This window comes from Legionella pneumophila subsp. fraseri (assembly GCF_000586315.1).
Classification (GTDB): Bacteria; Pseudomonadota; Gammaproteobacteria; order Legionellales; family Legionellaceae; genus Legionella; species Legionella pneumophila_B.
In genome coordinates, this window is sequence record NZ_JFIM01000030.1 from 1 (window position 1) to 56,933 (window position 56,933).

Here is a 56,933-nt window from a genome sequence, read left to right on the forward strand (position 1 = left end):
ACATTGAAGCATTGGAAAAGCGATTACAAGAGACTCAACCCAAGTTATACCCTACACTTGTAGAGGAAGCAACAAAAGGTATCAAAGACCTTGAAAAATTACCTAAAAAAATTACTTTTGATGATATTAAATCAATAACATCCAAGATTAATGGTTACCTGGAAACTTTGGAATTTATTCGTAATGAAAGAATCAAGAAACATGGTGATTCCACTGAGCCTCTGGATATGTCTGACCTGGATAAGCTAAAAAACCAACTGCAGGGCGTTAGTCAGAGCTTAGCTCAAATTTTATTAAATGGAGCCAAAAACTCACTGGATAACATCAAGGATCCGGCTACACTCGAAGAAAAAGCACCTTACATAAAACGATGTCTTGATCATTTTGCTGAGCTTGAAAAAACACTGGATAGTTCAGTAAAAGCAATGAAACAAAAAGAAGATTTTAACACCTATAAAAACTCCTTAACGGATAAACAGGAAAAAGCCTATCCAGAAATGCTGCAATTGCAATACAAGAGTGAAGCGCTGATCACACAATTACGCAATCTATGCAATATTCACCATGACAATTTAGCCAAAACGAGAGAAGAACTGCAACAGCAATTGAACAAGACCGGAGGAATACTAGACGGTTTCTTTAGTAAGACAACGACAGCGATAAGTCAAGCTGAGACAAAAAAGGAAAAAGAACTTGTGAGATTTAAAACTGAGTTAAACGATGACAAGATTGATATAAATCAACTCATTCAATTTCTGGCAAAGAAAAAACCATCCGAATTGGAAGAAAGTTTGGGCATAACAAAAGAGAATGCTGAGCAATTGCATGGACTGTTAAAGCAACTAGACGCAAAAGCTACTCCAATAGATAAATTACAGGAAAACGCAAGATTAATTGATGAAATATCAACCAAAATGGGTAGCAAGCCAGCCTCGCCAGAACTTATTTCCGCAAAAAAAGCGAGAGAACACTATCAATTTCTTCTGTATGGAACGACACAAAAAGTCGGTGACTTTGAAAAGCTCAAACCTTTAAATCCTGACAGCTATATAAAGGCTATGTCCGATTTAAATAACATGAAAGAAGCATTAAAATTCCTGCGCAGTGAGAAATCCCGGATACATGATAATAAAGAAAAAGTAGTAGAATTCTCTGATATAGAAGCCTTGGAAAAACGAGTACAAAACGCTCAACCCAAATTACTGACAGCACTCCTGGAGCAAACAACCAGAGATATTACAGCGTTAGTAAAAATACCCAGGAAGTTAACCTTTGAAGATATAAAATCAATGACATCCAAGCTTAACAGTTACCTGGAAACCCTGGAGTTTATTCGTAATGAAAAAATCAAAAATCATGGTGAATCCCCTGAACCTTTGGATATGTTCGATTTAGACGGTTTAAAAAGGCAACTACAAACCTTCAATCAAAACCTGACCGATACAATACTAAGATCTACCAAAGATGCTCTGACAAGAATCAACGACCGAGCCAACTTTGAGGAAGGAGGACCTTACGTAAAAGCATGTCTTGGTTTTTTAACAGAACTTGAAAAAACATTGGATAGTTCTGTTAAAAGTATGAAACAAAAAGAAGACATTAGTGCCTGTAGAAATTCTCTAGTCGATAAACAGGAAAAAGCCAATTCTGGAATGCTGGATTTGCAATCCAGGAGTGAAGCATTGATTACTCAATTACGTGATATCTGTAAAATTCATCACGGGAATTTAGCTGAAACAAGAAGGATTAAGCTTCACTTACTTAATAATCAAGAAGGAGGATTATTAGGTGGATTATGGTCTGTGACTAATAAATTAGGTGTTACCACAGATACCGTAGGTATTGAGAGAATGCAGATAAAAATGGAGGAGCAAGCACTGGCAAGATTTAAAACGGAATTGAATAATGATCAATACGATACGAATCAAGTCATTGACTTTTTAGTAAAGAAAAAACCATCAAAGTTGGGAGAAAGTTTGGGTATATCGAAAGAGAATGCCGAAGAGTTACACAGACTGTTAAGCAAACTCAATAGTAAAATGACTTCAAAAATAGAAATTGAAGAAAATACACGATTAATTGGTGAAATATCAACTAAAATTGGCACTGAACCGATACAACTCGAATCGACTCACACTGTAGATGAAGATGAGCATGATACCTATCGCCGAGAAAGCGGTTATTTTTAAGTGCTTGTTCGATGGTGAAATGATTTAGTTAATGATCGTAAGCGCTAGCAGATGAGAAAAGAAAGACATGATATTTTCTCATTCTGTTAACCGTTTAGAACTTGTCTTTTCTAATAAAGAAACTCTATCAAGGCAATACCAACTTTTTTCTTCTCAAACTCATCCCCTCACCTCCTTATTATACTGCCCTGCTCTTTATGCAAGAGAAACACATCGCAATATTTTTTTAAATATCAAATTCACAATATGGACATTTTTTGCATTTAATGCTTTCTTAATACTAAAATTCTATAATATAAATACAATTTGAAATATTTATATTCATAAATGTGCGCATTTGCTCACTTATGAATATCAGTTTGGGAGAAACCATAATGCCTAAGTATGTCGAAGGGGTAGAACTAACTCAAGAAGGTATGCATGCTATTTTTGCACGCATGGGGTATGGCGATATTACCAGCGGTAGCATATACAACGGAGTGCCAACTATTGACACAGGTGCCCTAAACAGGCAAGGTTTCATGCCCGTGTTAACCGGGGTAGGGCCACACAGAGACTCCGGACACTGGATTATGTTAATCAAAGGGCCTGGTAACCAATACTACCTATTTGACCCGCTAGGTAAAGCTTCGGGTGAAGGCTATCAAAACATTTTAGCAGCACAATTACCCATAGGATCTACCCTTTCTGTTATTCCTAATGGTTCTAACTTAAATAGGGGGTTATGCGGTTATTGGGTAGCCTCTGTCGGTTTAAGAGCACAACAGGCATTAAATCAACATAATCCCCCTACTTTGTTGAATCTGGGCCAAACCATTACCGATGAAATGAGGAATGAACTTGATCATGACGGTTATCGAAAAATTACCGGTTGGCTACGAGCCGTTGCTGATGAATTTCCTCACGGTGATGAGCAATTTGATGCAAAAGCATTAAGAGAAGCTACGGAAAAAGATTTAAAGATAGAAATTCCTACCCTAGTTCTTCCGGGCAAAGACACCTCTCCTAAAGAAGCGCCTACAACACCTACCGCGCCACAAGTAGCTCCCAAATACTCATTGGACAGTACTTTATTAGAGCATGATAATGATGTTCTCGAAACCATAAACTATGTGCATAAAGAGTATTTAAACAAAGACTATCCTGGTCCATTAAAAAATCCAAAGGATCCCAAAGAAGGACGCATCCCCCCAGACGAGCAAAGCAGGGTCAATCATGGTCTTGCCCATACAGTGCGAACGATGGCTTGTGCTGAGGTAATGATAGAAGAAGCACGTAAAGCTCAACTGAGAGGAGAAACATTAGACAAAGCAAAAAATGGACAGACTTTAGCCGATGTAACGCCGGAAGAACTGAAAAAAACTCTCATCGCACAAGCCTTTTTCGTGGTAGGAAGAGATGATGAACGTTCAGGCACTGATAAAAAACTCGGGAGAAATTTTTACGCAGAATATCATGAACAAAGTGAGCAAGCGTTCAGGAAATACGTTGAAGACAATAAGCTCATCGGCAAAATATTTAAAGATCAAAAAGAAGTCGATTTCTATGCCGCGATTATTCTCGATAAAGATCATGATTGGACTGCCACTCCAGCACATATCCTCATAAATCAAGGGCATATGGTTGATTTAATGAGAGTCAAAACCCCAAGTGAAGTTACATTAGAGAAAGCTTTTAATGCGCTTAAAAATACCGTTGGTTCGAAAGGAGCCGAAGCCGTTCTTAAAGCTCATCGAGATTTTTTCTTTGCGACTGGCGCTGTTGTTCCTTTAATTAACCCTGAAGCAATCGATGACCCCAGCAGAGGCGGACCTTATGAAAATCCCTACAGTGGAGAAAAATACGTTATTGTAGAGGGTAAGGAACCAAAATCTACAAAAGACTTACCAGAACCTGTAGAGCGCGACTATCAACTGAAAGATAATGAACGATTTCTAACCATAAAGGAATATTACGCTTTTCCAGATGTGCAGCAAACCTATCCTGGTTATAAAACACGTTTGGAAGGAACCTCTTATTATTTACCAACACGATTTGCAAGAGAATGTGAGCAAGACCCGGCACAATGCCTGAGGGCTATCGAAAAAGCCCGTTCAAAACTACAAACGGATGCCATTAAAAATGGCTTTCAATCCAGTTCTGATAAAGCGAGAAGACCACCCAATATGGATGAAATTGCGGCTGCCAGTATCATTAAGCAAATCATGGCCAATCCGGATTGCATCCATGATGATCATGTGCTCATCAATGGCCAGAAACTGGAAGAACAATTCTTCCGCGATTTGTTAGCGAAATGCGAGATGGCTGTTGTAGGCTCACTGCTTGATGACATCGACATGAGAAACATCGATACCTTAATGCAACATGAGAAAGACACCGAGTTTCACTCTACTGAAAAAGAAGCACTTCCAAACAAAATTGGAGCTAAATGGGAAGAGAAACAAAATAAAGATAATCCTAGTCGCAACATCACCGAAACGAAACACAGTTTAATTTTCCTCATGCAAGATGATTCCTGGTACTTTAGCCGAGTCAATGCCATCGCCCAAAACCGGGATAAAGGCTCTTCTTTCAAGGAGGTGCTGATTACCACTCTAATGACGCCTTTGACTAGTAAAGCACTCGTGGACACCTCGCATGCCAAGCCCCCTACAAGACTATTTCGTGGGTTAAACCTGTCAGAAGAGTTTACCAAAGGGTTAATTGATCAAGCGAATGCCATCATTGCTAATACAGAAAATACGCTGTTTACTGATCTTTCTGCTGAAGCCTTCAAACAAATCAAGCTAAATGATTTAAGTAAAATATCCAGCAGAACTAATGCCAGTACAACCACGAATATTGAAATGTTAAAAATAATCTGGGATTCCAATGTCATCTTTGAAATGCTTGACCCGGATGGTTTGCTGCACTCCAAGCAAGTAGGACGTCATGAAGCAGGCTCTGAAAGTGAATTCTCCATTTATTTGCCGGAGGATGTTGCTCTGGTCCCAGTCAAAGTAACCCTTGATGGCAAAACAAAAAAAGGAGAGAATCGATATGCCTTTACCTTTGTTGCCGTAAAAAGCCCGGACTTTATACCACGGCATGAAAGCGGCTATGCGGTTGAACCGTTTTTAAGAATGCAAACTGCCAAGTTAGCCGAAATCAAAAGCTCTATTGAAAAAACACAGGAAGCACCAGCCCTTGAGAGAATTTTCAATTTACAAGAAGAACTAAAAATAGTGAAGTACTCACATTTATCAACAGATTACAAAAATTTTCTAAAAAACACCGTCGGCCCTGTTTTGGAAAATTGTCTTAGTGGACTCATGGAGAGTGACCCGGACGCTTTAAGTAAAGCCTTAGCGGCATTTCCATCCGATAAACAATGGTCAACCTTCAATTTTGAAGAAGCAAGGCAAGCTAAAAGACAGATGGATGCCATTAAACAAATGGTTGGAAATAAAGTGGTGCTTGACGCCTTGGCTCAATGCCAGGACGCGTTGGAAAAGCAAAACATCGTTGGCGCATTGGATGCACTCAAAAACATCCCATCTGAAAAAGAGGTGGGCACCATTAGCAGAGAGCTAAGAGAACAAACCCAGCGTATAAGGCAAGACCTGGAATCTTTGCAACGTGCCGTTGTTACTCCGGTAGTAACAGATGAAAAGAAAGTAAGAGAACGCTATGATGCTCTGATAGAAAACACATCGAAAAAAATTAACGAGCTTGAAACAGCAAAACGCTCCAATCTTGATGCTGTCAAGAAAGGCATATCTAACTTGAGCAACCTGAAACAAGAAGTAACCGTGTTACGTAATGAAAAAATACGGATGCACAGTGGAACTGATACAATTGATTTTTCAGATATTGAAAAACTGGAAAAACAAATACAGGTTATCGATACCAAATTAGCCGATGCTTATTTACTTGAAGTAACCAAACAAGTTTCAGACCTTGGCAACGCAAAACCCAAAAATCAGTCTGAATTGAAATCAAAAATAGCAAAATTTTTTGATACAACTGCTGATATTGAAGTGTTACGCAATGAGCGAATCAAGAAACACGGCTCATCAAAAGATCCGCTGGATCTATCTGATTTAGATAAATTAAGCGACAACTTACAGCACATTAATCAATCCCTGGTTTCGTCTTTGATAAATACCATCCGGGCTTCCATCAGCCAAATGGAAGCTAAAACTTTTCACATGCAAGAAAAGGAAATACAACAGAATTTTGAGTTACTCGCAAAACTCGAAAAAACATTGGAGAAGTCAAAGACATCAGAAAAACTAAGGGAGGATATCCCCAAACTCAATGATTTGCTGGTTGCAAAACAAAAAGCCTACCCTCAAATGGTACAACTGCAACTCAAGAGCGAAGTCTTCGTTACCCAATTACGTGAGGTGTGCCAAGCCAACCATGACGATCTGGATAAAACAAGAAATGCAAGATTACGAGAATTGGATCGACTGGACAGAGAAGCTGGAATAGGAAGAATGGTAGGGAATCTACTCTGGGGCTTTACCAACAAAGTAGGTTTAACCACAGATGAACGTCTTGAAATCAGGACTAAACAGCAATCGCTCGCACGATTCAAAAATGAATTATTTAATGACAAGATTGATACGGATGAACTAATCTCTAATTTAGCAAGGAAAAAACCCTCTGAACTGCAAGAAGGATTGGGAATATCTGCAGATAATGCGATGGAGTTGTATATGCTCTTAAGCGATTTGGAATCCAAAACCACTTCTCCAGACAAACTGGAAGAAAGAATGAAAGCAATTGATGACATTTCCACCAAGATAGGTAGAGAACCCGAGCACTTGAAATTTGTAGTGATTGACGTTGATGAAACTGATAAAAAAGCTATGAAATTTTAATTTGCTTTTATCATAACAACATAAATTCGTGATGTCGGGCCAATAAGGCCCGGCTTTTTTGTTCAGCTTAGTTAGTCTCTGTGAATAAGTAGATGCAAGATTTTTTAAATTCATATTATTTCCAACCGGATAATTTTATACGCAAAGCCTCTCTAAACCCCATCTAATGGTTCAAGGGACTATAATTAATAATAAGAAGGGAGGTAAAGTTATGTTTAGACGAATTGCTTTATTTCTTGCAACCAATTTGGCCATCATCTTGGTGATTTCTTTTGTACTAAGTTTATTCAATATTGGTCCATATCTAACTCAGTATGGCTTAAACTATCAAGCCTTGCTAATTTATGCGTTAATTATTGGTTTCACAGGATCATTTATTTCTCTTTTCATTTCCAAATGGATGGCAATTCATGCTTTTAATATTCAATTAATTGACAAACCCGCTAATGAAGCAGAATCCTGGATACTGAATCAAGTAAGAAACTTAGCCAAGAAAAGAAATATTGGAATGCCTGATGTTGGTATTTACGAAAGCCCAGAGCCTAATGCTTTCGCTACAGGGTGGAATAAAAATAATGCGCTTGTTGCTGTTTCAAGCGGATTACTTCAATCAATGGATGAAGAAGAGTTAGAAGGAGTATTAGGACATGAAATATCCCATATAGCCAATGGTGACATGGTAACCCTCAGCTTAATTCAAGGGGTAGTTAATACTTTTGTAATCTTTTTTGCTCGAATTGCAGCGTTTTTTGTAACACAGTTTTTCAGAAGGGACGGAGAGGAAGGAATAGCCGGGGGGTTCGTCTATTATGGTGTTGCTCTTATATTTGAATTACTGTTTGGTATTCTTGCTTCCATGATTGTGATGTGGTTCTCTCGTTATCGGGAATTTCGTGCAGACAAAGGTTCAGCTCAATACGTGGGTAAGGACAAAATGATAAAAGCGTTACAACGTTTACAATTAATTACAGAAAAAACACCAATTGACGATCGTGCACCCGCATTTAATACCATGAAAATATCTGGTCATGACAGCTGGTTTGCTCTGTTTGCAAGTCATCCTCCACTTGAAAAACGAATTGAAGCTTTACAAAAATACAGATAAGAATTTTTACTTTCGAGCCAATATCAAAGAACAATAATAAAAATGCATCTCCTTTATTTTATGCGGTTGAACGATAGTAAAACCAATTTTTTCTAACATGTTCTGATATTCTGAGGCCCTTTTCATCACATTCACTCCAAAATCATCATGAAAAATATAACGATATTCCGAAGCAAGGCAGCTGTCGCTGTTATCCTCTTTATAAAATTCGCAAATACCCACTAACCCATTTTTTGGCAAAGCCTGATAAGCCATTCTTAATAATTTTCTGCATACCTGATCATCCCAGTCAAACAAAACCCTTGTAAATAAAATGAGGTCATACCCTACTGGAAAGGCATCTTCCTCAATAAAATCACCCTCAATCACATGCACTCTATGGTTTAATTTTCTCGATTCAATATTTTTTCTTGCCATTGCCGCAGACATTGGCAAATTGTAGACTGTCGCTTTTAAATGTGGATGTTTTTTAACAAAAGTACAGGCCATAGTTCCATCACCACCACCCACATCCAAAAGATTATTGATCTTTTTAAAATTGATGGCTTCTAATAAACAATCGGTGGGCTGTTCAGCAGTTCTTGTCATCCAATTCTCAAGCCACGCTGCTTCTTCCTGAGTTTTCGGAGGCCAGGAAACACTCGTCTTGACTTTTCCAAAGCGCAATACATCGGTCAGATTTTCCTCTGCACTAACAAGCCAGGTCTTAAAAAACATTTCCATGGCGGGGAATTCTTCACTGCGGATTAACTCAATGAATTCCTCGGGTAATTGATAAGCCTGCTGCCCATTAACCTTGATTTGTATTAAAAAATGCTCCGAACTAAGAAGATGCAGCCACTTCCTGGCTCTTATTGGCATTAATTGCAATTTTTCTATAATCTCCTTTTCCAAAACCCATGTCTTATTTTCAAATAAAGAAAATAAATTGACACCAAACATGGCTTCAACCAATTTAAGTCTGGTACCAGCGGCTACAAGAGAAAAATAATTTTCATAAAAATCGGCATTAGGCCTCACCTTTTTCTCTTGAGTTAAACCAGCCTCTTCCTCTTTATTCTCATTTTTTTTCTGGTTGGGGAAAAATTTCTGTGACCATGCCTTTATCCACGATGTTAAAGCGTTCATCCCACAATATTCGTTTAAGAGTACCATTAATATGAGAATAGAACAGGACTTGCGAAAAAGCCCAAGGTCAAGGCAAAAAATGTTTTTAATGAGGGAATTTAGATAAACTAAATAACCGAATTAAGCATTTTTTTAACAAAGAGATTGGTTTTATTCGTAAGTCCGGTAGAAAAGAGATATCCGTTCAGCTCGTTCCATCAAATAACGCAATGGTTACGATAAGTAGGCAAATGCAGATATGATTCAGTGTGATAATCCGCACTTGCTACTTTAAAAAGATGACTGTCAGTTAGGCTTTTTTACATCGGGCTGGCAGCAGTACCTCTTAACTCTGACTGCTCCCATTTGATTTCTTCAATATCATCAAATTCCTCTTCTGATGAAGGATCCAGATAATTTCGTCCAATAATCTTACAAAGTTTCTTCTTATCCTCTTCACATAAATAAGCAGCCAAAGCTTCAAGAGGATTATAGTCAGTAGAGTCTGTTTTAGTTTCAGATGGCCAATCATCATAAATTTTCCAATGATCAACAATAGCCATGTAAAGGCTGTTAATCAGATATTTAGCATTGTTTAATTTCTGCAAAAGAATCTTTTCATCAAGATCTCTTGGCAAAGAGAACAATGACAAGGCGAATCCCATCCAGCCTGTGGCTGTTGACTTGGCCTTTTTAGGTTCAACCTCAGCAAAAGCCTCATAACATTGCCGAATACGAACAATCAAATCTTCTTGATAAGACTGATATTTCTCAGGCAGTTTGGCATCAATAAATAACCACTCCAATTTTTGCAGCTTGCTTATCGCTTGTTTTACCTCATCACAATACTCCTCACTTATTTCCAGTAATTTGATGGTATCTCCGGATAAGGCTTCAATTTCTTGTGGAGGTAATGTCCAATGTAATTTGACTCCCTCGTCTTGTAAATCACGATAATGAACAATCGCACCGGAAGATTTTTTATGTTCACGTAATGGTCCACTGCTATGCAAATAAATTCTTTCCAATTTACCACTGTATCTTGGTACGGTAGGGTGTTTACCCTCTTCAGTAATTCGGGCAATTTGCTCTTGATTTAGTACGCCTTTTAACAGATCAACCATCAGTGATTTACAAGTATAGGATTGATTTAAAGCAGGTCCCCACAGGGTAAATGACAAATTTAACTCAAATGGTTTCAACCTGGGCTGATGGCCTTTTTGTTTTGCCTTGATTTTTTCCAAAGCAAAAATTAATGAGGAATAATCTTCATGCTCATAAATACGGTATTTTTGTTTGCCAGCAATCCCCTGTGATTCAACAACTTCCTTAACGGCTTGTTTTTGCTCCTCCAACATTGTTTTGCATTTCAACTGCAATAAATCAAATTTTTCCCTGGTTAACTCAAAAGTAACTCCATGTAAACCATAGCCAACATCTAAATAACGCAGTTCTTCATGTCTTAACATGCCATGATTACCCTTCAAATCAACATCCAAACCCAACTTGATTTTCAGTTTACTTAACCACGTATCGCGAACAGTAGATGGCACCCCATAAAAACCCCAATTATCAACCACCTCAATCTTTCCATTGTCATCCCATTGAGATAATAAAATGCAACTATGCCAAAAAGGATTACCACTAAACTCATGATCCATTGCACAATAGGTAACTGCATATCTCATTATTTTATCCTTAAGAAGATTGATTAAAAACATCTGCATGGATAACCAGGCAAAATCCAGGTATTGATTAGCTGAGAACAGCAAAGTGGTTGAAACTGACTCACATAATCAATCCTATGAAACTATTACAGATCCCCACAATGGCGTCAACGGCTAAACGGATAATGAAATAATCCCTGGAAATTTTCCAATAAAATCAAATCCAACCACCCAACATAAGAGTTAGCAGAAACAAATGCTTGGCCGTTCAATCTAAGGACAAAATTGATAAAAATATGAAGCGCCACAATCGACCTTCAACGAACAAAGTACATTTACTGTTTTGACAATAACTGTCTATAATGATTTAAAAGTGATTAACAAATGGATTTAAATGATCGATGCACAATGCCTCCCCTTGACCCTGACCAACAAGCCAGAACGCGTTAAAAAGGCTAAAAACAAGCGCGGATGGAAGTAAAGAACCCCGAATTGAGAAGTCACAGGAGAAAAAGATGTTTGCTGAAATACCCAAAATTCAAGAACAATTTCATAACGTTTTTGAATATTCCCAATCCATGGCTTCTCTTTGGTTACAATCAATTGATAAAAGCCTTGAACAAACAAACAAGGTAACACAATCTTTAATCAACTTAAATTCGCAACAGGTTTATCCTTATCCCAATATATTAAATGATGCTATTGAATATAGCGTAGATTTCATGCAGAGAAGCATTCTGTTTTGGGACATCATGCGTAAACGAGGCAATCAATATCTCAAACATGAACAAGAGGGACAACCTCCTGTTCTCATTTTTTCTTATAATATGCTCATGGATGGTAGACATTTTGAGAGACCAGTCAATTATGCATTGGTGGAAATCATTCCCCCTGAAGGCATTCAGATTGATCCTGCAAAAAGACCTTATGTGATTGTTGATCCTCGAGCTGGTCATGGCGCAGGAATTAGCGGTTTTAAAGATGAATCGCAAGTAGGACTTGCATTAAGAGCAGGACACCCCGTTTACGTTATTATCTTTTTTCCCACTCCTGAACCCAATCAAACTCTGGTTGATGTCACGGCAGCCCACGAAAAATTCTTAAACGAAGTGGCCTTGCGTCATCCTCAAAGTCCTAAACCCTGCTTAATTGGTAATTGTCAGGGAGGATGGGCTATTTTAACGCTTATGGCCGCTAACCAAGATGTAGCAGGTGTCGCTGTAGTCAACGGCGCCCCTCTTTCCTATTGGGGTGGAGAAAATGGAAAAAATCCCATGCGTTATATTGGAGGAATTTTGGGAGGAAGCTGGATCGCACAGATGGCTGGTGATTTAGGTAACGGTAAATTTGACGGGGCCAATTTAGTGATGAACTTCGAAACAGCTAATCCTAAAGTGACTTACTGGAGCAAATATTACAATCTCTTTGCCAATATTGATAAGGAAGAAATTCGATTTTTAAATTTTGAACGATGGTGGGGAGGCTTTTCTCTTTTGAATGTGAACGAGATGAGAGGGATAGTTGATAATTTGTTTATTGGCAACAAACTGGTTCATGGCAAAATCCCTATAGGGCAGTCAGGTAATAACCTGGATTTAAGAGACATTAGCGTGCCTGTTATTATTTTCTGCTCGGAAGGTGACAACATTACACCCCCCCAACAAGCCCTAAACTGGATTTCTGATCTTTATTCAAATACTCTGGAAATCAAATTAGATGGGCAAGTCATTGTTTATCTTATTCACAAAAGTGTTGGCCATTTAGGTATTTTCGTCTCAAGTGAGGTGGCTAAAAAGGAACATAATCAGATTATTGATTTGTTAAATTACATAGAACATTTGGCTCCGGGTTTATATGAATTAAAATTGCAAGAAATAAAAGAAAATCCCAAATCCCCTCCACATTACATCGCTTATATCGAAGAGCGTTCTATTAACGACATCAGGAAAGGACAAGAGAATAATGTAGCAATCTTCAACCTTGTTCGTATGGTATCTGAATACAACGCAATGAGTTATGACTTGTTTATGGCTCCGATAATCCGTAATATGAGTAACGAGTATACAGCAGAATTGATTCGAAAATTACACCCGCTAAGGCAGAACCAGTATTTACTCAGTGATATGAATCCGTTAGTGCACCCTGTATCATGGATATCACCTTTTATTCGTCAAAATCGTATTGAAATTTCTAAAAACAATCCTTTTTTAACACAGCAATTAAATTTTTCAAAGTTCATAAACTCTCTGTGGGATTTCTTCAGCGCCTCTCGCGACAGTTTTGTGGAGATAATGTTTTATGCTGTCTATGGCTACATTCAATTATTAGCTCCATTTGATCCCAGAAGAGATATGATTGTGCATTCTCCTGAAAAAGATAATCAAGAAAAAATAACTCAGTCGATTATTGCACATATTAGTGATGGAGGCGTACCAGAGGCCATTTTGCGCATATTACTATTATTAGTGAAAGTTCAGGGCTATATCATTGGCGCCAATTTACCTGACATCATTCAAAAACTACGTGAATGCAATGCACTTAAACATTTGGATAAAAATGGATTCAAACAAATTGTGCATTCACAAACCATAATGATAGAGCATGATCCTGAGCTTGCTTTTAATACAATACCTCACTTATTAAAATCACAAGAAGAACGCTCTATGGTAATTCAATTCATTGAGGATATATTAAAATCTTTAAAAATATCCCCTTCAGAAAAATATAAAAAGAAATTTCAAAAAATTAAGGAGCTTTTACAAAACCAGGTTTGATATGTATTCCGAATTAGGCCATATTGTTCTGAATCAAGCGCAAACCTAAAGATATCCTATTGAAAAATTAACTCTTTATTTTTCAAGAAAATGCTCCTATCTTTTTGCCTGACCATTGGTTACAAATAGAAAAAATTAAGATAAATCTTGATCTTTACCTGAATCTCCCGCGCCATATCAATTGTTTATTTTGTTGACATTCTGAATATATTGTTATAAAAGCCATTTTTTCTAATTGTAGGTAAATACAATATGTCTAAAGAAATTAATATTATTTGGGTAGGACCACAACGCCTTCCCTACAAATATTTACAGCATTTAAAAAAATGGCATAATTTAAACCCAGATTATCAAATCAATTTCATCACTGATGAACATTCTTCTTCTATCCAGCTTTCAGGAATAAATACTATTCACTGGAAACAATGTTTTGACCTGAGAGATGTACGACAAAAGTTTTTGCTGAAAGAAGCGGAGCGTGCTCTCCAGGAAAAAGCCTATGCCACTTTATCGAATATCGTTCGCAAAGTTAAAATTTTTAATGATGGCGGGTACTATTTTGATACTGATATCGTTCCTATGGAAAAATTACCTACAGTCACTGAAAACACTCCTTTCTTATCACAACCTAAAGCAAGTTATGGCGAAGAATTTGCCAAGCACCGTTTTGTTGTTTCCGCACTTTATGGAAGCAAGCACTCTCCTGTATTCAATGAAGCATTGACAGTCATGCATGAAACTTACCAGGTGAAATCATTGCAAGATGCCATTAAAGAAAACCCGGAGGAAGCAGACTACCTTCGCTCCTATTATTCAGCCTCCCTTATGTTATCCCGTTCTGTTAAACGACTTTATACAAATGAACAGGATTATCAAAAAATGATAGAAGATTGCCAAAATGAGTTTGGAAACTCTACTGCGTTTCAAATTATACAAGATGGTTCATGGGGAGAGGGATTAAATGCTGTTTTGATGGAAAGTAAACACCTGGCAGCAACTGCCATCCAGAGATTTTTTCGGGCGGCGCAAGCTCTGGATCAAGTGAATGCCAATCAGTCAACAACCAACACTAAACCCTCTGAAAAGCCAAGACTCTTTTGAAGATAAATTGAGTAACTGGATTTAATGTATAGTTACTTGAGTTTTAAAGGACAGATTTTCTGCATACCACTGCTTGTCAGTAGCATCTAAAAATGTGTTATGAATGCCTCATGGACAAGCTGAGGCGCATAGGTTGTTTGACAAGTTATTTAGAACTACAACTTAAAAAGACGCAGGTTATGCCCGGCCTATTGTTACCAGCTATTCCGACTGGCGTATAAAGCGGATTATTTTAACAAAAGCCAACATTCCGTTAAAAGTTCCGTTTCAGCTACTTCATGATCAAAATTGTAATAACAGAAGATACAGGGTAAATCTCCTAATTGTTCTGAGGTATTAGGTAACCAATCTCGATAAAGATAATAAACCACATCACCAATATTATTACGAGAACCTTTGTGTACTGTTACTGCATAACGGCCTGATGGCAGAAACTTTTCAATCACACCATCCAGTTTCAAATTTTCGGGGACCTTGATGCCAAGATCGATACGAAATTCAGATGGTGGTGTTGTTTTAGGGTCATCATAAGCCAGAGCAAACGCTTCTCCGGGTCGTGGTTTAAGATTAATCGATTGAGATTTTGCCCAGGACACTAACTTGTTAATGCTTTCACCTAACAATTTAGGATCACCTTTGTGCTCAATTACAGCTAATCGTATCTTATCAATACTTTTAATATCTACTTTCATATCAATTCTACCTTGTCTAGGCAAACAATACGGTGGCTGCTCCCAATATGACCTCCCAAAACCTTGCCTAAACTGACTTGGGCTAAATCCACAAGCTTTCTTAAAAGCCCTGGAAAACGCTTCATGGGATTCAAAACCCGCATTGATTGCAATGTTAATGACGGACTGGTCTTTCTCGACAACAAGCTGATGAGCAGCGCGTTTTAAGCGTAGCCATTTAATATACTGCTGCAAAGACAACCCGGTAAATGCAGTAAATAAGCGATGAAAGTGAAATTTTGATATACAAAAAATTTCACTTAAGCTTTCGAGAGAAAGCTCTTCATCGAGATGCTTTCCAATGAAATCAATCATATTCTCCAATTTTTGTTGATATTTCACTTTCTTGTTTCCGATTATTAACTTGATTTACAGAATAAGAATATTGCTTTCTTACTGAAAATATTTGACCATTTTTGCTGATTTAATTGAGAAAAACAAACTACGCTTGATTGTGATGTATGCAATTCTTTTTGCTAAATTGAGGTGGCGATTGCCATAAAAACAATCACCATCTTTTGATATCATTATATCTTTAATAAAATTAATTTGTTACGCATGAAAAATGCAGTCACTTATTCCTGCGCTTGAAAGCAAAATAAGTAATACCCAATATCAACCCATACACAAGATGCCCAACCAATGGGGGTATATTTTGTCTAATTCCTTCCATAGTCCATTTGGCAAATAGAGGTACCCCTGAAGCAAAATGAGGTAACAAGGTCATTGGACCACCTACCCACATTGCAAAACCGAACAATAACCCAAGAAGAATGGCTGAAAACCAGGAATGCATCAACCAATCCAGAACCAGGGCAAATGCGATTCCACTGCCAATGCTCATTGCAGCATGCACCAAAAGACCCCCTCCTTTTGTTGGCATATTAATCATACTTCCCAATGTTTCGAGCATGCCCCCCATAACTAAAAAAAAGGTAAAAACAATTCCTGCTATAATTCCTGCAATAGCGCCATATGAAATACATCTTGAAAAATACATGCCAATCTCCTTATTAAATAGATCCCCAGTTTACCATTCAAAATCATCAGTTTACTTAATAATCAACAATTAAGGTAGAAAAAAATTGATGAAGATGCTTCAAAATATTTTTGCCAACCGCATCATCAACATCTTATTGCCAAAAAAGATTTTTATATAGGACATCGATTCAATTATTCTTTAAATATTAACCATTTTGCGATTAAATAAAGAAATAGATTAACCCGTATTGAGAATCCATCTTGGCCAATAGAAAGAGAATAATAACCACCATATTAGGAATTGCATGCCTTTGCTCGATACAGTGGGCAAACTCGGCTCCAGACTTCTCAAATAAGCCACACGTGAGAGAAAAAAACAAAAACCTCCTTGGTGTTTTTGTGGGTGGAAACCATGCTCAAAACGATGAAGCGTTTACCTATGGACTGGAGTACCACCGAGTCCTTTTCATGCCTTTTGGGTTTAGTGCGGTTGTTGAGCATACACCTGTCAATGTGGAACATAATAATCAAGTAGAATTGATAGGCCTTGGAACATTAAACGTATTCAGGAATCTGACTTTTGGCATAGGCCCTGGAATTAGATATGAAAAAGATGAACCTAACCGAATGGTTGGTCGATTGGGGATTGGATATATCATCCATTTTCCTCCAGATATAGAAATCACCCCCAATATTGACCTTGATTTTATTGAAGGTGGTGAAAAGGAACTCGTTTTTGGTGTGACATTTGGCAAACAATTTTAAATGGTTCTTTTCCCAAATATCAGCTATCTCTTCCAATTTCTTTCTTTAAAATTTTTGTAATTGATAATCGCGACTAAATAATAGCTTTTTTTAAAAGACCAGTGTAAATTTATGACTCTTTTTTCTTAAATAATGACTGATATGATTTCAATAACAACTTATTGGCAACAATTTAAAGATTGCATTGATCAACTTCGTTCATCTGTAGACAGCAAAGAATACTCCAATTACATAGCCATCGCGAACCTCATGATCGAGATTGGATTGACAATAGAACAACTGGGGATCACTCAAATCCAGCAGGTAGGAGATCAATTGCATGAAAAAGCCAAATTGTTTGGATATCGAGTACCATTTGATACTCCTGAAAAAAAATATCAATTTTGTTTACCCAAAATAACAAATAATGAAACCCTGATTTTTGCTATTGTCTACCATCAACATCTTAAGAACTATGAAAATGTCGAATACCAAGGATCTATCAATTGGTTCCGATCAAAGGTAATTCATGGTGTTAATGAAAAGAAAATTTCAACCCGTGCTCAAGCCGAAGCGATGTTGGGAGAAATTAGACAATATTGTCAAAGTCAAAATATTGCCTTTAATGAATCTGAATTCATAAAGAAAAATGATGAGTCAGCAAAAGAATATACTACAAGATTATTCCAGATGTTTCGTTCTGAGAAAACCGCAAAGAGTGAACCAATCGAGTTAAAACCACTTAACGAATCAAAAGAATCCAAGCTGCCCGATGAGCTAGCCAAGCTTGAAAAATCCCTTGAAGAGTTAAGAAATAAAAGAAATCAATTGATTGCAAAAACAGATACCCTTTCAAAGAAGCTGGCAGACTATCATCTCCTTTCTCAAAACTACCATAAATTAAATAATGAATGGAATAACAAATGGTTTTTTACAAAATTCTTCGACTGGATAATGTCCTGGTTTTCTAATGATTCACTTATCAAAAATTTAAAATCCAGTTATGAACAAGTCATTAAAGCTGAAAATGAGCTGAAGCAAGAATTTCACCCCTTCGACACCGCAGATGCTTATCGATCTGAATTAAAAAAGCAACTGGAAGAAACACACATTGAATGTGATAAGAATCAAAAGCAAATTAACGAATATCAATTGAAACAGTTGGAGCAAAAACTTGAACAGAGTTTAGAACAAAAACTGCAAGAAAAACTACAAAAGGATACTGCTATTGAACAAAAAGAACCTTCCGTTCCGAAAGTACTATCAGAAATCAAACATGAAACTAATGGCAGTGACTTCTCTTCAAATTTAAATCATTATTATGGTTTCTTTAAAGAACATTTACCAAATCGAGAAACATTGGGAGCAATTGCTGTCGGTGTCGCAGCCATTGCCATTCAAAATTTGATGTAAAACCATTTAGAAAATACAAGGTTCTCTCATTCAGGGATAGAGAGAACTCCCCACCTAATGCGCATAAGAAGAGGTATTATCCGGGAAGAAAATAATATTTGATTCCCGGTATTACCTTTTACCTGTTCAAGCTGCCGCGCAAGAAACATCCTGTTGTCATCAGCCCGGGATATTATTTTGCTTTCGCCAATCATGAAGTAACACCGAGCGTCGCCTTGCATAGCAGACTCCCAGGTTTTGAACATCTACAATTCTATCGGCTCTAAAATGACGAAAATCCTTTTTTAATTCGCACCAAGCAATCAAAATTCTTACCTGATCAAAATACCCAAGTCCAATTGGCCAAATCGTACGCGTTGAAACATTCCCTTTTAAGTCATGGTATTGAATAAACAATTTCAGTTCTTTTCGTATTGCCTTTCTGACTAATGCCAGGGATTCATCTTCTCCTGAAATCACTTCGCCAGGCCCTATCAATAGACTGGATAGCTCCAATTGCTGGCGCAAATCGGCAGGAAGCACAGAAGCAATTTTAGCCAAAGCATTATGGGCAGCCTTTTGCAAGTGAGTATCCGTTTTTTTAACTACCCATCTGGAGCCTAAAACAAGGGCCTCAATTTCCTCTTCATTAAACATCAAAGGCGGTAACATAAAGCCTGGCTTTAATACATAACCTAATCCTGGTTCCCCCTCAATGTCAGCACCTTGAGCCTGTAAAGCAGCAATATCTCGATAGATGGTACGAGTACTTACACCAAGCTCGTTAGCAAGAAATTGTCCACTAAGCGGATAACGATAACGCCGCAAAATTTGCAACAGATGAAAAAGTCTCTCAGTTTTGCTCATATTGGTATTGCTCTTCATAATAAAGATTTTTAAACAGTTCATGAAAACCAATCTTTTTATAAATATTCAAACCATCTGCGGATGCTTCTAAAAAACACCAGGAAATATTGGTGTCTTTCAGAATCTGAAGTACTGATAAAATCAATTGTGTTGCATACCCTTTTTTCTGATGTTTGGGAAAAGTAGCCACATCATCAATCCGTGCACTGTCTCCCATAACAGTCAGCGTTAATGAGCAGACAATTTGCTCTTGGACAAACCCGGAAAAATGATAAATATCAGAAGACTTCTCAATAGCCTCCTGATGTCTTACTCTGTAAATCTGTGCAATCTCTTCAGTTGATTCAAATGCAGGGACAGTAGGTAAAATCCAAGTCTGCATCTCATTATCCATGCGCTTTATTAACAAGTCAGATTCAAGCCTGGGCATTCCAAGATCACGAATTGACAAGTACATGGCAACTCCTTGATCAATAGATAAAAATCCTGATTGAGCAAGTACATTATCTGTTTTTGTATCCGATAAATAGTCAGGAACCATCAGCGCCCAAGGTACTGAATGAGACTCATAAAAGCGTTTGCATTGATAAATCTCTGTCCCAAGTAAATGCGATTTACCTGAATAAAACACAGGATTTAAAGTAGAAATTGGCACTCCACTGCTACAAGCTTGCAAGCCCTCCAATGATAAAAGCGTCGTACTAATCAGTGAAAAAAAATGCCGTTCTATTTTATGGAAAGATTCAATACGGCTGTTCATAAAATAAACTCATCAAAATTTCTGAGCCCGGATAAACTAAATTTTGTTCTCATAATAACACCAAAACTCGGTTTAGTGTGTTTTTACTCTCAAGAAGGTCAATATTGGGTACTTAAAACACTACTGACACAATCTGTCATAAACCCTGTTTATACTTGCAATGATTAATAAAAAATAAGGAAAATAACATGTTCAGTGATCCTAATTTGGTTTTATTTTACGTGAAAAACCCGGCAAAAAGTGAAGAATTTTATAAGAATCTGTTAGACACTCAACCTGTTGAATCTTCACCAACATTCTCTATGTTTGTCCTGAAAACAGGGCTTCGTCTTGGATTATGGGCTAAAGAAGATATTGAGCCTCAAGCCTACCAAACAGGAGGAGGTATGGAGCTGTCCTTTCAGGTTAACAGTAATGAAATGGTCGATGAGATACACAAGCAATGGTCTGATAAAGAAATTTCTATTATTCAACCTCCCACACAAATGGATTTTGGATACACATTTGTTGGTGTTGATCCCGATGAGCATCGTCTTCGTATTTTTTGTCTAAAACGAATGTAAGCAATTGGAGTAATGACCAATCATAGCTTGTAGTATGGCTTTTAAGTGTGTGATATCACACATCCCAACCTGCTACAAGCTACAATTACTATTAACAAATGAACAAACATCGGGACATCGACCCCTGATAGCTGTATTTTTTAAAAAGGAGATACAGAATGGTATGGGACGCAACAACAACAAACGCCATCTCTAATGCCGCCCATGCGCTTTTCCTGTTATTGTACTTAATTGGTGCCTGCATCCACTACTTAAAAAAAGATCATACTTTTTCACTTTTGATTGTGTTTTTTTTCTTAAATATCCTTGTTCTGAAGGTATTGGGAGTTTATGTCCATTACTACCCTTCTCATTCGCATTTACCGCCAGCCTGGATTGCGATTAGTTTGCTTGTTATCATGCTTAATTATTTGCTTGTCCAATCAATGCAAATGCCCGATATGTGCAGAGTTACAGTAGTATTTCTATCCATCGTATTTACTTATCTTTTCCTGACCCACGATGGAAATTACACCTACATTGCCTTTCCTGTCATCCTTGTATATTTGATTGCGGCTTATTATTCGCAAGCAAAAGTCAGGATTGGCTTTGTCATGGTCGTTATATCAAACGTGATATGGATAGTCACAAGGCATATTCAAAATTACATTGCTGGCCATGAAATTCCTGTGGAATATCGCTATGATAATGATGTCTATCATATCTTTTTAATTCTATCAACTTATGTAATCTATAGGGGTATTGCTGAGGGGCAATGGAGACATCCTCGTTAAAAATATCATTGAGAAACCTATACTTATCAAAAGCAATGTCAAGATATGAGTGAATAATTTAATCACTTTGAAATGAAACATTTCTTGAGCATGAATTCATACATTCATAGAATTCTTTTAGTTATTCTAGACAGCCTACCAAAATAGCTGATTAATTATGCGATTAACAACAATCACTCTATAAAACCACAGAACACTTTGATACCTTATCCAAATAATTAAGAAAATCTCTCGAGAATAAATATTCATGAGCACTGATAATTTATTACAGCCCAAGTTAATTGAGGCAACACTTGGTGACTATCCAGTTATTCAAAATATGGCGCGATTTTATGTTTATGATATGTCACGTTATTGCGGTTTTATTTCGGAAGAATGGGCATGCCCACCAGATGGACTTTATGAAAGTTATGATTTCAAAATTTATTTTACCGACCCCGAACGAAAAGCCTTCCTTATTCAAATCGACAATGAACTGGCCGGTTTTGCTTTATTAAATAAATTCGGAATCCAAGCTGTTGATTGGAGTATGGGGGAGTTTTTCATCCTGGCTAAATTCCAAGGGAAAGGCATTGGCCAATCAGTAGCTCATCAACTCTGGCGCACTCATCCAGGTGAATGGGAAATATCGGTCATTCCGGAAAACATACCGGCTTTATCGTTTTGGCGCCAGGCAGTAATGACCTATACTCTTGAACGGTACAAAGAACAGATAAAGACAGTGAATTATGATATCCACCAAACCCAACGCATTATTTTAAGTTTTAATACACAAAAGCAGAACAAATCTTGTCATTCCATTCCAAAAAAACCTATTACAATAGATTTCGTGGATAATATCCCCAAATCTCTGGAAAAAAAGATGACAGAAGATCTGATAGCCTATGAAAGAACTCATGGTATTGATGTGAACTACAAGCGTTTTTCGATAGTACTATCTGAAGGAGGGGTGACTTGTGGCGTTATTAATGCCTTTACTGCTTTTGCGGAAATATACATCGATGACATATGGGTAGATAAAGCATATCGTGGTAAAGGATATGGCAGAAAATTACTGCAAACTCTTGAGAATCATTTTAAAGGGCAAGGATTTAATAATATCAATTTATGTACCAGCGCCTTTCAAGCACCGGAATTTTACAGAAAATGCGGATATACGGCTGAATTTACACGAATCAATCAAGCCAATCCCAAGCTTTCCAAAACCTTCTTTGTGAAATTTTTTGATGATGAAGATCAAACACAAGGACTATTTTGAAAAACAGAACTTCTAAATAACTCCTCACATCTTATTGATATTCAGAAGTCCTGAAAAAGTAATTTTCAATTAAAGAGACTAATTAAAGTGCCTGTAAACCGTCTTATTCCAACTGATTATATTAGTTTGTTTTAAGAGAAAAGTCCTGGGAAGTCAGAAACCAACGTCGAATATTTTTTTCGGAGTATTTATGATACTGGCACCAATCTCTAATAATAGAGGAATCTATATCTTCCGGGATGTCATGCATGCCCCGAGAAAAATTTCCCTGTAAAAGCAATAAACATCCCAGATTATGCAAATAAAACTCAGGGTCTATAAAAATCATTGAAGTAGGATCATATAAGCAAAAATTAATAGGTTTTTTATCGTATAATACATCCTGAGCGTTGAAATTGGGGCCAAACTCATCATGAAGCCCTAAATTCCCCAGGATTTTGCCATCAAACCAGGCTCTGGGATATTTGCTCATGATATTTTTACCACCAGTTGCAGTTAAAATAATATCTGCTTTAGCCACTGCTTTTTCAAGCTTATCTCGATCCTCGGGTAGAATAGCGTCTATACCAAGCCTGGAAGCTAAATCACATTGGTGAGCCGAACTGTCCACTACAGTAACCGGTACTCGATGTTCTACACAAAAATAAGCGAGCCCTCGCCCTATTTTACCAAATCCAAAGATTAACCAATTCTTGTTTTTGGGATCGACACCTGTGAGTTTTTGAATCGCTTGGTGAGAACTTTCGGCACAACCAAATACTGTCTCCAATTGTTTCGTCATTGTGTGATCAATGCTTATAACCGGAAAATCAAGTGTTTTCAGACTACGATAATACTGATCCCCTGAGCCTGTTAACTCTATAGCTCCCGTCAAAGGTCTTCCGAGACGCTGATGAAGCTGCCCGCCACAATCCATATAAACATCGAACGTTTCATCTCTTAAAAGGTCAAGATTTTCAACATAAGCAATTCCAGAATTATGAAGACAAGTAATCGCATCAGGGTGTGCCTTACAAAAAGAGGCTGGATTGGTTACGGTCACTTCAGCTTTTGCAGCAACAAGAGCTGCAATTTTTAGCAGTGTATTGGGAACCAAAGGCACATGATGCAGTATTTTCAACCCTTGCAGGGGTCTGTCTTTGCCCCATTCATTAATCTGAAGATGCATAAATGGCGCAATTTGCGGATGATACATTTCTAAATACTTTAATAACTCTCGGTGCATTGTTTACGTCATATGAAAAAGAATGACATTACTATAATCGAATTCATTAGCAATAACACGAATTAATAAAACACATTTTAATTTGTGAGGATTGGGCGATTAAAAATTGATTGGGCCGTATAGGATTCGAACCTATGACCCTGAGATTAAGAGTCTCCTGCTCTACCAACTGAGCTAACGGCCCATATTATAAAAACCACTTACAATTTAATAGCAACAAGTATTCTATCTGTCAACTGACAAATAAATTAGAAAATAGTCTTATATCATTTATAGCCATCAAGCAAAAAGCCAATCACTGATAACGAAAATCTTTGTATGATAGTATGATTTTAACCGCAAATTTAATTGACTGAAATGTTGAAACTATTTGATGCTCATTTTCATATCATTGATTATCGTTTTCCTCTAATCGCTAATCAATCCTATCTTCCTCCTGAATTTACTGTTGAAGATTATCTCCAACGTGCAAAGCCCCTGAATATTTGTGGAGGAGCTGTGGTTTCAGGTTCATTTCAAGCCTTTGACCAAACCTATCTGCTAACGGCTTTATCGGTTTTAGGCCCAAACTTTGTGGGGGTTACTCAATTACCTGCCACTGTAAGTGATGAAGAAATTATTCAATTAAATCAACAAGGTATTCGAGCGGTTCGTTTCAATCTCAAGCGTGGAGGCTCAGAAAGTATCCATCAGTTAAAGTATTTTGCTCATCGTATTTATGAAATGGTAAGGTGGCATGTAGAGATTTATGTTGACTCAAAGGAGCTTGGCGATTTGACTAATCTGTTATTGGAATTGCCAGCTGTCAGTATTGATCATTTAGGATTATCACAATCAGGATTTTCCGAGTTACTCCATCTGGTGAAACATGGCATCAAAATAAAAGCTTCAGGTTTTGGGAGAGTCGATTTTGATGTTAAAAAAGCACTGCAAACCATTGCCCAAATTAATCCAGACGCTTTGTTATTTGGTACAGATTTACCCTCCACGCGGGCTCCCCGCCCTTTTCTGGATAGTGACATTCAATTAATCCAGGATCTATTTGATGAGGAGCTGACAGAAAAAATTCTGTACAGAAACGCGTGTAATTTTTACAGTAAAAACAAACCTCTTGCATAAGCTGATTATTTTGTTTTACGCCAAGGTGAAAACGTCTCGGCGAGCATAGTTTAGATGCAGTAAATCAGTGCCGCAGAAACGTTTGCAAGGCAGCATTAAAAAGATAAAGACTGGTTATGCAAGAGCTCTATTGGTTCAAAGCGAGGTTTGCACCTTTTGTTCCCCAGCTTTCCTGTTTCTAAGTCCATCGTCCTCTTCTGTAGGTGAAGTTGTAAATATCCCCAAGCTCCCGTGGCTGGCTGCTGTAAAATCAAGGCGGGCTTTTTGATATTGTTTACAAATCTCTTTCTGAAGTTCAACAGGCATCATACCGACAGCACCATACACTTTGACATTACCGCTTGGTTTCTTTCCAGGGGGATAATTTTTAACATCAATCACCGCCTCTCTTAAATCCTTGATAAATTGCTTTTCGAAACCTTTCACCAATGTATGCACATGAGTCAGGCATAAGTGAAAACCATCCGGATTTTGTAGCAAATTAAGCTTCCACCCCCTCTTCTCCAATTCATCGGCAATGAAATGAGCATTGCAAGTGTTACTTCTAAAACCCAGGATGGACCATTGAGGGTTACCATAAATATAAATGTCTTCACTGGTCAATCCCTTACCTTCCTCCAGTAATTCCGTCAATTCTTTTTGAATCGCATTGCGTAATGTGATAATGCTTTTGGCGATTTCCTGATATTTATTTTTCCCATAGTAAGACAAAGTAGCATAGACTTCCGCAACCCGAGCCCCACTGGTTGAACCATCGAGAATTCCTGGTGTAGCATACAATCCACCTGACCAGTTTAATGCGGCATAAACCGATAAAGCAGGCGAATCCTCACTAAAAAGACAAACAGAGGTGCCTTTAGGACAACAGCCATATTTATGCAAATCGGCTGAAATGGAAGTCACTCCAGGTACTCTAAAATCCATAGGATCTGATGAGGTGTCTAAAAAAGCCGTTAAAAATCCACCCAGACAGGCATCCACATGAAAAGGAACATTTTTTTTCTTTGCCAATTGACCTAACTCAGAGACAGGATCATGAATTCCATTCATGAAAGAGGGAGCCGATCCAACGATTACAGCAGTGTTTCGGGAAATATAGGAACTCATGGCATTGGGATTCACCGCACCTGTTTTTTTATCGACAGGCACTGTAATTAATATTGCTCCCGTTAATTCGGCTGCTTTTTTAAATGCAGCATGTGCGGTTTCAGGTACGACAATTTCCGGATAGTCAATCCCTTTTGCTCTTGCACGAATAACATAAGCGGCCATCGCCTCAATAATGCTGGTCGTTCCCCCATGAGTTAATAATCCATAACCTTCTTTTGAACCATGAAACAGATTTTGACACCAGCGAATCACCTCCGCTTGCATTGCGTTAATTCGAGGCCATTTATCATGCAAAGGATTAGTGAGAGCGGTTGCCCCATAAACTTCTTTAAGAAGTTCAGTAAGTTCCTTGGGGTGAATAGCGTATAAAGCTCCTGAGTCTTTACCATCCCCTCTTCCAACAAGAAATTCCCTCTCAGAACCGTCATTGGTTACGGATAAGAAATCAAAATGACATTTTTTTACATCCACATCAAATGCGCTCAAAATGTCTTCGGGAGAAAGCCCTTTCTCCGGTATTTCATCTCTGAGAGTCATACCGGAACGCTGAATTCTCAATTTTTCTCTTGTTGAAGCAAGTTCTTTATTGAGCTCTTTCTCAATGATCTGATTCACACCAGGTAAATTTTTTGCCAAGGCGTAAGCACTATCAATAATGCGCTGCTTCATACTGGCGTTATTACGGCTACGATACCATCTGGAAATCCATGGGTCATTATATTGATTATAAAGAAAATAAAGAGCGGCTGTACCTAATATGATTTGATGCGCTGGAGTATCTTGTAATAATTCATCTAAAGAACTGACTGCTGCTGTTAATAAATCTGAAACAAAACCAAACATTGAACATATCCTTACGAACAAAATGATGGATAATAGTCACTTTGCATAAAAAAATAAAGATCAGTCGATACGTGTCCGTATAACAAAAACACTCTGGTATTTTGCTTGGGCCGGATGATCTCCTAATGCAAGATATAATATTCACGGCATTAGGCATAATACGTCTTTATAAGCTAAACTAAGCTTATCCACTGGATCATAACTTACTACTATATTGAATATCAGGGATAGATAACAATGAACAAAATGTTGGCATTGATCCTACAATTACTGGCAATCATTCTTATTCCTGCCCTCATTTCCTGTAGTTCAGAATCCAATAAGCCAGCAGGGCAAATTTTGGCGGAAGTTGATGTCGCGCTTCCAGTAAAAAAGAAAATTGTAGAATGGGATGAATACACTGGACGATTTCAAGCAGTAGAGGAAGTCGATGTTCGCGCTCGGGTCACTGGTTATCTTGAGGCGATCAAGTTCAAGGATGGTCAAACGGTAAAAAAAGGAGATGTTTTATTCGTTATCGATCAACGCCCCTTCAAATATGCTCTGGCAAGAGCGGAAGCTCAATACGCATTAGCCAAAGCGCAATATGAACGTGCCATAAAACTTCAAAAAGAGAAATTTATTTCCGCTGAAGTGATAGATCAACGATTTCAAGACGTACAAGTTGCTGAAACCAGAGTGCAGGAAGCAAAATTGAATCTGGAATTTACTGAAATCAAAGCTCCCATCAGTGGCAAAATAAGTCGCGATTTTGTGAGTGTGGGTAATTTAATCCGCATGAACGACACGGTCTTGACTAAAGTAGTTTCTGTTGATCCCATTTATTTTTATTTTGAAACCAGTCAAAATGATTTGCTCAAATACATACGTCTTGAACGTGCAGGAAAAAGACTTAGTTCTGAGAAAGAACCCACGCCCGTCTTAATTAAATTACCTGATGAAAAGGATTATCTTCATCAAGGGGTAGTAGATTTTTTGGATAATGTGATCGACTCAGGCACAGGAACCATTCTTGCCAGAGCACTTGTACCTAATCCTGATAACGTCATTTATCCTGGCCTGTTTGCACGTGTAAAATTAGTTGGAAGTGGGGAATATGAAGCAATTTTACTCCCCGATAAAGCAATCAATACGGACCAAGCCCGTAAATTTGTGTATGTGGTTGATAATGAAAATAAAGTGAAGCGAGTATATGTGGAATTAGGGCCACTACGCGAAAGTGGGTTTTACATTATTCGAAGTGGATTGAAAGGGAATGAAAAAGTTGTCATTCATGGAATTCAACGTATTCATGGCGCAAACCAGGAAGTTAAGCCTGTGATGATTGAGGTAACCGAAAATTAAACCGGTTGTGTATTGGAATCCTGTTCATTCGATAGAATTTAATACTGCATAAAGCATACAACGTTTTACAGTGTAGCCAACACGAAAAGGATTTACTGGATGAAAATAGCTCTTTTCTTTATTGATAGGCCTGTATTCGCAACAGTAATCTCCATCATCATTGTTATGGTGGGGGTATTGTCCTATTTCAACTTACCAATAGAACAATACCCGCAAGTAGTTCCTCCTACGATTCAGGTACAAGCTTCTTATCCTGGAGCCAATGCAAAAACAGTAGCTGAAACTGTTGCAACACCGATTGAACAGGAAGTTAACGGCGTAGAAAACATGTTATATATGGATTCCCAATCCACTGATGATGGCCAAATGCGTCTGACTATTACTTTTAAGCTCGGAACAGATCTGGATCAGGCACAGGTACTGGTACAAAACAGGGTGGAAGTTGTGGAACCCAAATTACCAGAGGAAGTCCGCCGCTTAGGGATCACTACTAATAAAAACTCGCCTGATTTGATGTTAGTAGTGAATCTTTACTCCCCTAATGGCCAATATGATCAAACCTATATTGGCAATTACGCTATTTTGCATATACGCGATAAAATCAGACGAATTGAAGGTGTGGGTAATGTCCTCGTATTTGGAGCCAGTGAATATGCCATGCGCATTTGGCTCAATCCCGATTTAATGAATACTTTTAATTTAACCGCGAATGATGTTTTAGCGGCTGTTCGTGCTCAAAACGTGCAAGTCGCCAGTGGTAAGCTTAATTTGCAACCCCAAAAAAACCAATACGGCTTCGAGTACCATATTGAAACCAAAGGGCGCCTGGTTAAAAAAGAAGAGTTTGAGAATATTATTGTCAAATCAGGCGAAAATGGACGTATCGTTCGCCTGAAAGACATCGGTCGTGTCGAGTTAGGTACACAAAATTATCTGACGAAAGGTTATTTAGACAAATACCCTGCTGTAGCATTACCTATTTATCAACGCCCGGGAACCAATGCATTAGCCACAGCGCAAGAAATCATTAAGACTATGAAATCGATTGCCAAAGATTTCCCCCCGGGGATTACCTATGACATTGCCTATAACCCCACTTTATTTGTTCAACAATCAATTGATGCTGTATTCCATACCATTTATGAAGCGATTGCTCTCGTTGTACTCGTTATTTTAATTTTTCTACAGACCTGGAGAGCCTCTGTCATTCCTATAGTAGCTATTCCTGTATCATTGATAGGAACTTTTGCCGTAATGCAGGCTATTGGATTTTCATTGAATTACTTAACTTTATTTGGTTTGGTTCTTGCCATCGGTATTGTGGTTGATGATGCCATTGTCGTTGTTGAAAATATGGAGCGCAATATCCAGGCAGGCATGAATCCCCGTGACGCAGCCAGAAAAACCATGACAGAAGTAGGATCGGCATTGGTCGCGATGGGACTGGTATTAATTGCCGTATTTTTACCTACCGTTTTTCTGGAAGGAATTTCCGGACGGTTTTATCAACAATTCGGTACAACGCTTGCAGTCGCGACTGCCATTTCTGTTTTTGTCTCGTTAACCCTGACTCCAACCATGGCGGTGTTATTGCTGCGTGCTCATCACGAAACATTACAACAAGAAGAGTTAGCCTGGTGGAAAAAGCCAGTATATGGATTTTTACATGGATTTAATCGACTAATGGAAGGATTTTCCCGTCAATATGGGAAATTGGTTGCCAACATCACACGTAAAACCACTTTAATGATCATTGCTTATGGTATTTTTATTTCCATCACACTACTTCTTTTTGTTTACGTGCCGCGCGGGTTTATACCAAGACAAGACCAGGGTTATTTTATCGTTGCAATTCAATTGCCAGCAGGAGCTTCTTTGAGCCGTACTGATGCAGTCATCAACAAAGCAGTCAACAAAATATTGGCCATTCCTGGTATTGCTCATACCGTTAGTTTTACAGGCTTTTCTGGTGCCACATTTACTAACTCCTCCAATGCCGGGGCAATTTTTACTCCTTTACTGTCATTTGAAGAGAGACAACGCATGGGGATAAATTATAACGACATTCTTAAGCGTTTAAGACAGGAATTAAGTACAATCAAAGAAGCCCTCATCGTGGTTATTCCTCCTCCTCCAGTCCGCGGTATTGGAAATGCAGGTGGTTTTAAAATGATGCTTCAAGACAGAGGCGGCCGAGGCCTTGATGTATTAATGGAAGCAGCAGCGACAATGGTCAATGCGGCCAATCAGGAAAAAGCCACCACATCAGTATTCACTTTTTTTGAAAATTCAACGCCAAGACTTCACTTGAAACTGGACAGAGAAAAGGTGGAGCGGCTTAACGTGCCTTACGCGAATGTTGTTGAGGCACTGGAGGTTTACCTGGGTTCTGTTTTTATTAACGAATTCAATTATCTGGGACGTACTTTTCGTGTTATTGCGCAAGCTGATTCAGAATATCGCCATACCGAAGACGATATTTTACGAATTAAAGTCAAAAGCAACAACGGAGACATGGTGCCTATAGGGTCAGTTGCACAAATAGAAAATACCGTTGCTCCTTCGCGCATGCCTCGTTTCAATCTGTATCCTGCTATTGATTTGCAAGGTGACGTTTCCCCAGGATACAGTTCTGATGAAGCATTGGCCACAATGGAAAAACTGGCTCAGAACAATCTTCCAGACGGTATTGGTTATGAGTGGACAGAAATAGCCTATCAACAGAAAATGGTAGGTAATACTGCGGCAATCGCCTTTACTCTGGGTGTTATTTTCATTTTCCTTGTCCTTGCCGCTCAATATGAAAGCTGGTCTTTACCTTTAGCTGTCATATTAATTGTACCGATGTGTCTCTTTTCATCCATGCTGGGAGTTAAAATTCTGGGTATGGAAAATAATATTATGACCCAGATTGGTTTTCTGGTACTGATTGGACTTGCATCGAAAAATGCCATTCTGATTGTGGAGTTTGCCAGACAACTTGAAAACCGGGGTTATAATCTCTGGAAGGCCGCCATTCAGGCGGCAAAACTTCGCCTGCGCCCAATTTTGATGACGTCATTCGCATTTATTCTCGGTGTTTTTCCTTTGATTATCGCAACAGGAGCCGGAGCTGAAATGCGTCGGGCACTGGGTGTTGCTGTATTCAGTGGCATGCTGGGAGTGACTTTTTTTGGTTTGGTATTTACGCCTTTATTTTATGTTTTGATTAGTCGCTTGAGCAAATATAAAAGGAAATTGACCAAGCCTTAAAACTAAAATAGTCTTTTAGAAATCTGTCTTTTAAAAATCAATAAGTTTTTTATAAATAGACTATAGTTTAAAAATAGAGACTGTATTCTTTAGAAATTATTCTTATGAGGATATATGACTTCTTCAACTTCTGGAAAAAATAATCAACAAAAGTATCCTTTACCAACTTATTCTTCTGATTCACCCCCCCGGCGTGAAGATTTGTTCAATCTTTCATCTTACCCAGTTCTTGATGTACAGGAAGCCATTAAATTTACATTAACCGAAGAAAATCTTGCCGAGATGCTTCATACGATGCTCAATCACTCATTACCAGACGAAGTAGCTGAAATGAAAAAGTTTCATGACTTTGGGGATTGGGGAAAAACCCAAGACATAGCCCATAAAATTAAAGGCGGATGCGTTTATGTCGGTACAGTACAAATGAAAATGGCTTGTCAATATTTTGAACGCTATTGGAAATCAGGAGATACTGACTTGTTAGAAGCATTATATCAACAAATCCTCAATACAATTGAAGAAAATGTCCATTATATAAGAAAGTGGCTGGACAAGCGAAAATAAAATGAAATCTATCGACACAATAGAAAGCTAAAATCCAAAAGACTATGATTCAATTTTCTTCTATAGAGGAGAATACATTATGCATTCCTACCTATTACCTAATAATCAATCCAAACTCATTGTTTTAATAATCCTTCTGAGACAAAAGAATGCATGTAATTCTCCTTTTGAACGACTCAATCCTTCCTCTGTTCACCTAAATTTTGTATATTTTTTGAACCAAAGAAACCTTTTTTGAAAAATTACTATATAATTTCACCAAATTATGTGTTTTATTTTAATTAAGGCCTCGAAAGTATGGAATTAAAAAAGCAAGATTTTAATTATACGGTAATTGACCTTTTTGAAGCACAAGTCAAAAAAAATCCAGAATTTCTTGCTCTTAAAGACAAGACAACTGCGTATAGCTACCTCGCATTAAATGAAAAAGCAAATCAATTTGCTCGAAGTTTGAAAAAAAAATCGGTTAAAGAAGGCGATTTTGTTGCCATTTTATTAGATCCAGGCGTTGAATTTTTTATTTGTATCCTTGCTATCATAAAACTTGGTGCCATTTATGTACCACTCGACACCCTGGCACCATCAACACGTTTGCATGAAATCGTTAAAGACGCCAATCCTGGAGTTGTGATTACCCATGATGAATACCAACCTCTCATCGAAGGAGTTGATACTGAAATCTATCTGATCAAACAACTCCATTTAGAATCATTAAGTCAATCAAAGAAAAATATTAAAAACACAGTCATACCAACATCCCCTTTGTATATGATTTATACTTCAGGATCCACCGGCAAACCCAAAGGGGTGGTTGTTCCTAACAGAGCAGTGGTAAATCTTGCCGTAATTGATAATATCATCGCGATACAGAATGGCGAAAAAGCAGGTCAATTCTGCAACCTGGCTTTCGATGGTAGTGTATTCGAAACATGGGTTGCTCTTTTAAACGGCGCAGCATTGCACATTATCCCTAATGAAGCCAGAAGAAACCATAATCAATTAAAAAAGATTATTAAAGAATTTCAAATCAAGTACTTACTGATTCCAACCGGCTATTTCCATCAGCTGATGAAATCATTTCCAGAAACCTTAGATCTTTTACATACCATTTCCTTTGGCGGTGAGCAAGTGAATGCTCACCTATTGAAAAATTTTATTGATTATAGAAAAAAGGCGGATATCCCCACAAAACTGGTTAACGTATATGGCCCAACAGAGGCTACCGTTTTCTCAAGCTGCAATATTATCCATAGCGAAAAAGAATATACAGACGAACAACTTGCAAGTATAGGATTTAAAACGGCCAACACAAAAACCTATATTCTTGATGAAAATCGCCACCGTACAGCAGAAGGAGAACTTTGGGTCAGTGGGGTACACTTGGCTCTGCATTACCATAACAGCCCGGAGCAAACAAAAGAAAAATTTGTTAAGAACCCTTTTTCACGCAACGAACTCTATTCAAGAATGTATAGAACCGGTGATAAAGTCCGTCAGTTACCTTCTGGTGAATTATTATACTTGGGGCGCGTTGATGATCAGGTAAAAATTGGCGGCTTCAGGATCCATTTAACTGAAGTCGAACAAGAACTCATGAATCATGAGGCCATAAGCCTTGCTGCTGTAACCGTAGAAATCGGTGGTGGAGCACACAAATTTCTTACTGCATACCTGGTCTTTAAATCAAAGGACATCATTGTTGATGCCGATGAAATTAGAAGTTTTCTGAGTCGAAAACTACCGCCTTATATGTTACCCGCCAAATACGTCATGGTAGAAAAGTTACCTCTAACTGCCGTGGGTAAAATTGATAAAGCCAAATTAGATAAAATAGCTCATACCGATTTATCATTTCATATCGACACATCATCATCGAACCCTATTGAAGAAACAATAAAAAATATCTGGCGACATCTTTTAAACCGCTCAAGTATTGAGTCTCACAAAAATCTCTTCGAATTAGGAGCAAATTCATTACTCATTACGGAAGCATGCGCTCAAATTAACAAGGAACTACAGTGTGATTTACAGATAGTTGACATGCTGACCCACCCGACTATCCACAAATTGAGTCGCTTTCTTGAAGGTGATTTGGATAAACATCTCGCACGAAAAATAAAAAAAACGCCCTCACAGAATATTGCAATAGTTGGTATGAGCTGTCGCTTTCCCAAGGCTCGAAATATAGATGAATTCTGGCATAATTTGTGTTACGGGAAAGATTGTCTTACTCGTTTTGACGAAAATACTATCCCCACCTATCTTTTGGCTAACGAAGACTATGTGCCTGTAAAAGGAATCTTGGAAAATAGCGATCATTTTGACGCGCATTTTTTTGGCTTCAGTCCCATTGATGCCAAAATTACTGACCCGCAACATCGTATCTTTCTTGAGTGTGCATGGGAAGCTCTTGAACATGCGGGTATTGCCCCAAGCAAACTGGACTCTAAAATCATCAGTGTCTTTTCGGGAATGACCGATAGCACATATCTCAATGAAAATTTACTTAAAAGCCAATGGTTTTGTAATGAGTTTGATCAATTTCAGCAAAGAATAGCTACAAGCATGGGAATGCTTAGCACCCAAATTTCCTATCGGCTCAATTTCAAAGGGCGTAGCGTTAATATTAATACCGCTTGCTCTACAGGTTTGGCTACAGTAGATCATGCCTGTCAAGAATTAATACTGGGACAAAGTGACATTGCACTGGCTGGTGCAAGCTCCATAGTCGTTCCTGAAACACAGGGATACTTTTTTCAAAATGGCAGTATTGTCTCACCCGATGGATACTGCAGACCTTTTTCATCTGAAGCAAACGGTACTGTTTTTTCCAATGGCGTTGGCGTCATTGTTCTAAAACGGTTAGAAGATGCAATAAAGAATCACGATACAATCTATGCCATCATCAAGGGAAGAGGAGTAAATAACGATGGAATAGACAAGTTGGGTTTCACTGCACCGAGTATGAGCGGCCAGATATCATGCATTCGGGATGCTCTTCAACAAGCCCAGATTAGTGCAGAGGAAATCAATTTTCTTGAAGCGCACGGAACAGCAACCGCATTGGGTGATGTGATTGAAATAAAGGCATTAACCTCTGTCTATCGAGAACAAACTGATAAAACCGAGTTTTGTGCTTTAGGCTCGGTTAAAGCAAATATTGGACATACTGATGTAACAGCAGGTATTGCTGGTATTATTAAAACAGCTCTCTGCCTTTATCATAAGAAAATACCACCTCTTATTCATTATAAAAAACCAAATCCCGATTTGGCACTGCCCGAAAGTCCTTTTTTTGTCAATACGGAAACCTTGGATTGGAACACGTCTTCAAAACGCTATGCCGCAGTAAGCTCTTTTGGAATAGGTGGCACCAACACTCATATGATTTTATCAGAACATGAACATGAGGAAAAAGTGACTTCTGTTTCTCCCTTAAAAGAGGAATTAATACTTCTTTCAGCAAAAACAGAAAAGGCATTACAGAAAAGTACTTACAATCTCAAGAACTATTTAAAAAAATGTGACGACTCTCATCTTGGGAATATAGCCTATACGCTCCAAAGAGGCAGAGAAGATTTTCAATGGCGTCAATTTGCTGTTGGTAAAACAGTAGAAGAGATAAGCATCGAATTAAAAAAGAAAAACCCTTTATTTTTTAATGAAGAGACTCATCACAGCATTACATTTATGTTTAGTGGACAGGGAATGCAATATCCTCAAATGGCTATGGAATTATTTGAAACAATGCCACTTTTTGCAAAATACATGACCTTAGGATCAAAGATTGCACAAACTTATTTACATCATGATTTGCTTTCTATTCTCTTTGAATCCAGCTCAAAGAAACTCAAAGAAACTCAATACGCTCAACCTGCGCTATTTATTGTGGAATATGCTTTGGCAAAGGTCCTTATAGAGTGCGGTGTAATACCAGAGATGCTAATCGGTCATAGCATTGGCGAATATGTTGCAGCCTGCCTTGCTGAGGTTTTTTCTTTTGAAGATGGGATCGCTTTGGTGTGTGAACGAGGGCTATTAATGTCAAAGGCACCAAAAGGTGCCATGCTGTCTCTCGAAGCAACACGAGATCAGCTGGATGGCTTTCTGAAAATGGTTGATGTTGATATTGCTTTACATAATGCCACCAATCATTTTGTTTTATCAGGCAGTGAATCTGAGATTGAGAAATTAGAAAATTATCTGGCTACTCATAAAAAACCATTTCAAAAATTGAAAGTAAACCACGCGTTCCATAGCCGTTTTATGGAATCCATTGAAATACCTTTTAAAGAGATGTTTACTAACATAAAATTATCGGCACCCCAAATACCGGTTATTTCCAATGTAACTGGAGACTGGCTCTCGGCAAGTGAAGCAATTAATCCGGATTATTGGTATAGACACCTGCGTGAAACTGTGCGATTTTGCCAGGGAATCAATCGCATACTTCAAGACAAACACCCCATATTTGTCGAAGTAGGTCCTGGACAAAGCTTATATGGATTTGTGAAAGAAATATCACATAAAAAGGCAAATGCTCTTTTTACACTTCCTGGTTATCAAAAGAATACATCTGACCGGTTTCAGTTGCTCACAGCATGCGGTGAACTATGGGCAAAAGGAGTAAACATTCGTTTAGAGCCTCTGGTAGAAACGGACAATCGAAGACTTATTCCCTTACCTACTTACCCTTTTCAAAGACAACGATATTGGGTCGAGCCGGATAAAAAAAACATTGCTGTCAATGAAACCTGCTCTTTTTATAAACCTGTATGGTCTCATGAAAAAATAGCTCTTGTCATTCCTGCTCATCTTAAAAATTTTGACTATGTCATTTTCAAAGATAAATCAGGAATAGGTCAGAATATAATTAATATACTAAAAAATCATGACATCGAGCCCATTATTATTGAACCAAGTCAGGAATTCAGGCGATTATCAAAAACTCATATCAATATCAATCCAGGAGAAAAATCAGATTACAATCAATTAGTTTCAGTGCTAAAAAATACTCTGCGCAACCCAATTATTTTTCATTGCTTTTCATGTGATGGTTCTGAGGAAGACTTTCTTGATGCACAGCAAATTGAAAATGGGTTAAATCTCGGGTTTTATAGTCTCCTCTATCTGACTCAGGCATTTTTAAATGATTTGGGAACCAATATGCCAATTCACTTGGCAATCATTACTACAGGCACACAAAATGTTATTGGTGCTGAGAAAATATCTCCAATTAATGCCAGCCTGGTTGGGGCTTCGCGCGTCATCCCACTGGAACATCATAATATTTCATGTGCATTGTTCGACATTCATTTATATGAAACAACCCAAAATATTACCAATGTTGTTATCGACATTGTCAATTCTTCGACACAAGTAGTAAAAGATCTCCCCTGCCAGTTAACTGCCTATAGAAATGGTTATCGCTGGGAACTCTCTTATTCCTCAAATCACAGCAAAACTGTTTTACAACGTTTAACAGATAATGGTATCTATTTAGTTACAGGAGGCTTGGGGGGGATTGGGCTATCACTGTGCCATAGCATCTTGAAAAATACGAAACACCCAACATTCATTCTTTGCTCCAGAAAGCCTGTAATCGATGAATCAGACTGGGAAAAAATAGCAACAGATACTACTCATCCCTATCACCATAAGGCATTACAACTACAAAAATTAAAAAAAAATGGAGCAACTGTTGTTTGTTATCAAGCCAATATTGGAAATGATAAAGATGTCGATCGTTTAATTACATTTTGTAAATCCAGATTTAAAACAATTAACGGTCTCATTCATGCTGCAGGAGTTGCCGGTGGCGGTTTGTTACAACTGAAAACAAAAGAAAGTGCCGATAATATTTTGTTACCGAAAATCCATGGTACCTATTACCTGGCAAAAGCATTACGTCAATTCCATCTTGATTTCGTTGTTTTCATGTCCTCAATCGCATCGATTACAGGAGAGAGAGGACAAATTGATTATTGTGCGGCAAATGCCTGCCTGGATGCTTTTGCAAACAGCAATCTATTTCATACACAATGTTTGCTTAGTATAAACTGGAACACCTGGTGTGATATAGGAATGAGTGTAGAAACCCAAAGGCCGGAAGATATCGATTTTTTTGCTCGGGGAAATACTATCAATCCATTACAAGGACAAGAATTATTTTTAAAAGCACTCTCTAACCCTTGCTCCAATCTCATTGTCTCGAACTATAGTATTGAAGACTATTCCAGATTGATACTGGATAATAATCCTGTTGATGCTGAAGAACATAAAGTCTCTCGCGACACGTTTAGCATGAATCACGAATTTTGTGCTCCACAGGGAAGCATTGAAAAGCGTCTTGCAAAATTATGGCAAGATAATCTTCATATTGTCGAAATTGGTAGAAACGATGATTTTTTTGCTTTAGGAGGCCATTCGCTAAAAGCATTAAATCTCATCGAGAACATTAATTCTATTCTAGGAGCCAATTTATCTATTCAACATTTATATCAAGCGCCAACTATTGCCAAGCTTGCTGAAATAATCAGTTCAAACAACTCTGAGAATCAAATTGATATTGTAATACCCCTAAAAAAGACGAGTTCAAAGCAACGCCCTTTTTTCTTCTGTCATCCTGCAAGTGGCATGATTTATTGTTTTGACCATTTTACATCCTCATGGGACTACCCGATCCCTTTATATGGTCTTCAAGATCCAAGCATTTCTTCAGGAAAATTAATTTTTGAAAGTATTTCTTCCATGGCAAAAGCGTATACCCAGGCCATAAAGAAAATACAACCACATGGTCCCTACTATTTAGTAGGATATTCCTTTGGAGGAAGCTTGATGCATGAGGTAGCTCATCTACTCACTCAACAAAATGAGCACATCGGATTGCTTGCCATGATTGAAAGCTGGTGTACTTTTTCAAGCAAGCAAAAATCCAAAAATCATTTCATCGAGGCCTATCTATCAAAAGAATTGCAGGCTAACAGAAATTTAGCCAATTTGGCATGGGAAAGAATGGAATTACTACTCAATCATAAGCCAACTGAAATCAAGCAGGACATGGTGCTATTTAAAGCAGCCGATTTAAATCAAGACTATTTAGATATCAATGATCCAATGAATGGATGGGGACAATATAACTCAGGGCAAATTATCTGCCATACTATTAAGGCAAATCACGATACAATCATTCGTGAAGGATATCAATTTATTGCACAAAAGTTAATTGAGTACAGGGATATTGAATGAGATCACAAACCATTCGTTTGACTCAAAATGATTTTCCCATTTTTGGAAAAGCATTTTCATTAGTTAACATTTCATTTCTCGTAATCAACGAGAATATGGAATTGGAATATCTTAATGATACTGCAAAGAAAAAGCTTAAAATTAATTGGAGCTCAACCGATAGACAATCTTTTTTCCAATTATGGGAATTAGCCAATCTAACTCCAATCCTGAATAAAAAAGGCAATCTTATTCCTAACAGAGTGTTGCAAGTGGGGAATTATTCTCTCCAATGGCAAAAAACAGTCGCAATAGTCAACGAAAAACATTACATTTTGTTAATGGACAAAGATGCAGCAACAACCTCGCATCTTTTCGAAGAAATCGGGACGGCTATCTATGGTGAAATTGGATACGCACCTAAAAACAAAATTTCTGTAAAAGAATATATTCAAGAAATAACCAATTATTACACCTCCGTTATCGATAAAATTCCTTGTTATGTTTACTGGAAAAACACCCGTTTTGAATACTTGGGTTGTAATGAAATGGCAGCACAGTTTTTTGGCTTTAAATCGACATCAGACATTATTGGAAAAAATGATTTTGATCTTTTTCAAGATCATGATTTCGCTAAAAATTATCAAGATCAGGATAAGCAAGTATTTTCAACTGGTGAACCTATTTTAAAAATGCCATCCGATCTCAAAGACCGTAATGGAACGGTTACTAATACCTTAGTCAGCAAAGTACCCATAACTAACTTATCGGGAAACATAGTAGGGCTTGTTGGAATTACTGTTGATGTGACTGAATTGACAAAAGCCAAAGAAGCCGCTGAAGCAGCCAATCAGGCCAAAACAGCATTTATTGCCAATATGAGTCATGATATTCGCACACCACTTACCGGGGTTATTGGAATGTCTGAATTGTTAGAAAACACAGTGAAAGACCCAGAGCAAAAGGAAGAAGCGCACATGCTTCACGATAGCGGTGAAGAACTATTAAATATGTTAAACGACATTCTGGATGATGTTCATGCTGGCTTTATGGATAAGGAAGATATCCGCATAGAAACTTTTGATTTGTATCAATGCATTGAAGATCTGGTGAAACTCGAACGCCCTACTACAGTGATGAAGCATTTGGAATTAATTGTGCATATTGGCAAATCTGTACCTCGTTATATCCAGAGTGATCGTAAAAAAATTCATAGGGTTCTTTTAAATTTATTGGGCAATGCGATTAAATTCACCCCTAAGGGTCAGATTACAATTCAAGTAGGATGCCTTGAAGCTTCCGGAAAAAACATTCATTTACAATTTAAAGTCAGCGATACAGGGATAGGTATTCCAACCAATCTTCAAGAAAAAGTATTTGAGCGTTTTTTCCGAATCAGCCCATCTTATAAAGGGATTTATAAAGGACATGGGCTTGGCTTGCATATCGCACAATCGTATGTCAACTTATTAGGGGGCCATATTGCTTTAATAAGCGAAGAAGGAAAAGGCACCACTTTTTATTTCGATATTCCATGCCAAACAGGCACACAGAAAAAAATAAAAACCAATAAGTCAACGAACAGTTCAAAAAAGACAGACTCCCCGCTCTCCACCTCATCTAACTCCCGATTAACTCATAAGATGTCATCCAAAGCCGAAGAAAATTCTCCATACGTATTATTAGTGGAAGACAACAACATTGCATTGAAAGTACTGGAGCTTATTTTATCAAACGAGAGTTATCGCTTTAAATCCGCCTCTAATGGAGAAGAAGCATTGGCATTAATTCAATCCGAGTCTTTTGATCTTGTCATTACAGATCTCGGCCTGCCTGGAATATCTGGTTGTGAACTTTCTGTTAAAATTCGTGAATGGGAAAAAAAACATTCCAAAAAGCTTCTTCCTATTATTGGATTGACTGGACACACTAAAGATTCCTCTGAAAAAGGATGCCTGGAATCTGGTATGAACAATGTGTTCACCAAACCTGTGACTCCAGAGCTAATTCACAATATAATCAATCAATATGTATTAGGAGAAAAATAAAAACCTGGTTAATTTAAAATTCACTTGATTCATATAATAATAATCAACCTACCCTATGAACCCTTCTAATAACGCATTAACTAAAGAGACAACAGGCAAATCACAATTGCAATTTACACCACTGCTTATGGATAATTAAATTACATTTAGGTCTAATTTTTGCTATAATTATTACAATGTAGCTCCAAAGGAGTTTCTGAATAATCTTCAGGAGGAAGTCAATGTCACAACAAATTGGAAATGAATTTTTTGAAGCAGATATGGACATGCACCAACATTACCTTGATATCCTAAATTGCGTACCGGATATTGTTTACTGGGTAGATAAAGATTGTCACCTGAAAGGTTGTAATCAAAATTTTATCAAGTTACTGGGCTTAAAAAAAATAGGCGATTTAAAAGGAACTCCCTATGACCAAATGGCGAAACATATGAAATGGTCAGAAAAACGGATTGAAACGTTTAAACTGGATGATATGAAAGTGCTCTTTTCAGGTGAAGCTCAGTACGATATAGAAGAAGAACCCGTATACAATAAAGATAAGGAAGCCATTTACTATAAGTCCCGCAGAGTACCATTGTTCGACAAGGAAAATAAAGTATGTGGTTTAGTAGTTGTGCTAACTGATATCACCAGACTAAAAAAATTAGAGGCGCATTTACAACAAGTTCATTCCCCGAGGAATACCAAACGTACTCAAAAGAAACGAGTGACTGAACCCAAAATATTAATGGTGGAAGATAATTTCGTTGCTCAAAAAGTTGAAGAGGCATTGCTTAAGGAACTGCAATGCCAGGTTGATATCGCAGACACAGGAGATAAAGCGTTAAACCTTTTCGACCCAGGGAAATACGATATGGTCTTTATGGATATTGGACTTGAAGACACTTCTGGTTATTTAGTAGCAAAAAAAATTCGCCAAAAGGAACAAAACACCAATTATCATGTGCCAATTATTGCCTTAACTTCATACCAGGCCGATGTGGTGAAATACGATGTTGAGGATTATTTTATGGATGGAGTGTTAACTAAACCTTTAACAAGCGAACAAGCAGACCAGTTAATCAAACATTTTGTTCATAAAGAAGATATTATGGTTTCAGGCTTAAAATCAGCAAGGGATAATTAAGATCAATTTGCTTACCAGACAATAGCTGATTTTTTTGTTAGCGCGAAATAAAATAAAAGATTGCCAAAGCCTGATAAATAGAGAAACTGTTAAATTGATACATCCGTGCCTTATATGATTGAAGTATAATCTCGCCGGCGAGGGCATTATCCTCATAAAAACAAGACACATCCCGCATAATGTGTGAGAATAGATTTCAGCCATGCCAAAGATATTTGTAATCGCTGGTTTCTTGGGTATATCTTCCCTTACAATGATTATTGATACTGGAGAATGAAGTGATATGGGATCCTGAACGTTATGTGCTTGGAAACTATATTCAAAATAAAATCAACGATGTATTTCTAAAAACAATTCACAGCAAGCTGTCTGGAAATATTTTAGATATTGGTTGCGGAGATGGGCACTATACCAGCTTGTTGGCTGGCAAGGTAAAACATGGCCAAATTCTGGGAATTGATAGCTCTGAACAAATGATCATGCACGCCAATCAACAATGGGCACGTACGGGGCTATCTTTTGAAGTTCATAACATTGAGGAATTTCACCAACCGCAATCTTTTGATTTGGCGCTCTCATTTTGGTGTCTGCATTGGACAAATATCCACATTTCTTTTCCAAATATTTTTCATCTTCTAAAAAGGGAAGGCAAATTGTATGCTGTCATGTCTTCCTTTTCCGATCACAGCATTTTGCAAACCTGGAAAGAATTGGCCAAACAAAACCTGTATAGGGATTTAACAGAACAATACATCTCTCCAATCAATGAACAGTATTTTTATGGTGTGATTAATCTTCTCAACAGATTGCCTTTTAAACGAATTAAACTTGATTTAAAAACTTGCCGTGTTCATTTGCCGCACATTGATTATTATAAGAATTTACTTCTAACAATGCCTTTCATAAAAAGAGTTCCTTCTGAAATAACAGATACACTGGTTGAGGACATGTTAAAAGCATTTCAAACTATCTGTGACAGGAAATACGGTGGTCAATTATATTATGAAACTCGCCCCATATTTTTAGAGGCTATTAAATAACTCAAGGTGTTAGGAGGCAATACCGTGCATTTAAATTTTAATACAACTCCTGGCATGAACATACCTATGGTCATTGCAAACCAGGATAATTTGAAAGCAAGCCCTACCCCTTTGTTACATTTTATTTCTGAGTATCATGACGAGATAATCCAAAAGCTCAATCAGTATGGAGCAATAGTATTAAGAGGATTTTCCTGTCAAGAAGAGAACTGCTTTTCGAAAGCAATCGAATTGTGTGCCTTAGGCACACGATGTTCGACAAGCGATTATGACTTGCCAAGAACTGTACTGGCAAATGAAATTTACACATCAAGTGACCTGCCGGCTCATATTCCCTTACCGCTGCATCACGAAAAACCCCGATCACCAAAACCACCTAATCACATCTATTTTTGCTGTATCATCCCGCCTCAGGAAGGCGGTGGAACAATCTTTGCCAACGCTGAAGAAATATGGATAGATATGCCCCAAGACATTCAGAACAAGATTCTTGAATACGGTGTCCAATACAAGCAATTTTTTCATGGGCACTCTGTAAAATATCGTGTATTAAGAAAAATTCTGGGAAACCATTGTGCTCGAAGTTGGGTTGATTATTTTGGCACAGAAGACAAAACTCAAATAGAACAAAATTTAACTCAAAAGCAGGTAGTATGGGATTGGATAAATCATGGGATTGATTTGATAATACTAAATTATTTGCCCGGAGCATTAAAGCATCCTCTAACTGATAAAATAGCCTGGTTTAATTCATCAGCTTATTTGAATTATTATTCGAATTTGAATTATGGTGAATTAAAAAACCTGCGTTCATTCAAATATTGGGCAAGCCGGTATCTTATCCTGAAAGATATGCTTCCCATGATCTGTCATTATGGTAATGGCCAAGAGTTTTCTGCAAAAGAAATATCTGAAATTAACCAAGTTATTCAGCGTCATACTCGTGTTTTTCATTGGCAAAAAGGAGATTTCATGATTGTGGATAATTTTACTTTTATGCATGGCAAACAAGCTCATGTTGGAGAAAGATTATTGTATTCATGCATGACGGCTTATTAATGCAGGTTTATTTTTATCCGCTCCCTCACGGTCGCAGCTCGGACTATGGTTCAAAAACTGAGCCGCGACCGTCAGGGAGCGGATATAGTATTCCCATACAAAATCTTGCTGAATTCTGGCTATACTTAAGGTAAATAGACCTTCCAGGTTAATTTGTTTATACTCAAATTCTCTCTCTGTTATGGTTGTTTTTATTATAACTCTTTGCCAGACAAATAATTTTTGTGCGTAGCCAGGCACTTTCAGGAGCATTGTAAGTGGTAAACGTAACTATGAAAAACAAAACCAAAGACCTTTTGAATGAACCCATTGCCATCATTGGGATGAATTGTCAATTTCCTGGGATTGATTCGGATATAGAAGATGTTAGTGCCTTTTATGACATGCTGATGAAAGGGCAAACACCAATCAAAGATGTGCCTGAAAATCGCTGGAATATTGAAGAGTACTATAGTGCTGACAGAAAAAAAGCAGATAAAATTATTAGCAAAAAAGGCGGTTTTTTAGATAACACCCATTTATTCGATGCTGCTTATTTTAAAATATCTTCTGCCGAAGCGAAGCAAATAGATCCTCAACAACGCCTTTTTCTCGAAGTGGCTATTCGAGCTTTAAATGATGCCAATATCCCGCTAGACTCTTTAAAAGACTCTAACAGCGGAGTTTATTGCGGCATTTCCACACACGAATACAGCCAACTGAACTATAAAGACCATATCAAATTTAATGCCTACACACCCATTGGAATAGCGAACAGTGCTGCTGCTGGCAGGCTCTGCCATTTTTTGAATTTAAAAGGACCCAGCATGGCTGTTGATACAGCATGCTCTTCTTCGTTCACTGCACTCTATCTAGCGGCCACCGCATTGAGAAACCAGCAATGTGATATGGCAATTGTAGGAGGCGTCCATTTGAGTCTCTGTCCTGAAAGTTTTGTCGGATTAACCAAAGCCAATATGCTGTCAGCGACAGGGCAATGCAGCAGCTTTGACAGCAAAGCGGACGGCTTTGTTCGTAGCGAAGGTTGCGGAGTGGTTATTGTTAAACGCCTAAGTGACGCCATACGAGACAATAACAAAATCTATGCACTCATCAAAAGCATGGTTATTAATCAAAATGGCGATGGAACAGGCCTTGCAGCCCCCAGTACTAATGCCCAAATTGCCATGCACCAAGCCGCATTGGAACATGCCCATTTAACTGCAGGTGAAATTGATTATATTGAAACCCACGGAACAGGCACAACAGTAGGTGATCCCGTCGAATTTAATGCGATCCAAAGCATTCACCAAGGGCATCACTCTCCTCAAAAACCCTTGATAGTAGGGGCACTGAAAAGTAATATAGGCCATACTATTTCATCATCAGGCATTGCTTCTTTAATTAAAGTACTTTGCTCTTTGCAAAATGAAGCGATTCCCCCCAATTTACATTATTCAAACCCGAACAGCTTGATTGATCCCGAAAGTATCCCTGCGCTTCTACCCGTTGAAACAGTTCCTTTTCTCAAACTCAAAAATAAAAAAAGATATGTCCAGGTATCTAATTTCAGCTTTACAGGCACGAATGTAAGTGTCATTTTGGAAGAAGCGCCTGAGTTGAAATCACACGAGTCAAAGCAAGACGACAATGAACCAAAATGTTTTGTTGCCTCAGCTAATAGTGAACTCTCATTGAAACAATTGATGTCACGCTACGAGCATTATTTGAAAAACTCATCTTCCAACTTGAGAGACATATGCCATACCTTGATCAATTGTCGAGACCATTACAAATTTCGCTGCGCCATCATTGTAAACGATAAAAAAGAACTCATTAAAAAAATGGAATCGAAAGACTATGAAATAACAAAAGTCACTCTACAAAATAACCCCAGAACGGTATTGAATGATGCCAAACTAATTTACGAAGTTTATTTATCCGGCATTAATATCAGCACTGATAACAAAAATACCGTTTACAATAAAGTGGATTTACCACTCTACTATTTTGACAGAAAGCCCTATTGGCATGAAGTCAGAAAACAGGTCAAGAATGATCATTGGCTGGATTCTTTATATCAACAACCGATGGAACAACAAGTTGAAACCATCAAAGCAGAGCTCACCTCTCAAATCAAAGATCTTTTAAAGAAAGACAATATAGATCCGCATCAGGATTTGGAAACCCTTGGTCTAACTACACCCTTATTGGAATCCCTAGATCAAATTCTTCAGGATATGCTTTCTCCTCGATATCAAGTGCCTTCTCTCTTATCTTTACGCTACCTAACCGTAGATAAGCTGGCAAGACATTTACAAAAAATAATCATGCCGCCTGTCGTTTACCGGCAACCGTCAATTAATGTACTCAATGTTGAACCTATCGCAATTGTAGGCATGAGTTGCCGCTTCCCCAAGGCAGCCAATGTGGATGAGTTCTTATCTTTGCTGGAAAAAGGCGAAAGTGGCATGATCGATATCCCTTTAGAGCGTTGGGATAACGAGAAATTTTACGACCCGGATGTCGATGCCTTAGGAAAACTATACATCAAGCAACTGGGCTTCATTGATCATGTCAACCATTTTGATGCGGAGTTTTTCAATATCAGCCCGCGTGAGGCTAAGCTCATGTCACCTCAATTGCGTGTTTTTATGGAAACCAGTTACCATGCGCTAGAAGATGCCAATTTGCCCCTTGATGCAGTCAAAGACACCAATACAGGAGTTTTTGTCGGAGTAGGCACTAATGAATATCCCCGAGTTTTAGCTTATCAAGGTGTTACCTTAGAAGATTTGAATATTTACTTTGCGACGGGGAATGTTTTAAATGCGCTGGCCGGCCGTGTAGCCTATTCCTTTGACTTTCATGGCCCAATACAAGCAATAGATACCGCATGCTCATCCTCCATGACAGCCATACACAATGCCTGCCTGAGTCTGCAATCTGGTGACTGTAATATGGCTCTTGCTGGCGGTGTGAACATCATCCTTAGCCCTGATTCTAACATTACTCTTTCAAAAGCCAGAATGCTCTCACCTGACAGCCGCTGCAAAACCTTCAGTGAAGACGCTGATGGCTATGGTCGCAGCGAAGGGTGTGGTGTTGTGGTTTTAAAACGTTTAAGTGACGCCGTTAAAGACAACGATAATATTCTGGCAGTAATCAAAGGCACCTCCATCAACAGCGACGGTAAAAGTGGTGGTTTCACTGTCCCTAATGGTGCTGCACAGGAAGAAGTCATCCTAAGCGCATTGGCAAAAGCGAACCTGTCACCTGGTGATATTGATTTTATCGAAGCCCATGGGACTGGCACGCCATTAGCTGATCCTATCGAAGTGAATACGCTGACCAAGATTTTTAGTGAGCATCACAACAAAGAAAACCCGCTTTATATCAGCTCAGTAAAAACCAATATTGGGCACTCGGAAAGCGCATCCGGTGTAGCCAGTGTTATCAAAACTGTTTTAAGCCTGAAAACCAAAACAATATTTAAGCATCTGAACTTCAAAAAGCTTAATCCTGCCATTCAATTAATTAATACAGTAATCCCTCTTGATAAAACCGATTGGACCAAGAAACAAGGCTTAAGGTGTGCCGGGGTTAGTTCTTTTGGTTTTAGTGGGGCTAATGCCCATGCCATCCTACAGGAAGCTCCTGAAGACAAAAAAGAAGCACGCACCCTTCCCGAAGAATCTCTGCTCGTTTTATCAGCAAAAAGCAAAACCTCTCTGGAGTTATTACTGGCCAGTTACCAAAACTATTTATCCAATACCCGGGAAGAATTTGCCGATATCTGCTACACAGCAGCAACTTGTCGCAGTCATTTTATGTATCGTGTAGCAATTAAAGCGCAAAATGCAGGCCAAGCGGCCAATATCATAAAAGGCAATGGATACACTATTTGCCATATCACCAAAGAAAAAGAATGGACTCAACAACCGGACACACTTGCAGAATTGCAAACAGCCTACCTGGATGGATTCCCCATCAACTGGTCTGAATTTTATCGCTCCCTTGACCATCATTTTGCAAAAGTAAAATTACCCTTATACGAATTTGAACATATAGAACATTGGTTTGGTGACAAAAACAAGTTGAAAGATGCACCTCTACCAAAGGACTGGTGTTTTCAAATCCAGTGGCAAAATGAACCATGTGATAAAAGCAATCGAAAGCTGAGAGGAAATAGATGGCTTTTAATTGGTCCCAGACATCTGGCTGATGGTTTCAAAGCTCAAGGCCTGGAAATTGTCTACGAAGATGAAGAGTATTCTCGAGACAAACTGGAAGGCATCATTTTTGCTGAAAGTTTGCATCTGGCACCACCTGACATAGAAGCTAATATTGATTTTCAAAAGAAAACCTTAAAAAAGCTGCTGAACTTAATTAAAGAACTTGATAACCAGTCAATTGATTTGCAATTGCTCATTCTTACCAGCAATGGAATTGCTGAACTGGCGAATGACAAACACCCTGTCAATATAAGCAATAGCCCTCTTATTGGTTTCTGCAAGACTCTCGCTTTAGAGCTGCCACAATTCAAAACCATTCTCATCGATATGGATAAAATCGAAGAGGACAAATACCCGACACAAGTGATAGAAGAAATCAATTATAACCATGGAAGCCGCTATGAACACATAGTAGCTTACCGTGGTGGGGAAAGGTTGGCTTCCCGTTTAAAAAAGACTCCGCTGGAAGATAGGCGACGACTATTGCATGGAGTGAAAGGACGCTATCTTATTGCTGGCGGCTGCGGTGGTTTGGGATTGGTAACTGCCCAATCCTTGCTTTCCTCTGGAGCAAGAGAATTAATTCTCACCTCAAGAAATATCGATAAACCAAGGATCAAGGAAGCCATTTATAAAATTAAATCCCATTACCCTGGCGCCAACATCCGGGTTGTCAGTTTAGATATTACTGATAGGGAAAGTTTAAAAAATTTATTATCAGAGCTTAATGCCGATGGTCAGTTAAAAGGCATCATCCATGCCGCTGGTGCTGCAATTAAAGCGCCTTTGCTTGAACATCAGGATGAAGACGTTGATTATTTATTTTCAGCTAAAGTAAAAGGTGGATGGTTTTTACATGAACTAAGTCTGGATTGCAACCTGGATTTCTTTGTTGTCTATTCTTCAGTTTCCTCCGTATTTGGCAGCAACAAAGAATCCGTTTATAGTGGAACGAACAGTTTCCTCGACGCCTTGATCGCAGAGCGTCAGCGTATGGGGTTACCTGGTACCGCTGTTCAGTGGGGACCTTGGGGTGAAGTAGGAATGGCCCAAAAACGCTCGCGTGATGAAGGACTAAAACAAGCGTTAATCAGTAATGCACAAGGACATGTAATCATTAAATGTCTCATCAACGACGAATTCAAACACGCCACTATCATATCTCCAGAATACCTCAAATTTATGCTGGATTTTGTACCCAAGCCCTTACCTGGGTTTTATGGACAACTTGATGAGGAGCTTGAAAAAATACCACAACAACATCATCAAAGCCCGGCAAAAAATCTGTCTCCATGGCTTAATCAATATCTGGAAATTAGTGAAGAGGAGCGATTTAAAGCCTGTAAAGCAATGGTATCTGATATTTGCGCAGGAATCCTTGAACTGACAGAAAATGAAGACTTAAACGAAGACGAAGGTTTTTTTGAGTTGGGTTTTGACTCGCTCATGATTACTGAATTGGCCAGTGAACTAAAGAAAAAGCTGGAACCATTCCTTAAAGTTACCGTGACCATTGGTTTTAATTATCCATCCATCAGTAAGCTGGCCAAATACATTGAATCAGAGCTTGATAAGAACTTGGTCAAGATACAAAGTCCAAAATCAACTCCCAAGCCGATTGATGACGGTATAGCAATTATAGGCATGAGTTGTTTATTACCTAATGCGCCAGACATCGCTGCCTTTGAAAAACTGTTGGAAGAGGGATTAAGCGGTATCAAAGACATTCCAAATGACCGCTGGGATAATAGCCAATATTACGATCCCGATATGGAAGCGCCTGGTAAGTCCTACGTTACTAAACTGGGATTAATCGAAAATATTAAATATTTTGACGCTGCATTTTTTGGTATTAGTCCCCGAGAAGCAAAATTGATGGAGCCTCAGCAAAGAGTATTTCTTGAGTGTTGCTACAAGGCATTGGAAAATGCCAACTACCCTTCGGAATCTTTGCGTGGCAGCTTAACAGGCGTATTTGCGGGCGTAGGTCCCAATGAATATTATGCGCAACTGGAAAAATCAGGGTTTTCAAACGAAGAACTCAGCGCTTACTCTATCACGGGTAATGTACTCAATCTGATTCCAGGCCGAGTAGCCTACACTTTTGATTTTAAAGGCCCATCAATCAGTGTTGACACGGCATGCTCTTCGTCGCTGGTCGCAATCCATTACGCCTGCCAAAGTTTAAAAAACAAGGAAATTGATTATGCTCTTGCGGGTGGGGTGAATATACTGCTTATGCCGGAATCTAATGTAACTTTGTGCAAAGCAAAGGCATTATCACCTGATGGCCAATGCAAAACCTTTGATGAAAGGGCTGATGGATACGTCAGAGGCGAGGGTTGCGGCGTAGTATTGCTTAAAAGGCTCTCTGATGCCTTGCGGGATAACGATCACATCCTCGCCATTATTAAAGGCTCAGCCGTTAATAACGATGGTAAAACAGCTGGATTAACCGTGCCTAATGGTAAAAGCCAGGAAGAAGTCATGAAAAAAGCGCTTGGTCAGACTGAATTGTCGAGAACCGACATCAGTTATATTGAGGCTCATGGCACAGGCACTCCATTAGGGGATCCTATTGAAGTGGATGCTATCAACAAAATCTACGGTCATCAACGCAACAAAGAGAATCCCTTATACCTGGGTACTGTTAAAACAAATATTGGACATCTTGAAAGCGCATCAGGCGTAGCTGGCGTTATAAAAACTGTTATCAGCCTGCAAAGAAAAACCATTTATAAAAATTTGAATTTTAATAAATTAAATCCCAATATCAAACTGGATGGTACTCAACTGGCTTTAGAAAAAACAAATTGGAAGACGAATACAAAACTCAAATACGCAGCAGTCAATGCGTTTGGTTTTAGCGGTACCAATGCACATGTTATCCTTGCGGAGTTTCCTAAAGAAGAAAAGCCAAAAACTTCAAAACCCTCTCAAAAACATTTGCTGGTTATTTCAGCCTATTCCAAAACGGCTTTAGATAATTTAACTCTACGATACCAACAGTATTTAGAGACGACTCAAAATCATTTTGGTGACATATGCTTTACCGCTGCGACTTGTCGAGAACATTATCATTACCGTTTGGCTTTAACAGCTGAGAATGCGATTGAAGCGAGTCGTATGCTGGGTGCAGGGCAATTTGCCTTGTCTTATCATGAAAATATTACACTGGACTTACAAAACGACAGAGCGCTTAATTCCCTGTTAATGGATTATCTGCAAGGAAAACCAGTTGATTGGAAATCCTACTATCAATCCCTTAAAGGAGAGTTTACAAAAATTCTGCTGCCTAATTATACCTTTGACCGCAGCGAGTATTGGCTGGATAAAAAAAACAACGATAGCATAGCCACTCATAAAGGTGAGCAACACCCTCTTTTAGGGCAAATGCTTACCATGCCAGGAAATGAATATCTGTTTCATCAGAAACTGGATTTGGAGAATTTGGCTTATATCAAACAACACAGTGTTTTTGAAAAAGTAATTTTTCCAGCAACAGCCTATATTGAATCGGGTTTGGCAGCAGCAAAATCCATATTTCAATCCAGCGCTTTTCAAATTGAAAAATTCAATATCGAACGTCCTCTACATCCTAAACAAGGTCAGGAGTTTCAATTACAAGTCAAACCTAAAATGGATGGACAATACAAAATCAATCTTTTCGCGAAACAAGAGAACGACTGGCAAACTTTCTGTGAAATGGAAATTCATGCTAAGCCGACAGCAGCCCGGGAATCTATCCATATTGACGTGCTTAAATCATCGTTTGGCAATAAAGTAGAGCTGTCGGACATATATGAGCAATTTCAGAAAAGCTCATTATTTTACGGCGATGAATTTCGTGTCCTGCAAGAGGGCTATGTTCGGGCGAACAGTGTTCTGGCTAAAGTCACATTGACTAAGGCAAGCCAGGGCCAGGACTATTATTATCATCCTGTTCTGCTTGATGGTGCCATGCAAAGTATCTTGTTATTAAGTGTTAAAAATGACGAGAATAAAAATTTTAACGCCGAGAACGTTACCTACATACCCTATGCCTTCATCCGCATGACTGTATTTAAGGAAGCGCCACGAAGCCTATGGGTGCATTTAACTAAACAAAATACTGAAGATGCGAGTGATCTTTGCGTTAACATCAATTTATATGAGCAATCTGGTTTATTAATTGCTCAAATTGCAGGCCTTAAATTGCGAAAGGTAACACGAAGTCATTTTATTTCTTATGACTTTGCTTTAAACCACCTTTATTACACAGAATGGAGCCCTGTCCCTTTAAAAACCTTACCCCAACAAAAAATTCCTGACCTCTTGGCCATTACAAAAAATCCTGGCAAAGCTAAAGAAATATTGGATGGCCTTAATTATCAGCTGGTTGAAAGGATCGATGACTGCACAAATATCGAGCACAGCAACATAGTATTCCTTTATGAACAAGGACAGTTTCATGATCTTTTTCATTGCTGCCAGATCTTATTTCGATTGCGTCCCAAGCGCTTTATACTGGTTACGGAACATGCTTATGCCATTCAAAACCATGATCAGGTCAATCCTTACCATACAATGGCCTGTTCTTTTTGGAAAAGCTTTAGAAATGAATATGAGCCCAATAAAAATTATGCCATTGATTTAGACTCCAAGAGTCGCTTGGCTACGGCGTTAATGTATTTATTGAATACAGACACCCATGACACTCAAATAGCAGTCAGAGAATCTCTTTTCTTACCCAGGCTAAAGAAAAAGCAATTGGCCAGTAACTCTGCCCCAGAGATATTAATTGATGGCAATGCCACTTATCTTATTACAGGCGGTACTGGAGGCTTAGCCAAACCCTTGATGGAATACCTCATGAGACGCGGTGCCAGGCACATTGCCATTACCAGCCGCACCGACTATTCGGATGACATTAAGGCATTAATAGATAAGGCCAAACAAAATCAGATTGATATCAAACATTACATGGTTGATGCCGGAAATTATCAGAAAATGGAGCAAGTGATTGGAGAAATACAACAGGGCCCCAACCCATTGAAAGGCGTATTTCATTTGGCGGGTTTGATACAAGATGGGCTCATCGTCAATTTGAATGATGAAGCGATGCAAAAAGTAATCAGCGCGAAGATGGATGGCGCTTTAAATTTACATCAATTAACCCAAAATATCCCATTAGAATGGTTCGTCATGTTTTCTTCATCCGCATCCTTGTTAGGTGCCAGGGGTCAGGCAAATTATGCCGCAGCTAATGGATTTTTAGATGGTTTAGCCCATTTAAGGCGCCAACAGGGCTTACCGGCAATTTCTATCAACTGGGGACCTTTCCATACCACAGGAATGGCAGCCAATTTGACTCATACTCTACAGCATTATGGTTTTTTACCATTGGATAAGGACAACATTGATATTCTTGATGTGCTTTTGCCTAGTCAATTGCCTCAAATTTCTCCTTGCCCTATGAATTGGGATGTTTACTGCAAACATACACCGAAACAAACGGAATTATCCGTGCTGGTTAAGGCGAAACCACTACCTGATCAGTCTTTTTTGAATGCACTTCGACAACACTCCAAAGAAGAAAGCATCTCAATATTGTCACAAGCATTACGAGAAATTGCAGCGGATGTCCTGGCTTTGGATGACAGCGAACACATTTCGAACCACCAAGATTTGTTTTCAATGGGTCTGGATTCACTGATGTCAATGGATATCAGAAATCGCATTTATGACAAATTACAATGCCAAACACTAAGCTTACCGATTGAATATTTTATTAATACTCCTACCATTAATAAAATCGCCAGACATATTTCTGATGAATTAGACCATGTTTTTGATAGTCACTCTGACTACCACCCTACTGAAAATCCGTCAGAAAGAGAAATTGCATTATGTGATTTTCAATATGTATTCTGGGTGCTTAACAAATTGGATTACCATTTTAATATCGGTACACAAATACAATTACACGGCCGAATTAATAAAGACTATGTCCAACGGGCTTTTGAATTTGTTGTAAATCAAAATAGTGTCTTCTGGATCCATTTTAATAAGGATAAACCAACCCAAAAATTGCATAAAGTTGGACAATTTGAATTAATTTACCAGGATATTTCTCTGAATCATGAAACTAAAGCGCTGAATCACGAATTCCAAAACAATATATTGCGCGCTATTCCACTCACCAAACAGCCATTGATTAGAGTGTATTTGTATAAGATTAATAATGAATTGCATGAATTACACATCGTAATACCCCATATTATTGTCGATGACGCATCATGCGAAATGGTTTTTTGCCAATTTAAAAACAATTATGAAAAACTAACTCTTGGGAAAGAATTAGTATCCAACCCAGAAAAAGGCTCTTATTTTAATTATGTGAAACAAAATAATAATCACTATCAAAAAAACCTGAAAAATAAAATTGATTTTTGGCAAAACTATAATAAAGGCTTTAAAATGCTGAGTTTCGGCAATAGATATCATTTATCCGATACCTCAAAACAAACAAAGCACTTATTTCATTACCCTATTGATCCTCAACACGCCGAACAATTTATAAATTGGCATAAAACCCAAAATATCAATGTCAGTACTGGATTGATTGCCGCATGCCAAATTGTTTTCTACAAACTAAGCCACCAAAATAAAATACCGATCATTTTAATTCACAGTGGTAGAGAAGGTGGAGAATATAAATCAACCCTGGGTTTGTTCTCGGAATATAAAAGGATAAATCTTACCTTAAATGAGAATAGCCAATTTATTGATTGTATTCATTCAATTGAAGAGCAACTCTTAAAAACAGCCCCCTATCAAAAATGCTCTCATCTCATCAAAGACAGTGGCTTGAAAGGTTCGAGCTTATCCTTTGGTCAATATTTGACTTTGGCGTTAAATAAGATGTTTATGCTGAAACACTTTAAAGAAAGTAAGCTCCATTCCATTATCATTGACTATTACCTGAAATATTTAAGTCGCCTGCTATCCTTCAAAAAAAACATTTCAATAAAACAACGACTAAATCAACTATTTAAATTGGATATGTCATTACAAAAACCGGAAAGATTAAGAATTCTTGTCAGCGTAACCCCCAGCTTTTTTACCAAAGAACGCCCTGATATGAGTTTTGCTAATCTTGATTACAGCTATCCTAATCATTTTGGATGTATGGATAGGCCGATAGGAAATCGAACGCTTTGGATTTATTTCTCCAAAAATCAGGATGGTGAATATCAAATTTCCATTAATGCGCCGTTAACAATAGAATGTAAAAATAAGATCGGAAGTAGTCTTAGCCAGTTTATTACAACTTTTGTAGAGAATAATAATTGTAATATTGCTGAATTAATTCAAGCAATGGAGGATTCCTCCATTGCTTCCTGATTTTACTGAGCCTGGTTAACCGTAGTATTATTATTTTTTATTTGTTTAGGGTTTGATGATGAAGGCTGAGTTGAAACTTTGGGTACCACAATATCCGTTCCAAACTTGCCTTTTATCTTGACCTCACCTGGCTGCAATACAGCAGATTGGCCATTGGCTCTACGACAACGCTGGGTATGACATTTCATCTTACAAACTCCCTGGACACATCCATAACATCCCCAGTTATCCCAACAGCAAGCCCAATTGCCTTCGATTGTTGAAGTAAAAGTTCCCCCTGCCAACTGGCAGACATCTTTCATTTCAGCATTTGATGCTCCCGTATTCGGCGCAGCATAAACATGAATTGATACAAGGCTAGAGAGAAAGAGGAAAAGCAGCCCTGCCATCCTTAAAAATTTCATGATTCACCTCCTTGGAATCGTACTATCAGGGCTTACGAAAACCCCCTGTGTATTCCGGAGCGAAATGATCACCAATTCCGGCGGCATT

28 protein-coding genes, 1 tRNA gene and 1 pseudogene are annotated in these 56,933 nt (G+C 38.2%); 20 read left to right on the top strand and 10 right to left on the bottom strand.

The window, feature by feature from the left end; translation table 11 throughout:
• From CC34_RS01000000116240 to htpX, 3 genes and pseudogenes are all read left to right on the top strand, one after another.
• Window positions 1–2,189 (top strand): annotated as a pseudogene (locus tag CC34_RS01000000116240) (SidE phosphodiesterase domain-containing protein); the annotation flags it as partial.
• Window positions 2,190–2,563: 374 nt separating this feature from the next.
• Entirely contained in the window at window positions 2,564–7,057 is a 4,494-nt protein-coding gene (locus tag CC34_RS0107740) for a SidE phosphodiesterase domain-containing protein (RefSeq protein WP_028379348.1), read from the top strand.
• A 211-nt stretch (window positions 7,058–7,268) separates the two neighbouring features.
• Window positions 7,269–8,162, top strand: a complete 894-nt coding sequence (gene htpX / locus CC34_RS0107745) for a protease HtpX (RefSeq protein WP_028379349.1) — start codon at window positions 7,269–7,271, stop codon at window positions 8,160–8,162.
• Between the two features lie 6 nt (window positions 8,163–8,168).
• Here htpX and CC34_RS0107750 read toward each other — a convergent pair whose 3' ends face one another.
• A complete protein-coding gene (locus CC34_RS0107750; protein ID WP_028379350.1) occupies window positions 8,169–9,290 on the bottom strand; it encodes a methyltransferase in 1,122 nt (373 codons plus the stop codon).
• A gap of 299 nt (window positions 9,291–9,589) precedes the next feature.
• Window positions 9,590–11,038, bottom strand: a complete 1,449-nt coding sequence (locus tag CC34_RS0107755) for a lpg2160 family Dot/Icm T4SS effector (RefSeq protein ID WP_080272089.1) — start codon at window positions 11,036–11,038, stop codon at window positions 9,590–9,592.
• Window positions 11,039–11,451: 413 nt separating this feature from the next.
• Here CC34_RS0107755 and CC34_RS0107760 point away from each other — a divergent pair, with 413 nt between their 5' ends.
• Window positions 11,452–13,710, top strand: coding sequence for a DUF3141 domain-containing protein (locus tag CC34_RS0107760; RefSeq protein WP_028379351.1), 2,259 nt, complete (start codon window positions 11,452–11,454; stop codon window positions 13,708–13,710).
• A 252-nt stretch (window positions 13,711–13,962) separates the two neighbouring features.
• On the top strand, window positions 13,963–14,811 hold the full coding sequence (locus CC34_RS0107765) for a glycosyltransferase (protein ID WP_028379352.1): 849 nt from the start codon (window positions 13,963–13,965) through the stop codon (window positions 14,809–14,811).
• Between the two features lie 227 nt (window positions 14,812–15,038).
• Here the strand turns inward: CC34_RS0107765 and CC34_RS0107770 are convergent, their stop codons facing one another.
• Window positions 15,039–15,884, bottom strand: coding sequence for an AraC family transcriptional regulator (locus tag CC34_RS0107770; protein WP_028379353.1), 846 nt, complete (start codon window positions 15,882–15,884; stop codon window positions 15,039–15,041).
• Between the two features lie 229 nt (window positions 15,885–16,113).
• Window positions 16,114–16,542, bottom strand: a complete 429-nt coding sequence (locus CC34_RS0107775) for a hypothetical protein (protein ID WP_028379354.1) — start codon at window positions 16,540–16,542, stop codon at window positions 16,114–16,116.
• A gap of 344 nt (window positions 16,543–16,886) precedes the next feature.
• Here CC34_RS0107775 and CC34_RS0107780 point away from each other — a divergent pair, with 344 nt between their 5' ends.
• Both CC34_RS0107780 and CC34_RS0107785 read left to right on the top strand, forming a co-directional pair.
• Window positions 16,887–17,288 (top strand): hypothetical protein, encoded by a 402-nt coding sequence (locus CC34_RS0107780; RefSeq protein WP_231957871.1) that lies wholly within the window; start codon window positions 16,887–16,889, stop codon window positions 17,286–17,288.
• A gap of 132 nt (window positions 17,289–17,420) precedes the next feature.
• Complete coding sequence (locus tag CC34_RS0107785) at window positions 17,421–18,680, top strand: AAA family ATPase (RefSeq protein ID WP_028379356.1); 1,260 nt, start codon at window positions 17,421–17,423, stop codon at window positions 18,678–18,680.
• A gap of 159 nt (window positions 18,681–18,839) precedes the next feature.
• On the opposite strand, the gene CC34_RS0107790 is transcribed toward CC34_RS0107785, so the two are convergent.
• Both CC34_RS0107790 and CC34_RS0107795 read right to left on the bottom strand, forming a co-directional pair.
• Entirely contained in the window at window positions 18,840–19,526 is a 687-nt protein-coding gene (locus CC34_RS0107790) for a helix-turn-helix transcriptional regulator (RefSeq protein ID WP_028379357.1), read from the bottom strand.
• Window positions 19,513–20,286 (bottom strand): GNAT family N-acetyltransferase, encoded by a 774-nt coding sequence (locus CC34_RS0107795; RefSeq protein WP_028379358.1) that lies wholly within the window; start codon window positions 20,284–20,286, stop codon window positions 19,513–19,515. The genes CC34_RS0107790 and CC34_RS0107795 overlap by 14 nt, the downstream gene beginning before the upstream one ends.
• A 188-nt stretch (window positions 20,287–20,474) precedes the next feature.
• Here CC34_RS0107795 and CC34_RS0107800 point away from each other — a divergent pair, with 188 nt between their 5' ends.
• The 3 genes from CC34_RS0107800 to CC34_RS0107810 all read left to right on the top strand — a co-directional run bounded on the left by CC34_RS0107800 (window position 20,475) and on the right by CC34_RS0107810 (window position 22,880).
• Window positions 20,475–20,849, top strand: coding sequence for a VOC family protein (locus tag CC34_RS0107800; protein ID WP_028379359.1), 375 nt, complete (start codon window positions 20,475–20,477; stop codon window positions 20,847–20,849).
• Window positions 20,850–21,007: 158 nt separating this feature from the next.
• On the top strand, window positions 21,008–21,622 hold the full coding sequence (locus CC34_RS0107805; RefSeq protein WP_028379360.1) for a hypothetical protein: 615 nt from the start codon (window positions 21,008–21,010) through the stop codon (window positions 21,620–21,622).
• Window positions 21,623–21,869: 247 nt separating this feature from the next.
• Window positions 21,870–22,880, top strand: a complete 1,011-nt coding sequence (locus tag CC34_RS0107810) for a GNAT family N-acetyltransferase (RefSeq protein ID WP_028379361.1) — start codon at window positions 21,870–21,872, stop codon at window positions 22,878–22,880.
• Between the two features lie 121 nt (window positions 22,881–23,001).
• Here CC34_RS0107810 and CC34_RS0107815 read toward each other — a convergent pair whose 3' ends face one another.
• Window positions 23,002–24,105, bottom strand: a complete 1,104-nt coding sequence (locus CC34_RS0107815) for an NAD-binding protein (protein ID WP_028379362.1) — start codon at window positions 24,103–24,105, stop codon at window positions 23,002–23,004.
• 111 nt (window positions 24,106–24,216) lie between these two features.
• Window positions 24,217–24,289: transfer RNA gene (locus tag CC34_RS0107820), tRNA-Lys, on the bottom strand.
• Between the two features lie 173 nt (window positions 24,290–24,462).
• On the opposite strand from CC34_RS0107820, the gene CC34_RS0107825 reads away from it, so the two are divergent.
• Window positions 24,463–25,224: an amidohydrolase family protein gene (locus tag CC34_RS0107825; protein ID WP_028379363.1), complete on the top strand. Its 762-nt coding sequence runs from the start codon at window positions 24,463–24,465 to the stop codon at window positions 25,222–25,224.
• Between the two features lie 135 nt (window positions 25,225–25,359).
• On the opposite strand, the gene legS2 is transcribed toward CC34_RS0107825, so the two are convergent.
• Entirely contained in the window at window positions 25,360–27,198 is a 1,839-nt protein-coding gene (legS2, locus tag CC34_RS0107830) for a Dot/Icm T4SS effector sphingosine 1-phosphate lyase LegS2 (RefSeq protein ID WP_080274161.1), read from the bottom strand.
• 216 nt (window positions 27,199–27,414) lie between these two features.
• Between legS2 and CC34_RS0107835 the strand changes: the two genes are divergently transcribed.
• The 9 genes from CC34_RS0107835 (at window position 27,415) to CC34_RS0107880 (ending at window position 56,441) form a co-directional block, all read left to right on the top strand.
• On the top strand, window positions 27,415–28,521 hold the full coding sequence (locus CC34_RS0107835) for an efflux RND transporter periplasmic adaptor subunit (protein WP_027227222.1): 1,107 nt from the start codon (window positions 27,415–27,417) through the stop codon (window positions 28,519–28,521).
• A 99-nt stretch (window positions 28,522–28,620) separates the two neighbouring features.
• Window positions 28,621–31,773 carry an efflux RND transporter permease subunit gene (locus tag CC34_RS0107840; protein ID WP_027227223.1) on the top strand — a complete coding sequence of 1,051 codons (3,153 nt, stop codon included), beginning with the start codon at window positions 28,621–28,623 and terminating at the stop codon, window positions 31,771–31,773.
• Window positions 31,774–31,887: 114 nt separating this feature from the next.
• Window positions 31,888–32,337, top strand: a complete 450-nt coding sequence (locus CC34_RS0107845; RefSeq protein ID WP_027227224.1) for an Hpt domain-containing protein — start codon at window positions 31,888–31,890, stop codon at window positions 32,335–32,337.
• 297 nt (window positions 32,338–32,634) lie between these two features.
• Window positions 32,635–39,585, top strand: coding sequence for a type I polyketide synthase (locus CC34_RS0107850; protein ID WP_028377867.1), 6,951 nt, complete (start codon window positions 32,635–32,637; stop codon window positions 39,583–39,585).
• Window positions 39,582–41,612, top strand: coding sequence for a PAS domain-containing hybrid sensor histidine kinase/response regulator (locus tag CC34_RS0107855; RefSeq protein ID WP_027227226.1), 2,031 nt, complete (start codon window positions 39,582–39,584; stop codon window positions 41,610–41,612). The genes CC34_RS0107850 and CC34_RS0107855 overlap by 4 nt, the downstream gene beginning before the upstream one ends.
• A gap of 221 nt (window positions 41,613–41,833) precedes the next feature.
• Window positions 41,834–42,742 carry a response regulator gene (locus CC34_RS0107860; RefSeq protein WP_027227227.1) on the top strand — a complete coding sequence of 303 codons (909 nt, stop codon included), beginning with the start codon at window positions 41,834–41,836 and terminating at the stop codon, window positions 42,740–42,742.
• A gap of 278 nt (window positions 42,743–43,020) precedes the next feature.
• Window positions 43,021–43,782 carry a class I SAM-dependent methyltransferase gene (locus CC34_RS0107865; RefSeq protein WP_014842171.1) on the top strand — a complete coding sequence of 254 codons (762 nt, stop codon included), beginning with the start codon at window positions 43,021–43,023 and terminating at the stop codon, window positions 43,780–43,782.
• A gap of 24 nt (window positions 43,783–43,806) precedes the next feature.
• Window positions 43,807–44,841: a TauD/TfdA family dioxygenase gene (locus tag CC34_RS0107870; RefSeq protein ID WP_027227228.1), complete on the top strand. Its 1,035-nt coding sequence runs from the start codon at window positions 43,807–43,809 to the stop codon at window positions 44,839–44,841.
• Window positions 44,842–45,098: 257 nt separating this feature from the next.
• On the top strand, window positions 45,099–56,441 hold the full coding sequence (locus tag CC34_RS0107880; protein WP_027227230.1) for an SDR family NAD(P)-dependent oxidoreductase: 11,343 nt from the start codon (window positions 45,099–45,101) through the stop codon (window positions 56,439–56,441).
• A 2-nt stretch (window positions 56,442–56,443) separates the two neighbouring features.
• On the opposite strand, the gene CC34_RS0107885 is transcribed toward CC34_RS0107880, so the two are convergent.
• Window positions 56,444–56,845, bottom strand: coding sequence for a hypothetical protein (locus tag CC34_RS0107885; protein ID WP_027227231.1), 402 nt, complete (start codon window positions 56,843–56,845; stop codon window positions 56,444–56,446).
• Window positions 56,846–56,933: the final 88 nt, after the last annotated feature.

Coding starts and splice junctions, on each gene's coding strand:
- CC34_RS0107825 (WP_028379363.1), top strand. CDS start 24,463: ATGTTGAAACTATTTGATGCTCATTTTCATATCATTGATTATCGTTTT.
- CC34_RS0107750 (WP_028379350.1), bottom strand. CDS start 9,290: ATGAACGCTTTAACATCGTGGATAAAGGCATGGTCACAGAAATTTTTC.
- CC34_RS0107860 (WP_027227227.1), top strand. CDS start 41,834: ATGTCACAACAAATTGGAAATGAATTTTTTGAAGCAGATATGGACATG.
- CC34_RS0107790 (WP_028379357.1), bottom strand. CDS start 19,526: ATGAGCAAAACTGAGAGACTTTTTCATCTGTTGCAAATTTTGCGGCGT.
- CC34_RS0107765 (WP_028379352.1), top strand. CDS start 13,963: ATGTCTAAAGAAATTAATATTATTTGGGTAGGACCACAACGCCTTCCC.
- CC34_RS0107835 (WP_027227222.1), top strand. CDS start 27,415: ATGAACAAAATGTTGGCATTGATCCTACAATTACTGGCAATCATTCTT.
- CC34_RS0107775 (WP_028379354.1), bottom strand. CDS start 16,542: ATGTATTTTTCAAGATGTATTTCATATGGCGCTATTGCAGGAATTATA.
- CC34_RS0107840 (WP_027227223.1), top strand. CDS start 28,621: ATGAAAATAGCTCTTTTCTTTATTGATAGGCCTGTATTCGCAACAGTA.
- CC34_RS0107785 (WP_028379356.1), top strand. CDS start 17,421: ATGACTGATATGATTTCAATAACAACTTATTGGCAACAATTTAAAGAT.
- CC34_RS0107740 (WP_028379348.1), top strand. CDS start 2,564: ATGCCTAAGTATGTCGAAGGGGTAGAACTAACTCAAGAAGGTATGCAT.
- CC34_RS0107805 (WP_028379360.1), top strand. CDS start 21,008: ATGGTATGGGACGCAACAACAACAAACGCCATCTCTAATGCCGCCCAT.
- CC34_RS0107815 (WP_028379362.1), bottom strand. CDS start 24,105: ATGCACCGAGAGTTATTAAAGTATTTAGAAATGTATCATCCGCAAATT.
- CC34_RS0107885 (WP_027227231.1), bottom strand. CDS start 56,845: ATGAAATTTTTAAGGATGGCAGGGCTGCTTTTCCTCTTTCTCTCTAGC.
- CC34_RS0107800 (WP_028379359.1), top strand. CDS start 20,475: ATGTTCAGTGATCCTAATTTGGTTTTATTTTACGTGAAAAACCCGGCA.
- CC34_RS0107855 (WP_027227226.1), top strand. CDS start 39,582: ATGAGATCACAAACCATTCGTTTGACTCAAAATGATTTTCCCATTTTT.
- CC34_RS0107850 (WP_028377867.1), top strand. CDS start 32,635: ATGGAATTAAAAAAGCAAGATTTTAATTATACGGTAATTGACCTTTTT.
- htpX (WP_028379349.1), top strand. CDS start 7,269: ATGTTTAGACGAATTGCTTTATTTCTTGCAACCAATTTGGCCATCATC.
- CC34_RS0107810 (WP_028379361.1), top strand. CDS start 21,870: ATGAGCACTGATAATTTATTACAGCCCAAGTTAATTGAGGCAACACTT.
- CC34_RS0107795 (WP_028379358.1), bottom strand. CDS start 20,286: ATGAACAGCCGTATTGAATCTTTCCATAAAATAGAACGGCATTTTTTT.
- CC34_RS0107845 (WP_027227224.1), top strand. CDS start 31,888: ATGACTTCTTCAACTTCTGGAAAAAATAATCAACAAAAGTATCCTTTA.
- CC34_RS0107760 (WP_028379351.1), top strand. CDS start 11,452: ATGTTTGCTGAAATACCCAAAATTCAAGAACAATTTCATAACGTTTTT.